The organism is Ahrensia marina, assembly GCF_042140245.1.
Classification (GTDB): Bacteria; Pseudomonadota; Alphaproteobacteria; order Rhizobiales; family MH13; genus MH13.
The window spans coordinates 1,740,172-1,796,357 of sequence record NZ_CP159483.1 but is presented as its reverse complement, the minus strand read 5'-3'; the positions used below and the strand labels follow the sequence as shown (position 1 = coordinate 1,796,357).

General features: G+C 57.3%; 56 protein-coding genes (2 of these 56 only partly in view). 24 read left to right on the top strand and 32 right to left on the bottom strand.

Annotated elements, in window-relative coordinates; genetic code table 11:
* Nucleotides 1-515, bottom strand: the 5' portion of a protein-coding gene (locus ABWH92_RS08825) for a fumarylacetoacetate hydrolase family protein (RefSeq protein ID WP_375574023.1). The gene continues 169 nt to the left of window position 1, outside the view; the window shows 515 of its 684 coding nt (coding positions 1-515); the start codon lies at nt 513-515; its stop codon lies off the left edge, out of view.
* 195 nt (nt 516-710) lie between these two features.
* Between ABWH92_RS08825 and ABWH92_RS08820 the strand changes: the two genes are divergently transcribed.
* Nucleotides 711-1,142 carry a response regulator gene (locus tag ABWH92_RS08820; RefSeq protein ID WP_375574021.1) on the top strand — a complete coding sequence of 144 codons (432 nt, stop codon included), beginning with the start codon at nt 711-713 and terminating at the stop codon, nt 1,140-1,142.
* Between the two features lie 30 nt (nt 1,143-1,172).
* Here the strand turns inward: ABWH92_RS08820 and ABWH92_RS08815 are convergent, their stop codons facing one another.
* Nucleotides 1,173-1,796 carry a TetR/AcrR family transcriptional regulator gene (locus ABWH92_RS08815; RefSeq protein WP_375574019.1) on the bottom strand — a complete coding sequence of 208 codons (624 nt, stop codon included), beginning with the start codon at nt 1,794-1,796 and terminating at the stop codon, nt 1,173-1,175.
* Nucleotides 1,797-1,891: 95 nt separating this feature from the next.
* Here ABWH92_RS08815 and ABWH92_RS08810 point away from each other — a divergent pair, with 95 nt between their 5' ends.
* From ABWH92_RS08810 to ABWH92_RS08800, 3 genes are read left to right on the top strand one after another with little or no spacing between them, the layout of a single operon-like run.
* A complete protein-coding gene (locus ABWH92_RS08810) occupies nt 1,892-3,070 on the top strand; it encodes an efflux RND transporter periplasmic adaptor subunit (RefSeq protein WP_375574017.1) in 1,179 nt (392 codons plus the stop codon).
* Nucleotides 3,070-6,234, top strand: a complete 3,165-nt coding sequence (locus ABWH92_RS08805) for an efflux RND transporter permease subunit (protein ID WP_375574015.1) — start codon at nt 3,070-3,072, stop codon at nt 6,232-6,234. The genes ABWH92_RS08810 and ABWH92_RS08805 overlap by 1 nt, the downstream gene beginning before the upstream one ends.
* A complete protein-coding gene (locus tag ABWH92_RS08800; RefSeq protein ID WP_375574013.1) occupies nt 6,231-6,581 on the top strand; it encodes an antibiotic biosynthesis monooxygenase family protein in 351 nt (116 codons plus the stop codon). The genes ABWH92_RS08805 and ABWH92_RS08800 overlap by 4 nt, the downstream gene beginning before the upstream one ends.
* A gap of 6 nt (nt 6,582-6,587) precedes the next feature.
* On the opposite strand, the gene ABWH92_RS08795 is transcribed toward ABWH92_RS08800, so the two are convergent.
* A complete protein-coding gene (locus tag ABWH92_RS08795; protein ID WP_375574011.1) occupies nt 6,588-7,577 on the bottom strand; it encodes a LacI family DNA-binding transcriptional regulator in 990 nt (329 codons plus the stop codon).
* 197 nt (nt 7,578-7,774) lie between these two features.
* On the opposite strand from ABWH92_RS08795, the gene ABWH92_RS08790 reads away from it, so the two are divergent.
* Genes ABWH92_RS08790 through ABWH92_RS08780 form a run of 3 tightly spaced genes read left to right on the top strand, consistent with a single transcriptional unit; the run spans nt 7,775 to nt 10,456 of the window.
* Nucleotides 7,775-8,893, top strand: a complete 1,119-nt coding sequence (locus ABWH92_RS08790; protein ID WP_375574009.1) for a fatty acid desaturase family protein — start codon at nt 7,775-7,777, stop codon at nt 8,891-8,893.
* A 10-nt stretch (nt 8,894-8,903) separates the two neighbouring features.
* Nucleotides 8,904-9,701 (top strand): 3-methyl-2-oxobutanoate hydroxymethyltransferase, encoded by a 798-nt coding sequence (locus tag ABWH92_RS08785; protein WP_375574007.1) that lies wholly within the window; start codon nt 8,904-8,906, stop codon nt 9,699-9,701.
* Nucleotides 9,698-10,456, top strand: a complete 759-nt coding sequence (locus tag ABWH92_RS08780) for an oxidoreductase (protein WP_375574005.1) — start codon at nt 9,698-9,700, stop codon at nt 10,454-10,456. The genes ABWH92_RS08785 and ABWH92_RS08780 overlap by 4 nt, the downstream gene beginning before the upstream one ends.
* Before the next feature lie 8 nt (nt 10,457-10,464).
* Here the strand turns inward: ABWH92_RS08780 and ABWH92_RS08775 are convergent, their stop codons facing one another.
* The gene (locus ABWH92_RS08775) at nt 10,465-11,502 is read right to left on the bottom strand and encodes a LacI family DNA-binding transcriptional regulator (protein WP_375574003.1); all 1,038 of its coding nucleotides are present in this window, start codon (nt 11,500-11,502) and stop codon (nt 10,465-10,467) included.
* A 188-nt stretch (nt 11,503-11,690) separates the two neighbouring features.
* Here ABWH92_RS08775 and ABWH92_RS08770 point away from each other — a divergent pair, with 188 nt between their 5' ends.
* The 10 genes from ABWH92_RS08770 (at nt 11,691) to ABWH92_RS08725 (ending at nt 22,343) form a co-directional block, all read left to right on the top strand.
* A complete protein-coding gene (locus ABWH92_RS08770; RefSeq protein WP_375574001.1) occupies nt 11,691-12,419 on the top strand; it encodes an SDR family NAD(P)-dependent oxidoreductase in 729 nt (242 codons plus the stop codon).
* Between the two features lie 12 nt (nt 12,420-12,431).
* A complete protein-coding gene (locus tag ABWH92_RS08765; RefSeq protein ID WP_375573999.1) occupies nt 12,432-13,586 on the top strand; it encodes a Gfo/Idh/MocA family protein in 1,155 nt (384 codons plus the stop codon).
* 12 nt (nt 13,587-13,598) lie between these two features.
* Entirely contained in the window at nt 13,599-14,513 is a 915-nt protein-coding gene (locus ABWH92_RS08760) for a sugar phosphate isomerase/epimerase family protein (protein ID WP_375573997.1), read from the top strand.
* Between the two features lie 66 nt (nt 14,514-14,579).
* Nucleotides 14,580-15,605: an ABC transporter substrate-binding protein gene (locus ABWH92_RS08755; RefSeq protein ID WP_375573995.1), complete on the top strand. Its 1,026-nt coding sequence runs from the start codon at nt 14,580-14,582 to the stop codon at nt 15,603-15,605.
* Between the two features lie 111 nt (nt 15,606-15,716).
* Nucleotides 15,717-17,183 (top strand): sugar ABC transporter ATP-binding protein, encoded by a 1,467-nt coding sequence (locus ABWH92_RS08750; protein WP_375573993.1) that lies wholly within the window; start codon nt 15,717-15,719, stop codon nt 17,181-17,183.
* A complete protein-coding gene (locus ABWH92_RS08745; RefSeq protein WP_375573991.1) occupies nt 17,180-18,115 on the top strand; it encodes an ABC transporter permease in 936 nt (311 codons plus the stop codon). Before ABWH92_RS08750 ends, ABWH92_RS08745 begins: the two co-directional genes overlap by 4 nt.
* Nucleotides 18,112-19,110, top strand: coding sequence for an ABC transporter permease (locus tag ABWH92_RS08740; protein ID WP_375573989.1), 999 nt, complete (start codon nt 18,112-18,114; stop codon nt 19,108-19,110). The genes ABWH92_RS08745 and ABWH92_RS08740 overlap by 4 nt, the downstream gene beginning before the upstream one ends.
* Nucleotides 19,111-19,122: 12 nt before the next feature.
* Nucleotides 19,123-20,199 carry a Gfo/Idh/MocA family protein gene (locus ABWH92_RS08735; RefSeq protein ID WP_375573987.1) on the top strand — a complete coding sequence of 359 codons (1,077 nt, stop codon included), beginning with the start codon at nt 19,123-19,125 and terminating at the stop codon, nt 20,197-20,199.
* Entirely contained in the window at nt 20,196-21,311 is a 1,116-nt protein-coding gene (locus tag ABWH92_RS08730) for a Gfo/Idh/MocA family protein (protein ID WP_375573985.1), read from the top strand. The genes ABWH92_RS08735 and ABWH92_RS08730 overlap by 4 nt, the downstream gene beginning before the upstream one ends.
* A 15-nt stretch (nt 21,312-21,326) precedes the next feature.
* Nucleotides 21,327-22,343 (top strand): Gfo/Idh/MocA family protein, encoded by a 1,017-nt coding sequence (locus tag ABWH92_RS08725; RefSeq protein WP_375573984.1) that lies wholly within the window; start codon nt 21,327-21,329, stop codon nt 22,341-22,343.
* On the opposite strand, the gene ABWH92_RS08720 is transcribed toward ABWH92_RS08725, so the two are convergent.
* The 6 genes from ABWH92_RS08720 to ABWH92_RS08695 all read right to left on the bottom strand — a co-directional run bounded on the left by ABWH92_RS08720 (nt 22,340) and on the right by ABWH92_RS08695 (nt 28,872).
* A complete protein-coding gene (locus ABWH92_RS08720) occupies nt 22,340-23,392 on the bottom strand; it encodes an ABC transporter ATP-binding protein (RefSeq protein WP_375573982.1) in 1,053 nt (350 codons plus the stop codon). The genes ABWH92_RS08725 and ABWH92_RS08720 overlap by 4 nt on opposite strands.
* Before the next feature lie 9 nt (nt 23,393-23,401).
* A complete protein-coding gene (gene ugpE, locus ABWH92_RS08715; protein WP_375574218.1) occupies nt 23,402-24,238 on the bottom strand; it encodes a sn-glycerol-3-phosphate ABC transporter permease UgpE in 837 nt (278 codons plus the stop codon).
* Nucleotides 24,239-24,303: 65 nt separating this feature from the next.
* Nucleotides 24,304-25,185, bottom strand: coding sequence for a sn-glycerol-3-phosphate ABC transporter permease UgpA (gene ugpA / locus ABWH92_RS08710; protein WP_375573980.1), 882 nt, complete (start codon nt 25,183-25,185; stop codon nt 24,304-24,306).
* Nucleotides 25,186-25,245: 60 nt separating this feature from the next.
* Complete coding sequence (gene ugpB / locus ABWH92_RS08705; RefSeq protein WP_375573978.1) at nt 25,246-26,559, bottom strand: sn-glycerol-3-phosphate ABC transporter substrate-binding protein UgpB; 1,314 nt, start codon at nt 26,557-26,559, stop codon at nt 25,246-25,248.
* Between the two features lie 223 nt (nt 26,560-26,782).
* A complete protein-coding gene (locus ABWH92_RS08700; RefSeq protein ID WP_375573976.1) occupies nt 26,783-27,904 on the bottom strand; it encodes a mandelate racemase/muconate lactonizing enzyme family protein in 1,122 nt (373 codons plus the stop codon).
* An 86-nt stretch (nt 27,905-27,990) separates the two neighbouring features.
* The gene (locus tag ABWH92_RS08695; protein ID WP_375573974.1) at nt 27,991-28,872 is read right to left on the bottom strand and encodes a LysR family transcriptional regulator; all 882 of its coding nucleotides are present in this window, start codon (nt 28,870-28,872) and stop codon (nt 27,991-27,993) included.
* 119 nt (nt 28,873-28,991) lie between these two features.
* Between ABWH92_RS08695 and ABWH92_RS08690 the strand changes: the two genes are divergently transcribed.
* The 3 genes from ABWH92_RS08690 to ABWH92_RS08680 all read left to right on the top strand — a co-directional run bounded on the left by ABWH92_RS08690 (nt 28,992) and on the right by ABWH92_RS08680 (nt 32,056).
* Nucleotides 28,992-29,975 carry a Bug family tripartite tricarboxylate transporter substrate binding protein gene (locus ABWH92_RS08690; protein WP_375573973.1) on the top strand — a complete coding sequence of 328 codons (984 nt, stop codon included), beginning with the start codon at nt 28,992-28,994 and terminating at the stop codon, nt 29,973-29,975.
* Between the two features lie 75 nt (nt 29,976-30,050).
* Nucleotides 30,051-30,509 (top strand): tripartite tricarboxylate transporter TctB family protein, encoded by a 459-nt coding sequence (locus ABWH92_RS08685; RefSeq protein ID WP_375573971.1) that lies wholly within the window; start codon nt 30,051-30,053, stop codon nt 30,507-30,509.
* Nucleotides 30,510-30,541: 32 nt separating this feature from the next.
* A complete protein-coding gene (locus tag ABWH92_RS08680; RefSeq protein ID WP_375573969.1) occupies nt 30,542-32,056 on the top strand; it encodes a tripartite tricarboxylate transporter permease in 1,515 nt (504 codons plus the stop codon).
* On the opposite strand, the gene ABWH92_RS08675 is transcribed toward ABWH92_RS08680, so the two are convergent.
* The 13 genes from ABWH92_RS08675 to ABWH92_RS08615 form a co-directional block, all read right to left on the bottom strand.
* Nucleotides 32,053-34,440 carry a transketolase gene (locus ABWH92_RS08675; protein WP_375573967.1) on the bottom strand — a complete coding sequence of 796 codons (2,388 nt, stop codon included), beginning with the start codon at nt 34,438-34,440 and terminating at the stop codon, nt 32,053-32,055. The genes ABWH92_RS08680 and ABWH92_RS08675 overlap by 4 nt on opposite strands.
* Nucleotide 34,441: 1 nt before the next feature.
* Nucleotides 34,442-35,521: an ABC transporter ATP-binding protein gene (locus tag ABWH92_RS08670; protein ID WP_375573965.1), complete on the bottom strand. Its 1,080-nt coding sequence runs from the start codon at nt 35,519-35,521 to the stop codon at nt 34,442-34,444.
* Nucleotides 35,522-35,532: 11 nt separating this feature from the next.
* Nucleotides 35,533-36,372 carry a carbohydrate ABC transporter permease gene (locus ABWH92_RS08665; RefSeq protein ID WP_375573963.1) on the bottom strand — a complete coding sequence of 280 codons (840 nt, stop codon included), beginning with the start codon at nt 36,370-36,372 and terminating at the stop codon, nt 35,533-35,535.
* A 9-nt stretch (nt 36,373-36,381) separates the two neighbouring features.
* Entirely contained in the window at nt 36,382-37,245 is an 864-nt protein-coding gene (locus ABWH92_RS08660) for a carbohydrate ABC transporter permease (protein WP_375573961.1), read from the bottom strand.
* Nucleotides 37,246-37,313: 68 nt separating this feature from the next.
* Nucleotides 37,314-38,588 carry an ABC transporter substrate-binding protein gene (locus ABWH92_RS08655; RefSeq protein ID WP_375573959.1) on the bottom strand — a complete coding sequence of 425 codons (1,275 nt, stop codon included), beginning with the start codon at nt 38,586-38,588 and terminating at the stop codon, nt 37,314-37,316.
* A 47-nt stretch (nt 38,589-38,635) separates the two neighbouring features.
* Nucleotides 38,636-39,802, bottom strand: coding sequence for an aminotransferase class I/II-fold pyridoxal phosphate-dependent enzyme (locus ABWH92_RS08650; protein WP_375573957.1), 1,167 nt, complete (start codon nt 39,800-39,802; stop codon nt 38,636-38,638).
* Nucleotides 39,795-40,526, bottom strand: coding sequence for a FadR/GntR family transcriptional regulator (locus ABWH92_RS08645; RefSeq protein ID WP_375573955.1), 732 nt, complete (start codon nt 40,524-40,526; stop codon nt 39,795-39,797). Before ABWH92_RS08645 ends, ABWH92_RS08650 begins: the two co-directional genes overlap by 8 nt.
* A gap of 121 nt (nt 40,527-40,647) precedes the next feature.
* Nucleotides 40,648-40,773, bottom strand: coding sequence for a hypothetical protein (locus ABWH92_RS08640; RefSeq protein WP_375573953.1), 126 nt, complete (start codon nt 40,771-40,773; stop codon nt 40,648-40,650).
* A 40-nt stretch (nt 40,774-40,813) separates the two neighbouring features.
* Complete coding sequence (gene phnE, locus ABWH92_RS08635; RefSeq protein ID WP_375573952.1) at nt 40,814-41,698, bottom strand: phosphonate ABC transporter, permease protein PhnE; 885 nt, start codon at nt 41,696-41,698, stop codon at nt 40,814-40,816.
* Nucleotides 41,698-42,630, bottom strand: a complete 933-nt coding sequence (gene phnE, locus ABWH92_RS08630; RefSeq protein WP_375573950.1) for a phosphonate ABC transporter, permease protein PhnE — start codon at nt 42,628-42,630, stop codon at nt 41,698-41,700. The genes phnE (ABWH92_RS08635) and phnE (ABWH92_RS08630) overlap by 1 nt, the downstream gene beginning before the upstream one ends.
* Nucleotides 42,631-42,671: 41 nt before the next feature.
* A complete protein-coding gene (gene phnC / locus ABWH92_RS08625) occupies nt 42,672-43,502 on the bottom strand; it encodes a phosphonate ABC transporter ATP-binding protein (RefSeq protein WP_375573948.1) in 831 nt (276 codons plus the stop codon).
* 95 nt (nt 43,503-43,597) lie between these two features.
* Complete coding sequence (gene phnD, locus ABWH92_RS08620; RefSeq protein ID WP_375573946.1) at nt 43,598-44,515, bottom strand: phosphonate ABC transporter substrate-binding protein; 918 nt, start codon at nt 44,513-44,515, stop codon at nt 43,598-43,600.
* Between the two features lie 234 nt (nt 44,516-44,749).
* Complete coding sequence (locus ABWH92_RS08615) at nt 44,750-45,370, bottom strand: DapH/DapD/GlmU-related protein (RefSeq protein ID WP_375573944.1); 621 nt, start codon at nt 45,368-45,370, stop codon at nt 44,750-44,752.
* 169 nt (nt 45,371-45,539) lie between these two features.
* On the opposite strand from ABWH92_RS08615, the gene ABWH92_RS08610 reads away from it, so the two are divergent.
* Together ABWH92_RS08610 and ABWH92_RS08605 are read left to right on the top strand one after the other, a co-directional pair.
* Nucleotides 45,540-46,727 (top strand): alpha-D-ribose 1-methylphosphonate 5-triphosphate diphosphatase, encoded by a 1,188-nt coding sequence (locus ABWH92_RS08610; protein WP_375573942.1) that lies wholly within the window; start codon nt 45,540-45,542, stop codon nt 46,725-46,727.
* Nucleotides 46,728-46,740: 13 nt separating this feature from the next.
* On the top strand, nt 46,741-47,589 hold the full coding sequence (locus ABWH92_RS08605; RefSeq protein WP_375573940.1) for a sugar phosphate isomerase/epimerase family protein: 849 nt from the start codon (nt 46,741-46,743) through the stop codon (nt 47,587-47,589).
* Nucleotides 47,590-47,603: 14 nt separating this feature from the next.
* Here ABWH92_RS08605 and ABWH92_RS08600 read toward each other — a convergent pair whose 3' ends face one another.
* Nucleotides 47,604-48,752 (bottom strand): alpha-D-ribose 1-methylphosphonate 5-triphosphate diphosphatase, encoded by a 1,149-nt coding sequence (locus ABWH92_RS08600; protein WP_375573938.1) that lies wholly within the window; start codon nt 48,750-48,752, stop codon nt 47,604-47,606.
* Between the two features lie 59 nt (nt 48,753-48,811).
* Here ABWH92_RS08600 and ABWH92_RS08595 point away from each other — a divergent pair, with 59 nt between their 5' ends.
* Complete coding sequence (locus tag ABWH92_RS08595) at nt 48,812-49,498, top strand: DUF1045 domain-containing protein (RefSeq protein WP_375573937.1); 687 nt, start codon at nt 48,812-48,814, stop codon at nt 49,496-49,498.
* On the opposite strand, the gene phnN is transcribed toward ABWH92_RS08595, so the two are convergent.
* From phnN to phnG, 7 genes are read right to left on the bottom strand one after another with little or no spacing between them, the layout of a single operon-like run.
* Nucleotides 49,480-50,025, bottom strand: a complete 546-nt coding sequence (gene phnN / locus ABWH92_RS08590) for a phosphonate metabolism protein/1,5-bisphosphokinase (PRPP-forming) PhnN (protein WP_375573935.1) — start codon at nt 50,023-50,025, stop codon at nt 49,480-49,482. The genes ABWH92_RS08595 and phnN overlap by 19 nt on opposite strands.
* A complete protein-coding gene (phnL, locus tag ABWH92_RS08585; protein WP_375573933.1) occupies nt 50,022-50,705 on the bottom strand; it encodes a phosphonate C-P lyase system protein PhnL in 684 nt (227 codons plus the stop codon). Before phnL ends, phnN begins: the two co-directional genes overlap by 4 nt.
* A gap of 9 nt (nt 50,706-50,714) precedes the next feature.
* Nucleotides 50,715-51,494, bottom strand: coding sequence for a phosphonate C-P lyase system protein PhnK (gene phnK, locus ABWH92_RS08580; protein ID WP_375573931.1), 780 nt, complete (start codon nt 51,492-51,494; stop codon nt 50,715-50,717).
* Entirely contained in the window at nt 51,491-52,372 is an 882-nt protein-coding gene (locus ABWH92_RS08575) for an alpha-D-ribose 1-methylphosphonate 5-phosphate C-P-lyase PhnJ (protein ID WP_375573929.1), read from the bottom strand. Before ABWH92_RS08575 ends, phnK begins: the two co-directional genes overlap by 4 nt.
* Nucleotides 52,369-53,478 (bottom strand): carbon-phosphorus lyase complex subunit PhnI, encoded by a 1,110-nt coding sequence (locus ABWH92_RS08570; RefSeq protein WP_375573927.1) that lies wholly within the window; start codon nt 53,476-53,478, stop codon nt 52,369-52,371. Before ABWH92_RS08570 ends, ABWH92_RS08575 begins: the two co-directional genes overlap by 4 nt.
* Nucleotides 53,478-54,053, bottom strand: a complete 576-nt coding sequence (phnH, locus tag ABWH92_RS08565; RefSeq protein ID WP_375573925.1) for a phosphonate C-P lyase system protein PhnH — start codon at nt 54,051-54,053, stop codon at nt 53,478-53,480. Before phnH ends, ABWH92_RS08570 begins: the two co-directional genes overlap by 1 nt.
* Nucleotides 54,053-54,526 (bottom strand): phosphonate C-P lyase system protein PhnG, encoded by a 474-nt coding sequence (gene phnG / locus ABWH92_RS08560; protein ID WP_375573923.1) that lies wholly within the window; start codon nt 54,524-54,526, stop codon nt 54,053-54,055. Before phnG ends, phnH begins: the two co-directional genes overlap by 1 nt.
* Nucleotides 54,527-54,654: 128 nt before the next feature.
* Between phnG and phnF the strand changes: the two genes are divergently transcribed.
* On the top strand, nt 54,655-55,371 hold the full coding sequence (gene phnF / locus ABWH92_RS08555; protein WP_375573921.1) for a phosphonate metabolism transcriptional regulator PhnF: 717 nt from the start codon (nt 54,655-54,657) through the stop codon (nt 55,369-55,371).
* Here phnF and ABWH92_RS08550 read toward each other — a convergent pair.
* Nucleotides 55,368-56,186, bottom strand: partial view of a lipopolysaccharide biosynthesis protein gene (locus ABWH92_RS08550; RefSeq protein WP_375573919.1) — the 3' portion only. Its footprint extends 447 nt past the window's final position; 819 of the gene's 1,266 nt are visible here — the last part of the coding sequence; its start codon lies beyond the right edge, outside the window — the gene reads right to left on this strand; it ends in the stop codon at nt 55,368-55,370. The two genes, phnF and ABWH92_RS08550, sit on opposite strands and share 4 nt — an antisense overlap.

The window sequence follows — 56,186 nt, the reverse complement described above, 5'->3', positions numbered from 1 at the left end:
ATCTGGTTGAGGTCACCGCTCTGACGCCGCTCCCCATTGATCTCCAGCGTCACCTCGCCTTCCTCAGGATGACCGCATACCGCTCCTGGGACGAGCGGTCCGCAGGGGGCCGACTTCTCAAACGATTTGCCGACCTCCCATGGACGGCCCATCGCCTTGGCCTCGCCCTGGAGATCACGACGCGTCATATCGAGCCCAACCCCGTAACCGAAAACATGATCACGGGCCTGATCAATACCGATGTCACTGCCCCCTTTGGAGAGCGCGACAATCATCTCCAGCTCATGGTGCACATCACTCGACATGGAAGGATAAGGAAACACACCATCGCTGGTTAGGCTCGACGGACTCTTGAAGAAAAAAAATGGTGCTTCCTTGCCGGGATCATGACCCATTTCAACGGCATGCGCAGCATAGTTGCGTCCGATGCAGAAGACGCGACTCACTGGGAACAGATGGTCCGTGCCAACAACGGGAAGTGCTGGCTGTTCTGGCGGCGCAATCACATAGGTCATTCTGGACTTCCGTACCCTCTGCACCAAGTTTTGTGTCGAACGGAGCGCCTCAAACCGTCAAGGCAATGGGAAGCTGGCGTCAGGCGCGAGCAAATCTGCGGTTCATGGCACGAAGGTTCTAGCATTCATCAATTGCCCAATACATTAGAATGATTGTACACTATTCCAACAAAAGCGAAGCAAGGCAGAAGCGCTATGGAAAACAAACGCAGCGTTGTCATCCTCGACGATTGCGAGGTCGATCAGTTTTTTGTTCGCCGCACAATCGATGCAACCCAGTGGTTTTCGCACGTTGACCAGTTTGTCGACTCACGTGAGGCGTTGGCGTTCTTCCTATCCAAAAAAATCAATAGTACAGGCGACGCCGTTGATTTGCTTTTGCTGGATTTTCGCATGCCGCATTTCAACGGCGTGCAATTCCTGCATCAAATCCGGTCTTGCAAACTCGGCGGGCTGATCAAAAGCGTGGCCGTCATGATGACCGTCCCACTGCTGCAATGCGACGCCGACGCCTTTCGCAATGCCCACCCAGATGTGCACTTTCTTGACAAGCCGCTTAAGCGCGAGGCGCTCGGCTCAATGATCGGTGCAACTCAGATTGACCAGTACGAACAGTGTGTTGCTTAGCGTGATCGCGAATACGCATGGTGCTCGCATCTAGTTGCTCAGAATGCGCTTAGACATTTCGGCTATCAGTTGATCCTCCGAGGCAGCCATCTTGCTCGCCTCAACCTTCCCATCGATTTGCAAAAACGAATGGCCGTGCACGAACGTCCACAAAAGGTACGATCTTAGCTGAACATCAGTCTCACTCGTACCTTCAGGCATCGCAGCGGCGACTTCACGCAGCACGATGCCATAGGTCTCCTGCCCCGTGCACATAATCTCCGGGTCACTGGCATGGGTTTCGGTTAGTCCGAACATCAACCGAAAAACACCCGGCTCCGCACGGGCAAAATCTACATAGGATTGGCCCACCGCATCGATCTTTCCAAAATTGGCGGCGGATGCTCCATCGGCCGCCTGCTGCATCGCGGAGCCTAGCCGGTGCATACCCTCCAATGCCACGGCGCGAACGATCTCCATCTTGTCGTGAAAGTGCTTGTAAGGCGCTGCACTGCTGACGCCCGCCATCCGCGCTGCTTCAGAGATGGAAAACCCGTCGACGCCCTTTTGTTCCACCAATTGTCGAACAGTTTCAATGAGATGCGCGCGCAAATCTCCATGATGATAGGCCTCGCGCCTGTCGGTTGGCTGAGATGTCTGAGGCTCTTTTTTCACAAATTGCACCTTAGGGCCTTGTCAAAGTAAGTGACGTTTACATATGTGGTCGGCGATGAAGTAAGTGATGCTTACCAAGAAGGCAAGAGACACCCATGAACCGGACACCTTCCAAATCGCCGCTTGGCCCGCGCCTTGTCAAACGCTTCCTAACTCTAAGCGGTACCAGTGCCGTCATTCTGCTCGCTGGTGGACTTGTCCTAGGCGGCGTGACGTTGCTCTCCGAGCGCGCCGATGCGGTGCTTGGTCCATCGCCAGCCCCGATCACTGTCGTGAGCGCGACAACCATTTCGCCCCAATCCGGTCTCACCGTCACACGTCGCTTTCAAGGACAGGTCGAAGCGGCACAAAGTGTCAGCCTCGCATTCCAACAAGCCGGGGAAATCGAGCAACTGCTCGTCGATGAGGGCGACGTTGTGCAAGCCGGTCAAGTCATTGCCCAACTCGACACGCGGATCTTGGATGCTGAGCGCCAGCGCCTTCAAGCCTCGCGCCGCGCCATCGAGGCCCAGGTGGAGCTGGCCGAACTAACCACCCAGCGTCAAAGCGAACTACGGGATCGGGGTTTCGCCTCGGAACAAACACTCGACACCGCGCGCTTAACCCTGGCCGATCTAGAGGCGCGCATCGCTGAAATTGATGCCAGCATGACCCGGATTGATGTGCAGCTGTCACAAACACAGCTGGTTGCACCTTTTGATGGAACAGTCGCATCACGCCTGGTGGATGATGGTACAGTTGCCTCAGTCGGCCAACCTATTGTGAACCTGCTGGAGGACAGTACACCGCTGTTTCGCGTTGGCGTCGATCCAGCTCTGGCATCAAGTCTAACCGAGCTCGACAACGTCAGCATCACCATCAATGGCGTCGACTATGACGCGGCGTTTGAAGGCTTTCGCCCAGACCTTGACCCGCAGACGCGTACACGCACCGCACTCTTTGAGATTGATACCAACGATCCCGTTTACTTGGAGGCTGGCACCCTCACTTTACAGCCTGTCATTGATCAGTTGGGCTATGTGGTCCCCGTGACCGCCCTGCAAGATGGCGTGCGCGGTCTATGGACGCTTCTCTCCCTAACCCCGTCGGTAGAAACCAGCACCTACACAGTTGGCCTGGAAGCTGTCGAAGTGCTGCACTTGGAGGGTGATCTAGCCTTTGTCCGGGGCACCTTCATCGACGACCTCATGATCATCGACAATGGCGCCCATCGCGTGGTGCCCGGTGCGCACGTGCGTCTGGCTAATGAACGAACCGAGCAAGGAGAACGCTGATGGAAAGCCTCACCTTCCGCCAACCGCGCCTTATCGCCCTCGCCTTGCTTGTGATTATAGCTGCCGGTCTCTCGTCTCTGTTGGCCATAGGTCGCCAAGAAGACCCAACCATCACCAACCTCTTTGCCACTGTCACAACGGTGTTTCCTGGAGCCGATCCCGCTCGGGTGGAAGCGCTGGTCACCGCCGAGGTGGAAGATGTGCTGCGCGAAGTGGCCGAGGTCGACGTGATCACCTCAGCCTCCTCCACGGGCATTTCAATTGTGTCCGTTGAGCTGGGCGTCACAGTTCCCGATGATCGCATTGAAGAGGTATGGGCAGAAATCCGCGATGATCTCGCCGACCTTTCCCCCGCGCTACCCACCGATGCTCTGGAACCTGAATTTGAGACGGGCGGTGGCAGCGCCTACGCCGCCATCGTGGCGATCAGCAGCCAAAGGGCGGGCATCTCACCGACCATCGCCGCCCGCTATGCCCGCGATTTAGCGCAAGAACTACGCAACATACCAGGAACCGAAGCCGTTGATCTGTTCGGCCTGCCCAAGGATGAGGTTTTGGTACGTCTCGATCCCGTGGCCACCGCTGCGCTTGGCCTGTCAGCTTCGGATGTGTCTCAAGCCATTGCGCAAGCTGACGCTAAGGGTCAGGCCGGTCGCGTGCGCGGAACCGAAAGCGATTTTCTGATCAACATTGATGGCGAGGTCGAGGCACTGGATCGCTTGAGCCAAATCGTTGTGCGGCAAAGCGCCGATGGAAGCGTGGCGTATCTGGATCAGATCGCTGAGATCACCCGTGGCCCACGACTGCCAGTCGAAGAAAGCGCTCTTTACAACGGCCAGCCTGCAATCCTGCTTGGCGCCAAACTCGAAGAAGGTCTTCAGGTCGATGTCTGGGCGGGGTTCGTCCGCGACACTATAGGCGACTACAGTCAGCTTGTGCCGGGCGGTTTGGCGCTCGATCTAACCTTCGATCAAAGCCGCTACACCAGCGACCGCCTGTTGGAGGTCGGCACCAACATGGCCATCGGTGTGGCACTGGTCGTTGGTGTGCTCTTGCTCACGCTCGGCTTTCGCTCTGCGATGATTGTTGCGCTGATCCTGCCCATCGTGACGCTGGCGACGCTCGCAACCATGAACTTTATCGGATTGGCGATCCATCAAATGTCGGTGACCGGGCTCATCGTTGCGCTTGGTCTCTTGGTCGATGCCGGCATTGTCATGACTGACGAAGTGGGACAGCGCCTTGCCAAAGGTATGACACGTGTAGAGGCGGTGCGACGGTCGGTCAGACGACTGTTCGCACCGCTGTTGGCTTCCACCGTCACCACCGCACTCTCCTTTACACCGCTCATCCTTCTGCCGGGTCCGGCTGGGGATTTTGTTGGCTCCATCGCCATCGCCGTCGTTATCATGCTTTGCTGGTCGTTCGTTGTGGCGATCACCCTAACGCCAGCCATCGCCGGACATCTGCTGCCCGCCAACGGGAAGCGCGGCGGATTGCAAGGCGGAGTCATCGCGCATGTCTTCAAAGCATCGCTTGGCTGGGCGGTGGCAAACCCTATCCGCTCCATCGCGCTATCTTTGGTTCTACCCATTATGGGCTTTCTCAGCCTACCAACACTTACAGCGCAGTTCTTTCCAGGCGTTGATCGCGATCAGTTCTATATTGAGATCGACTTGCCGCCTGGAAGCGCCATTACGGCAACGCAAGAGACAGTTGCTCAGATCGACGAACAATTGCGCGCTGATGATCGCATCAACCAAATCATGTGGGTGGTTGGGCGGTCCGGTCCGGCTTTCTACTACAACATCGTTGGCGCACGAGAGAACGCACCGGGCCACGCCCAGGCGCTCATCACAACCACCTCGCCCGACGCGACCGAGGCCTTACTGCCGGAGCTTCAGCGCAATCTCGCAATGACCGCCCCAGAAGCAGAAGTGCTCGTACGCGGCTTAGTCCAAGGCCCACCCGTGGCGGCACCTGTCGAAATCCGGCTGATCGGAGAAAACATACAAACGCTTCGTGAGCTGGGAGACGAAGCTCAGCAGATCATAGCGAGCGTCGATAGCGTTCTCATGGTGCGCGGCACCATTGGTCCAGGCGCGCCAAAAGCCATCATAGATGTGGATGAAGCACAGGCACGCCTGATCGGCCTCGATCTGGGAGGAATCGCCCGCCAGCTGCAGGCGAGTCTGGAAGGCGTGACCGGCGGTTCGATGGTGGAGGGCGCCGAAGAGTTGCCCATTCGTGTGCGCCTTGGCGATGCGAGCCGGGACGATCTTCAAGCGATCCGCGACCTGCCCATCCTTCTGCCTAGCGCGGCGCAGAGATCCGCAGAGGGCCAATGGCCAGCCATGCCTCTCTCGGCCATTTCAACCATCCGCCTTGAACCGGCGGCCAGCACCATCACCCGCCGCAATGGCGAACGCGCCAACACCGTTCAGGCGTTCATCCTGCGCGGGGTGCTGCCCGAAGAGGCTCTTGTTGAAGTCCAGGCAGCTCTTGATGAGGCTGGCTTTGCTCTACCACCCGGCTACCGGATGGAGCTAGGAGGAGACAGTGATGCGCGCGCCAGCACGCTCGGCGACCTTTTGGCGTCCCTCGGCCTCATCATCACGCTGACCATCGCGGCCATCGCGCTCACCTTCAACGCGTTCCGCCTCACCGCCATTGCTTTGGTTGTTTGCGGCCTCAGTGCTGGGCTCTCTATGCTTGCGCTGGCCGTTTTCCAATATCCCTTTGGCATCAATGCCATCATTGGTGTGATCGGGTCGATTGGCGTCTCTGTGAACGCGGCCATCATCATCCTCACGGGTCTGCAAGCCAGTGAAGGCGCCATGCGTGGCGACAAATCAGCAATGGTGGACGTGTTGATGGGCTCAAGCCGTCACATCGTCTCCACTACCATCACCACCTTTGGCGGATTCCTGCCCCTGATCTTGGCTGGCGGTGGGTTCTGGCCACCCTTTGCTATGTCGGTGGCAGGTGGCGTCCTGTTGTCCACAGTCGTTTCGTTCTACTTTACACCGCCCATGTTCGTGCTCGCCTATGCGCGCCGGGCAATAAAGCTGGGCGAGCAATCGGAGGGAAGCAGAGCCAGCAAGCAGCACAGTCCAGCCAATGATGTTGGATTGCCAGCTAATGTGCAGGTGGCTGCGGAATGAAAGAGGGAGCAAGCGAAATCTATGTCTCGATCACAGGCCTGAAACTAAGATCGCCGCTGCAAGCCCCTCTCTTCTCCTGGCACGCCATGCGCTCTTTTTCGCAAGCATCCAGTGCACCAGGTAACCTCTCAACCGATGCACGCAAGGTCGACGGCATTCATCACACACTGACTGTCTGGACATCGCGTGAGGCCATGCTCACCTACCTGAGATCCGCTGCCCATCTAAAAGCTATGAAAGCATTCAAATCCATCGGAACCGGCAAGGTGCATGGCTATCATTCGAAGAATACGCCATCCTGGGCTGAAGCATTGGCCATTTGGCGTGAAAATTCTCGTGCGGTCTGATGGTCGCTAAAGAGGCGGCAGATTTTCGCGCACGATAAGCTGAAGCTGCAATGGTTCGGGCTGATGGTCCTTCCCCTCCAGCGCTGCACCAAGCGTTTTCAATATCTCGGTGACTTGTGCACGCGCGTTCTGGTCAATCACCGCATCAAGCGTGCCCGACAGCAGGTAGGCCTTGTTCTCTTCGGTCGCCTCATGCGCGACAAAAACCAGTCTCTGGCGTTTTGCGTCCTCAAGAGCGGCAGCAATCCCCACCGTCGCGCCACCCGCGTTGTAGAGGCCAACCAAATCGCCATGCGCCTTCAGGAGGTCGCCAGTCAGCTTAAAAGCCTTCTTGCGGTCCTCGCGGCTTTCACGAAGTTCCAAAACTTCAAGACCAGGATAGTCTTCGGCCAAAACCTGGCGAAAACCCATCTCACGCTCTTGGTGACCGCGATAGGCAATGGTGCCGGCAAACAAGGCGACTTTGCCTTTCGGTTTCTGACCCAAAAAACGTCCAACCGTGTAGCCCGCCAAGCGACCGGCCTGCCCATTGTCGATACCGATGAAGGCGCGGCGCGGCGCATCAGGACTGTCTGATGCGAGTGTCACCACCGGTACACCATCATTTACGACGCCCCGTATAGCCTCACGTACCGCCGGGTGGTTGAGTGCAACCACGGCTATGCCATGACTTGATGCGCCAGCCTGCGAAATTGCCTCGGCCAACGCGTGTGGATCGAGGGCTCGTATGCGCACAACCTCAACATCAAAAAACGGAACCGTCTTGGCGTGATTCTGCGCCTGACGCGCCAATTCAGCGATGTAGGCATTGGTGCCCTGTGGCAGCAAGAAAAGGATTTTTGCTGAAGATGCGGTATTGTCCTCAGGCAAATAGCCAAGAGCACGGGCAGCCGCCATAACCTGCATACTGGTGCGCGCTGAGACCCCAGAGCGCCGGTTCATCACACGATCCACGGTAGCCAGGGACACCTGGGCGGCTTGGGCAATATCGTTCAATGTCGGGCGCAGATGTCTCTCCTCTTGCCTCAGTATGAGGTAAAATGAGGTGTTTACCTCGTCAACATGTAAAATCTTGACCTTTACCCCTCAATTCACCTCATTACCGGATTGACGCACCGACAGTGTGAACCGCAGATTTCAGGACAAGGCGCACCACCAAGAAACGGCGCCAACTGATCGGGAGGATAGGCTAGATGGCCGTCACAGAGGCGACCACCAACGCACCTTTTGTCAAACGCGACTATTCGCTTACCGGCCCAGAGCGCGACCGCGCCATCGCGCGCGGTTTGGCGTCCGCGGAGTGGTACCACAGCGACATCCCGCGTGACGTGATGAAATCATTGATGGTGCGCAGCGATGAACCTGCTATGCGCGACACGATCATTTGGATCGGCCTGATGGCCATCACTGCCATCGGCGGCATTGCAACCTGGGGCACCTGGTGGGCAGTGCCGTTCTTCTTCATTTACGGCGTACTCTACGGCTCAGCTTGCGACTCCCGCTGGCACGAGTGCGGCCACAACAGCGCTTTCAAAACGCCCTGGATGAACCGGTGGGTCTATATCATCGCCAGCTTTATGGTGATGCGCAATCCGGTCTCCTGGCGCTTTAGTCACCTGCGCCATCATGTCGACACCATCATTGTAGGGCGAGACCCAGAAATCGGCTTCATGCGCCCGACCAGCATGCTGCGCAAAGCGCTGATGTTCATCGGCATTCCGGATATCTTCCAACATTTCGCGATCCTATGGCGCAACGCGCTTAGCCAGTTCTCGCCCGATGAGCGCGACTACATCCCTGAGCAACAGCTGCCTAAAGCCACATTCTGGGCACGCATCTTCGTCGGCATTCACCTCGCTGCTGTGGCTTTGGCATTTGTCACCTGGTCGCTCCTGCCCCTGATGATCATTGGCGGACCGCGCATCTACGGCACCTGGCATATGGTGATGACGGGTCTGCTCCAGCACGGTGGCTTGGCCGAAGATGTGCTGGACCACCGGCTCAACTCACGAACAGTCCACATGAACCCAGTCAGCCGTTGGATTTACTGGAACATGAACTACCACGTGGAACACCACATGTTCCCGATGGTGCCCTACCACGCGCTGCCCAAGCTGCATGCTTTGATCAAAAATGATCTGCCAACGGCCAATCCTTCCATCGTCGATGGCTATCAAGAGATGATTGACTCGCTGAAGCGGCAACGCGTTGAACCCAACTACTATGTCCGCAAGGAGCTCCCCCCAACGGCCAAACCTTATCGTGAGGAACTTCATGATGAGGACAGCATTCCGCAAATCTCGGTCGCGTGAGGAGCAACATATGACAGGTCAACGCCCCACCGTGGCTGATTTGCTTGGCGCGAAAGGCAAGCGGCAGATGACCATGCTGCGCTATTTTTCCCTTGATGAAGCCGCTGCCGCTGAAGCCGCGGGAATCGACATCGCCTCCGTACCGCCAGATCTTGTGGCGCATTCGCGGTACCGAGACGTCGCACCAAGCGTCTTCTCTATGACCGGCAAAACGCATCTCGATTACGGCAGTGCCGACGAGTATCTGCGCTTTTGCGGTGAAATGCTGAACGCCGGGGCGGACGCGCTCTACTGCTCTAGCTCCATGCAAACGGTCGAATACCTGGCCCGCGAGCACATTCCCATTGTCGGCCATGTGGGCATTGTTCCGGCGCGCGCGACATGGACCGGCGGGTTCCGCGCCGTTGGGCGAGATGCTGAGACGGCCATCCGCGTCTATGAGGAGTGCAAGGCTTACCAAGAAGCGGGTGCCATTGCTGTTGAGATCGAGGTGGTGCCCGATGAGGTTGCGCGCGCCATCAGTGAGCGCCTCGACATTCTTCTCTGGTCCATGGGGTCAGGCGCCGGCTGTGACGCGCAATACCTCTTCGCCGAAGACATACTCGGAGAAGGCAAAACGCGAGTTCCGCGCCACGCCAAAATCTACCGCAACTTTGCTGCCGAGTACGAACGCCTGCAAAACGAGCGTGTCGCGGCGTTCAAGGAATATGTTGCCGATGTTGAAAGCGGCGCATTCCCGGAGCCTGGCCATCTGGTCGGCATGAAAGATGGTGAGTTTGAGAAGTTTCTCGATGGGATCGGTGGATGAACATCGATCTGTCTGGAAAGATCATCATCATCACTGGGGCTGCGCGCGGCATCGGCGCCGCCATCGCTCAGCAAGCCTACGCAAGCGGGGCCGAGGGCCTGCTTCTAACAGATCGTGAAACGATCGACCTTGATCTACCTTGTGCGGTCGAATGCGTAACCGCTGACCTGCTCAGTGAAGAGGCACCGCAATGCATTGTCCAAGCCGTCAAAGCGCGATTTGGGCGTGTGGATGGTCTGGTTAACGCGGCGGGCGTCACATCGCGCGGTGATTTTCTAGATGCCACACCAGGCCTCTGGCATCAGGTGATGACAATCAACGCCCGCGCCCCGTTCTTCTTGATGAGCGATGTGATCGCTGATCTGAAAGGTCGCAATGCTCCAGGATCTATCGTCAACATCCAGTCGATGAACGCCCACTGCGGCGCATCAGATTTGGCGATTTATTCCGCCTCTAAAGGCGCGCTGCAAACGCTGACCAAAAACGCGGCCAACGCCCACATGGCTGACCGGATACGCGTGAATGGCATCAATCTCGGTTGGGTCGCGACCGAGACCGAGCGCCATCTTCACGAGGTTATGCTGGGCAAGGGCGATGGTTGGCTGGCAGCCGAGGGCGCCAAGCAACCCTTGGGGCGGTTGGTCGATGAAGATGAAACAGCGCGCCTTGCGACTTTTTTGCTCAGCGACGCCTCTGCGCCAATGACCGGTGTCTCAATGGATCTAGAGCAACGGGTCACCGGAGCACCGCCGTGAGTTTGACTTCAATCGCCAGCATGCAGCGCAGCGGCGCTGTCACGCACAACGAGCTTCACGCCGACCAAATCGCCTGCCTCATCGCCAACATCCAACGCCGATGGGTTCAGCCGCTCCAAAAGACGCTCAGCCGCACGGCGACCAAGCCGGTGACGATCTTGATAGATCGTGGTCAACGCCGGAACGTAATATTGCGCGATGTCGATGTCATCAAAGCCAACAACCGAAATGTCGTTGGGGACAGACAAGCCAGCCCCCTGAAGCCCCGAGATCAATCCAAAAGCCACCGTATCAGCCGAGCAGAACACGGCGGTAGGTCTCTCGCTCATCTCAACAATACGCTGCGCTGCTCGATGGCCGGACTCAACCGAAAAGTCACCACGAATGATCCATTCATCACGCGCTGGAAGATCGAGCCTCGCACGCTCTTCCAACATGGCATCACGGCGCGCGATGGTCAGCACATTGCCCTGCGGACCGGTGGCATGAGCGATGCGTCGATGTCCCAGCTCATAAAGGTGGCGGATCGCAAGACGTGCCCCATGGGCGTTGTCGCTGCGAATGGCCGGAAACGAGGCGCCCTCAACCCATTCGCACAAGAAAACGATCCGCTTGCCCAATCCCTCTCGCTCGCAAGCATCCAAAGCTTCACGCGAGAACCGTCCATCAAGCGATATCACACCGTCGATACGGCCATCGGTGAAATAAGCCGCAAGCTCGGAGTCGTCGAGCGGACTGTCCTTGGTATCAGCAATCAAAACGGCGTAGTCGGTGGCGGCGAATCCGTCGCTGATGCCGGCCAATATCTTAGAATAAAACGGAATGCCAAGATCGGGCACCAGCACAAGCACTGCGCCAGCACGGCGCATGCGCAGATTTCTCGCGGCTTGATTGACGCGATATCCGGTGCGCTTGATGGCTTCAAACACAGCATCTCGGGTTTGCTCAGCCACAAGGTCCGGGTTGCTCAGGGCACGGCTCACCGTAGCGGTCGAAACACCGGCCGCTCGGGCAACATCTTGGATGGTGGCAGACCTGTGAACCATGCTCGCAATTGTCAGTTCTTACATTCTCAGCTTGACTCACATCGCATACTCAGACGACTATGCAAAGGATTACATTGGTTAAAAACCGTCGTTTGATGCGCTTTGCAATCGATTACAGACCCCTTAAAGGGCATTTGGGAGAACCGCCTTGAACGCCGAGGCCTTGGACATGTCAGCCAGACACACACATGACTGACAAGCATGGGTTTGACTTTACCGAAGCGAAGGTTCTGGTCATTGGCGCAAGCCGTGGCGGCATCGGCGCATCCATCGCACGCGCCTTTCAGGTTGCTGGTGCGACGGTGGCAATCACGGGTGTCGAAGCAGCTCCCGATGAAGCTGATGCTGGCCGCTTTGCCTACACACAGCTGGACGTCACAGACACCGATGCGGTGGAAACCTTCGCCGCCGCACATCCCCATGTCGATGTGCTGATCAACTGCGCGGCCATCACCAAGCGCGGTGAAGAGATGGCACCGGATTTCTTCTCGCATGTGCTGGATGTGAACCTGACTGGGTCTCTGCGCTGCGCCAAAGCACTGCATTCAGGCCTGAAAGCTGCGGGTGGCAAAGTGATCAACATCGCGTCCATGTATGCACGCTTCGGCAGCCCGCGGAACCCAGCCTATGGCGCGTCGAAAGCTGGCGTGGAACAGCTGACCAAATCGCTCGCCATCGCGTGGGCCGATGATGGCATCCGCGTCAATGCTATCGCGCCAGGCTTCATTGTAACGGAGCAATCAGCACGCGCCAGGCAAGACCAAGCATTCGTCAAAACAGTCGAAGCTCGGACACCGCTTGGCCGATGGGGCAACCCTAATGATATCACCGGAGCAGCGCTTTTCCTCGCCTCCTCTGCGTCGGCCTTCATGACGGGCACGTGCCTACCTGTTGATGGAGGCTATTCCATTGTCTGAGCAAGAAGCATCATGACCAATTTTACCAAGATCGGAGCAGCCGTCATCGGCACCGGCTTTATAGGTGGCGTCCATATCCAGGCCTTACGCCGTCTGGGTGTTGATGTGCGCGGTGTGCTCGGCTCGTCACCAGATCGCGGTGAAGAGAGAGCTGCAGCGCTTGGGGTTCCAAAAGCCTACGCTTCACTCGACGACCTCTTGGCCGATGACAGTGTGGATGTGGTCCACGTCACCTCGCCCAACCATGCCCACTATCCGCAGGTGAAGGCCATTCTTGATGCGGGCAAGCATGTGGTCTGCGAAAAACCGTTGGCAATGACGTCGCAGCAGTCGGCCGAGATGGTGGAACTTGCTAAAGCGTCCGGCAAAGTGGCGGCCGTTTGCTACAACATCCGCTTCTACGCCCTCAACCAACAGGCCCACGGTATGGTGCAGGCCGATGACCTTGGTGATATTCGATTTGTAACTGGTCATTACCATCAGGACTGGCTGGCCAAAGAAACCGACTGGAACTGGCGGCTGGAATCAGCGATGGGCGGTGAGTTGCGCTCGGTCGGCGACATCGGCACGCACTGGGTTGATCTCACCAGCTTCATCACTGGCTTGAAAGTCGAAGCGGTGTTTGCCGAGCTTTCGACCTTCTTTCCCGAACGCCAGAAACCCATTGGGCCAGTGGAGACCTTCTCAAGCGCTGCTGGAAAAACAGAAACCGCCAAGGTCGATACCGATGACGCGGCAATGATCATGATCCGCTACGCCAACGGCGCACGCGGCGTGATGTCGACCAGCCAGGTCAATATGGGTCGCAAGAACTCACTGCAGTGGGACATTGCCGGTTCGAAGGCGAGTGCTGCCTGGGACAATGAAACGCCTGAACATCTCTTCATCGGTCATCGTGATCAGCCCAACCAGACGTTGATGCGTGATTTCAGCCTGATGAACGCCACCGGCACCGCCGCGGCAGCGCTTCCTCCCGGTCATGTGGAAGGCTTTGCAGACAGTTTCTTTGGTCTGTTCCGTGCTGTGTATAGCGACCTCGCAGCAGGAGGTCGTCAATCTGACTCGACCTGGGCCACGTTTGAGGATGGCCACTACGAGATGCAGTTCTGCGATGCGGTTCTGCGCTCGGCGCGTGAAGGCCGTTGGGTCAATCTGAGTGATGTGTAAGGGGCAAATGATATGAAACTGGGTCTTCTGACAGCACCCTTTGAAGACAGTGACCTGATGGATGTTGCCAGTTGGGCGGGGTCCAATGGCTTCTCCGCCTTTGAGGTGGCCTGCTGGCCAGCCTCCGGTGGTGAGAAACGTCGCTATGCGGGCACCTCCCACATCGATGTCGACGGGCTGACCTCCAGCCAAGGCAGCGAAATCATGGGCGTCTTGGCCGATCACGGCATCGAGATTTCCGGACTTGGTTACTACCCCAACCCATTGCACGCCGATGCCGACCACCGCGATGAAGTTGTCGGGCATCTAAAAAAGGTGATTACGGCAGCAGGGGTGATGGGCGTTAAAGTCGTCAACACCTTTATCGGTGGTGATCGGGCGCTCAATGTTGATGAGAACTGGTCACGGGCAGTGGAGATTTTCACACCCATCGTCGCGCATGCCAGGGACAATAGCGTGACGCTGGCATTTGAAAACTGCCCTATGATCTTCAGCTATGATGAGTGGCCCGGCGGACACAACATCGCTTACAGCCCCAAGATCTGGCGGCGTGTCTTCGAGCAATGGGGCGATGATGTCGGCATGAACTTCGACCCTTCGCACCTTATCTGGCAGATGATCGACCAGACCCGTTTCATCAAAGAGTTTGGCCCGCAGATGGCCCATGTCCACGCCAAGGATGTGATGATCGACCGGGACGGCCTCTATGAAAACGGCATCATGAGCACCGGCATGGGCTGGCAGATCCCACGCCTTTGTGGCTTGGGCGATGTGGACTGGTCAGACTTTTTCTCCGGCCTCTACCGCACCGGATATGACGGTCCTGTCATCATTGAACATGAAGACAGGCTTTTTGAAGGAACCGACGAGAAGGTCAAACGCGGCTTCCTTTTGGCGCGCGATGTGCTCGCCCCCTACATCAAGTGAATTGGGCAACAAGCCCGACAGGAAAGACCAAAACCAAATGAAAACCAAAAACTGGGAGACCTACCAATGAAAAGACTTCTTTCCAGCGCAGCGGCCGTAGCCATTCTGGCTAGCACCGGTGCAACAGCATTCGCTGCCGACTACACCATCGGTGTTTCCAACACGGTGCAGGGCAATGGCTGGCGTGAGCAGATGATCTGCGCCATGCGGGCACAGGCCGCTGTTGAAGGCGATGTATCCGGCCTCATCGTTGCTCACCGCAACACCGACAGTGCCGGTCAGCTTGAGGATCTCAACAACCTCATCGAAGCCGGTGTTGATGCCATCGTGCTCAACCCATCCAACCCTGAAGCACTGAACTCAGCCATCGATACGGCTATTGAACAGGGCATTGTGGTTGTCGCTGTGGATGCCGGCGTGACGGCTGAAGGTGCATACATTCTTTCCAACAACCAGGAAGAGTACGCCTATCTCGGCGCCAAATGGCTGTTTGAGCAGGTCGGCGGTTCAGGCGATATTGTCTACATGCGCGGTATTGCCGGTGTATCGGCCGATACCGACCGTGACAATGGCTTCCAACGGGCGCTGGCTGAGTTCCCCGACATCAATGTCATCCATGAGGTTTTCACCGGCTGGCAGCAGGACCAGGGCAAGCAGCAGATGTTTGACTTCCTGGCCACCGGCATTCCGTTTGACGGTGTTTGGACGTCAGGCATCGACAATGTGATCGTGGATGCGTTCACCGAGTCCGGCGCGCCCTTGGTCCCGATTGTTGGTGCGGACAATGCTGGCTTCGTCCAGTACCTGTCAGAGGTTGATGGTTTGGAAGGTGCTGCAGTCACCAATCCAGGCTCCGTCGGCGGCGCAGGTATCGCATTGGCCGTGGATATCCTCAACGGCGAAGCACCGGACAGCAATCTGGTTCTCGTCGATCCGGTCCTCTGGGAAAACACCACAGACGATGGCCGCGCGACCATTGCCGGTGCCCAGAACCCGAACCTTGATCCAGAATGGCCAGTATCTGTCACCATTCCTGGCTGGACGGACTATTCCATGGAACAGATCATCGCCTGCGAAGGCCCTGGCCAGTAATCGTCTGATCCAAAACGCCGAACCCTCGCCCGATGGGCGGGGGTTGTTTCTTCTGCACTCAAAACCGAACCAATCTCTATGACCGATCAGGCCTTATTGGACGCGACAGGCGTGGCCAAGAGTTTCGGCGCTGTGAAAGCGCTCACCGATGCCAGCCTGCATGTCGGGCGGGGGCAGGTGGTTGCCTTGATGGGCGCAAACGGTGCCGGGAAATCCACCTTTGTAAAAATTCTCACAGGCGCGCTGAAGCCTGACAGAGGCCATGTGCTCATCCAGGGCAAACCGGCACGGGTTGGCTCACCCGCCCAGGCGCGCGCTTCGGGTCTCGTGCCAGTCTATCAAGAACCTTCGCTGATCCCTGATCTGGATGTCGCAGACAATCTGCGCCTCGGCGATACGCCCGCTGATGATTTTCAGCACTGGGTAGCCGAGCTGGGCATAGAAGGGCTTCAGCTGACTGACATGATCAGGGATCTGCCGCTCGCGACATTGCGCATCCTCGATCTGGCGCGCGCGTTGGCCAGCAAGCCCGATGTCCTGCTGCTTGACGAGATGACCGCGGCCCTGCCAACCGATCTGGTGGAAAGAGTGCTGCGCGTGGTGCGCGCGCAAGCTGATGAAGGGCGTGGCGTGATCTACATCTCTCACCGCTTCACCGAAATCTCTGAGCTTTGCGACAGTGCCACCGTGCTGCGCGATGGCCGCACCGTCGGCGATCTGAAGATTGAAGATGGTGTGGAAGAGAAAGTGGTCGAGCTGATGCTTGGCACGAAGCTTGATCTTGGTAGCCGCGATACCGGTGCTTCTAAGAAAGCCCGAGAGACCACACCACGTCTGGAAGCGCGCAATCTGGCCGCCGCGCCGAGACTTCAAGATGTCTCTTTTGATCTTCATCCCGGCGAAGTGCTCGGCGTTGTGGCGCTGGAAGGTCAGGGCCAGGATGAGCTGTTCAATGTGCTGTCCGGTTTCACCAAACCAACGGGCGGTAATCTGAGCGTCGATGGTACCGAGCAAAGCTTCTCCCATCCTTCCGATGCCATCGCTGCTGGATTGACCTTTGTGCCCGGTGATCGGGCGGAAGCCCTCCTATCGCAACGCTCGGTGCGCGAGAACATCGCCCTTCCCTTCTCAGCCCGTATGCGTTCCTGGGGACCTTTGAAGCTGCGCCGCGAACGCGAGCGCGTAAAACTGGCGGTCGACCGATTGCAGATCGATACGCGTGCGCAAGGCGAAGTGCAGAGGCTCTCTGGCGGCAACCAGCAGAAGGTCACCATTGGTCGGTGGTTGGCCACGGGCGTGGAAACGCTGCTGCTCTTTGATCCGACCCGCGGGATCGATGTGCGCACCAAAAGGCAAATCTACCCACTGGTCCGTGAGCTTGCTGAGCAGGGTGCAGCGATCCTCTATTACACCTCGGAGTTGGAAGAAGTGCCATTGGCCTGTGACCGGGCACTGGTCATCTTCAACGGTCGGGTGGTCGATCTGATCAATGCGGCAGACGCCGATGAACAAACCTTGATGCGCGCAGCCTATGGCTTGACCGAAGGCGCAAACGCCGAAGCGGTGAGCGCCCAATGAGCTTTGCCCAGAAACACGCCTGGACCCTTGGCCTGGTTGCCTTGCTGCTCGTCCTGCTTGGCATCACCAAACTCATCCAACCATCCTTTGGGGCATCGGGCTTAGAGAGCCTCGCCCGCGCCGCTTTGCCCTTTGCTTTTGCTACGGCAGCCATGGCTGTGGTGGTGATTGTCGGCGGCATCGACCTCTCGGTCGCCTCCATCATGACGGTTTGCGCCGTCACGGCAGCGGTGCTGATGCAGTCGATGGGTGCGATCCCAGCGGTGGCCATCACGCTTTTGATCGGGCTTGGTATGGGCATGGTCAATGGTGGGCTAATCGTGCTCACACGCGTCCCCGACATCGTTGTGACGCTCGCCATGCTCTTCGTGTGGGAAGGCACAGCGCTGCTGATTCTCAATGCGCCGGGTGGCACTGTTCACGATTGGCTGGAAGACAGCATCGCCGGCACTGTTCTTTTCTGGATGCCGAAAGCGCTGATCGTTATGGCCATCGCCGTGGCATTGGTCTGGATACCGTTGAAACGCTCCAAGCTTGGCCTCTCAATCTACGCAGTAGGGTCTGACGAACTGGCGGCCTTTCGCTCAGGCGTAGCTGTCGGTTGGACCAAGGTCGCCGCCTACGGAGTGTGTGGCCTGTTCTGCGCCATGGGTGGCCTCAGCCTCATCATGCTTACCGGCATTGGTGAGCCAGTGCCCGGCCCCTATCTTTTGGCGTCCGTTGCAGCGGTTGTGCTGGGCGGCGTGGTGCTGGGTGGCGGTATTGGCGGTTTGCTTGGTCCAATCATCGCGGTTTTCATTTTGCGGATCATTCGCACCATCCTCACCCTAGCGGCCGTCGATCCTAATGTGACCACCATTGTGGAAGGCACCATCATGGTGGCGGTGGTGATGCTTGGCGCGTTCTTGGTGATGCGGAGGAACAAGGCATGAGTGTGAGCGATCAAGTGCACCCCGCTCAGGATGATCATGTCTCGACGCTAGTCCGTATCGGGCGCTTTCTGGGCGACAATCCAGTCATCCCACTGGTCATCCTGCTTCTGGCGCTGGTCGGCGTGCTGGAGATCATGCGCCCAGGCATCATCTCACCCTTCTGGTTTGGCAACACGATCAAGTTCGCCATTCCGCTGGCGATGCTTGCGGCCTGCCAAATGCTCACCATGCTGACCGCTGGCATTGATCTCTCAGCAGCCGTGGTCGCCACGGTCTCGGCTTTCGTGGTCGCGTCGATAACCCCGCTCTACGGGCCCTTCGCTGGCGTTGTCATCGCGCTCGGCGCAGCGGTTCTGGTAGGCCTGGTTAATGGTTTCGGGGTTGGCGTCGCGCGCGTCCACCCACTCATCATGACACTGGGGACCGGCCTCATCGCGACGGGGTGTTTGCAGGTGTACCAGCGCTTTGTCATTAACACCGGTTCAGAAATTCCAGCGTTTTTGGAGTGGCTTGGCACAGGCCGCACCGCTGGTTTGCCCAATGGACTGTTTCTGTTCGTTCCGTTCGCTGTGATCATTTTGCTTGGGCTTCGCTACACAGGCTTTGGGCGACTACTCTACGCCATCGGCTCCAACGAGCACGCGACCAAACTCTCCGGCGTGCGCAGCTGGCAGGTGTTCATGGTGCTCTACGCGCTGGTCGGCCTGATCGCTGGTATTACCGGCTTGCTCTATGTCGGCATGATCCGCGCGCCCTCCCTCTCACTCGCCAATCCGCTGCTCCTTCCATCGGCGGCGGCGGCTGTGATCGGCGGAACCTCTATTTTCGGCGGACGTGGCAGCTATGCCGGCGCGATTGTCGGTGCACTGATCTTGACCGTCCTCGGCACGCTGCTCACGCTGTTGCAGATGCCAGAAGGCGCGCGCATCGCACTGTTCGGCTTGATCATCCTGGGCGTCACCGCGCTCTATGTCCGCCTGACCAACGCTCGCTAAACGGAGGCTCCCATGGCCAAGTTTCGTATTGTCGGTATCAGCTTTGATCACATGCACATGGGCGATCTGCTGCGCCTTGTGAACGAGCATCCCGACGCGGAAATCGCAGCCATCTTCGATGCTGATCTCGCGAAGATGCAGGGTGCAATCGAGAACTTTGCCATCCTTGAGGATCGCATCTTCACCGACTTTGACGCCTGCATGGCCGCCGGTCCCTACGACATGGCGATCTTGTGTTGTGCGACTGCAGACCATGCGAACTACACTGAGCGACTGGCACCCCATGGTGTGCATGTGTTCGTGGAAAAGCCGTTTGCGGCCTCTGTCACCGATGCCCGCCGCATGATGAAGGCAATGGCAGGAACCGACAAACAGATGGCCATCAACTGGCCACTGCGCTGGGTCGAAAGCCATGTCACCGCCAAGCGCCTGATTGATGAGGGCATGATCGGGAGCTTACGCGAAGTGCATTTCTACGATGGCAATCGCGGCCCGCTCTATCACCTCGCTGACAAGGTGGAAGTGACGCCTGAAGAGGTGGAGCGCCAAAAGCCGGATAGCTGGTGGTACAAAAAGGCCTCTGGTGGCGGCTCCTTGCTCGATTATCTCGGCTACGGGGCAACGCTTGGCACTTGGTACATGAACGGCGAGGCCCCGCTTGAGGTGACCTGCACGGTCGATGAGACACTGGGCATCGAGGTGGATCAGCACTCCATCACGGTCTGCCGCTATGCCCGTGGTCTCTCCAAGATGGAAACCCGCTGGGGCACGTTCACCGATCCGTGGATGATCCAACCACAACCAACCTGTGGCTTTGTGTTTGTCGGTACGGACGGCACAATTTCCAGCCCGGACTATGCCGACCATGTAACCGTCCAGACCCGCGCAAAACCTGAACGCCACGACATCCCTGCCGATCCGCTACCAGCAGGTGCACGCAACGCAATTGAGTATGTTCTTGGCTGCATTGAGCGCGGCGAGAAGGTAGCCGGGCCGCTTGATCCTGAGCTTTGCCTGACTGCTCAACGCATCGTCGACACCGCAGCCAGGTCCGCCGCCGAGAAGCGCACACTGGAGTTGATCGCATGACAGACGATGCCGGGGACACCGACACCTATGCGCTAAAATCCTCCGACCTGCCCGAGGTCGCAGCACCGGATGTGCCCTATCGCCCGCCCATGCCGAAGAGCTACCGGCCGCAGATCGGCATGATTGGCACCGGAGGCATTTCGGCCAGCCATCTGGATGCCTATCGAGATGCTGGATGGGATGTCGCCGCGCTATGGAACCGCACACGCGCCAAGGCTGAAGAGAAAGCCGCTGAGTACTGCCCGAGCGCACGGATCGAGGACGATTGGCGGGCGGTCCTCTCCAACCCAGACATCGACGTGGTGGACATCACGCTGCACCCGGAACATCGCGCCCCGATCATTCGAGCAGCGCTTGAGGCTGGCAAACATGTGCTCAGTCAGAAACCTTTTGTCACGGACCTCGACCTAGGCGAAGACCTTGTGAAGCTCGCCCGAGATCAAGGCGTGAAACTCGCGGTCAACCAGAACGGTCGCTGGGCACCCTATAAGGCTTTCATGCGTGAGGTGGTGCGCGCTGGACTGATTGGCGATGTGTTGTCTGCGCATATCGCCATCCATTGGGACCATGGCTGGACGGCTGGCACACCCTTCGACGAGATCGAGGATTTGATCCTTTACGATTTCGGCGTGCACTGGTTTGACTTTATTGCATCCATGGTTGGGGACCGGGCACAAAGTGTTTTTGCAACGGCATCCCATGGCAAAGGCCAGGCCAACAAAGTGCCTCTCTTTGCCCAAGCGATGATCCGCCTGGATGGTGGTCAGGCAAGCCTCGTCTTTGATGGTGGACTTCCCCATGGCCCTCGCGACACCAGCTTTGTCGGCGGCACATTGGGAAGTTTGAAATCAGACGGATCGGATCTCGGACAGCAAAGTGTCACCCTGACCACACCGGCGGGCATCGCCCGACCAAAACTGGAAGGACAATGGTTCAACGATGGGTTCAGAGGCACGATGGGGGAACTGCTTTGCGCTATCGAAGAGAATCGCGAGCCGTCCAATGGGGCAGCTGAAAACCTGCGCAGTCTGGCCATGGCCTTTGCAGCGGTTGCAAGCCGTGTCACAGGCAAGGAGGTAACGATCGGCAGCGTGCGCAAGCTGCCATCCTGATGGCTTGGAGGGCGCATGCTGAAAGTTCTTGTGATTGGGCTTGGTCAAATGGGCCAAAGCCACGCGCTTGCTCACCATGCTTTAGAAGGTTCAAAAATTGTTGGGCTGGTGAACCGCTCACCGCGTGAGCTTCCCACTGCTTTGCAAGACTGCCCGCTGCTTGACAATCTCCAGGAAGGCCTCGCTCTCAAGCCCGATCTGGTGGTGATTGCGACCTACTCCGATAGCCACGCAGACCTTGCCATCCAGGCCATGGAGGCGGGCACCCATGTGTTTGTGGAGAAACCTTTAGCAACAACGGTGGCAGACGCCGAGCGTGTCGTTGAAACAGCCACGCGTCTGAACCGGAAACTGGTGGTTGGCTACATTTTGCGTCACCACCCGTCATGGGTTCGCATGATCGAAGAAGCCAGGGCACTTGGTGGCCCCTACGTGTTCCGCATGAACCTCAATCAGCAATCCACTGGCGAGCAATGGGACATCCACAAAGCGCTGATGCAAACCACCTCACCGCTGGTCGATTGCGGCGTCCATTATGTCGATGTCATGTGCCAAGTGACCGATGCCAAACCAGTTCGCGTTCAGGGCATGGGCCTGCGCCTCTCCGATGAGATAGCGCCGGACATGTACAATTATGGCCAGCTCCAGGTGATGTTCGAAGATGGCTCCGTCGGCTGGTACGAGGCCGGCTGGGGTCCGATGATGTCGGAGACGGCCTTCTTCGTAAAGGATGTTGTCAGCCCCAACGGGGCAGTCTCAATCACCGACCAGAACAAGGGCGAGTCCGCCGACATTGATGGCCACACCAAGGTCGGTGGGTTGCTGGTGCACAGACCCTCAGGCGACCAATGGATCGAACTGCCAGGTGAACCCGGTCACCAGGAGCTTTGCGATGCAGAGCAGGCTTATGTGACCAAGGCAATCGCAGAGGACATCGACCTCTCCCGCCATATGCAGGACGCGGTGTCATCCCTACGCATTTGCCTTGCTGCCGACGAAAGCATCCGCACCGGCGAGCCCGTCACGCTCTAATCCAAGCGCCTTCCGGTTTCTGGATCAAACAGGTGCAAGTGGGTTTCGTCGACAACAAGCTTCACCTCTTCATTATGCCCACTTAACCGATAAACACCCGAGACTGCGGCAGTGAACGCCTCTCCGCTGCCCACAAGGTTGCCATGCAAAAGCGTGTTCGCGCCCAGCGGTTCGGCCAGGTGGACCTGAAGAGTCAAGGACCCACCATCATCAATCGAGACATGCTCAGGTCGAATGCCGACCTTCACCGGACCATCCGGCATATCTTGACCAGCAAGTTTGGCGTCCCCGATATGCACCATCTTGTCCGCAACAGTGGCTGGCAGGATGTTCATGGACGGGCTGCCAATAAACTGTGCGGCAAACAGTGTGTCAGGTTTCTCATAAACATCGAGCGGTGAGCCAATTTGCTCGGCAACCCCGGCATTCATGACAATCATGCGATCGGCCATCGTCATTGCCTCCACCTGATCATGCGTCACATAGAGCGATGTAATACCAAGCTTGTATTGGAGCTCTTTGATCTCAACACGCATCTGCACGCGCAGTTTAGCATCAAGGTTGGACAGAGGCTCATCAAACAAAAACACTGAAGGCTGGCGCACAATCGCCCGCCCCATAGCAACCCGTTGGCGTTGACCGCCCGAAAGCTGTTTGGGCCGCCTATCCAGGTATTCGCCGAGCTGCAACAGTTTGGCCGCTTCCTGCACTTTGCTCTCGATCTTTTCCTTCGAGAGACCGGCAATTTTCAGCCCGTAGCCCATGTTCTGGCGTACGCTCATATGTGGATAAAGCGCGTAGTTCTGGAACACCATGGCGATGTCCCGGTCCATCGGCTCAACCTCATTGACCCGTTTATCGCCGATGCGGATTTCTCCAGAAGAGACACTTTCCAGCCCAGCCACCATACGCAGAAGCGTCGACTTCCCGCAGCCGGAGGGACCGACGATCACGATAAACTCGCCATCCTCAATAGATGTGGTGATGCCGTGCAGAACCTCTGTGGTTCCGAAGCGTTTTTTGACACTGTCCAGATCAACCGTTGCCATAGTGAGGTCCTATTTCTCGCTGTCCACGAGGCCGCGGATGAAAAGCTTCTGCATTGAAATAACAACGATAACCGGCGGGATCATTGCAAGGATCGAGGTTGCCATAATCACTGGCCAGTCAGCCAAATCATCGCCTGACGGGAACATTTGCTTCAGCCCCATGACGATGGTGTTCATCTCCGGATCGGTGGTGATGAGCAGAGGCCAAAGATACTGGTTCCAACCATAAATAAAGAGGATGACGAACAGGGCCGCGATGTTGGTGCGGCTCATCGGTAACAAGATATCGATGAAGAACCGCATCGGTTTGGCACCGTCCACACGGGCAGCCTCGGCCAGCTCATCAGGCACCGTCAGGAAGAACTGCCGAAACAGGAAGGTTGCCGTCGCACTGGCGATGAGTGGGAAAATCAGCCCGGAATAGCTGTTGAGCATCCCAAAGCCAGCCACCACCTCGAAGGTCGGCACGATACGCACCTCAACCGGCAGCATCAGCGTGATGAAGATCATCCAGAAGAAAACGTTTCTGCCAGGAAATCGGAAATAGACGATCGCGAAGGCCGAGAGCAGCGAGATAATGATTTTGCCAATCGCAATGCCAAGCGCCATGATCAGCGAGTTCATCAGCATCGTTGCGACAGGCACGTTGACCCCGGAGAACAGTGCGCGGGTGTAGTTCTCCAAGAACCGATCACCTGGCCAAAGCGGCATAGGCGCTTGAGATATATCCTGTTGCGTGATGGTGGAGGCGACGAACGCAAGCCAGATCGGGAAGAAAACGACCAGCACGCCAAGGATCATCAAAGCGTGCGTCAACCAGAGGCTACTACCGCGCTTCTCAACCATGCCAGGCGCTGGCTCTTTGATTGCGCGTTGCACTTGGGCACCCGATGTTTCTGCTGCGATCGCCATCAGTAGTGCACCCGCTTCTCAACGAACTTGAACTGCATGACCGTCAAAAGCCCGACCACAAACAACAAGATCACCGATTGTGCCGCCGATGAGCCAAGGTCCTGCCCGACAAACCCATCCGAATAGACCTTGTAGACAAGGATGGTTGTCGCCTGTTGGGGCCCACCCAGAGTGATGGTATGGATTACACCAAACGTTTCGAAGAAGGCGTAGACGATGTTCACGACCAGCAGAAAAAACGTGGTCGGCGAAAGCAGCGGCAAAACGATGGTGAAGAACCGGCGCCAGAAACGCGCGCCATCAATGGCTGCCGCCTCAATCACGGATTTCGGTACCGCTTGCAGCGCGGCGAAGAAGAACAAGAAATTGTAGCTGATACGACCCCAAGCTGAAGCAACGACAACAAGGCCCATGGCTTCTGTTTCATTGAGCACATGGTTCCAATCATAGCCCAGCTGGCCAAGATAAAATGACACAACGCCAATGCGTGTGTTGAACATGAAGAGCCATAGAACACCGGCCACTGCAGGCGCGACGGCATAAGGCCAGATCAGCAAAGTTCGATACGTGCCAGCGCCCTTAATCAACCGGTCGGCCAGCACCGCCAGGAACAGGGCAGGCACCATGGAAACCAAAGTGACAAGCGTGGAAAAAATAGCCGTTGTGACAAAGGAAGCGCGGTAAAATGGGTCGGCGAACAGAAACTCAAAGTTTCCAAGCCCGACATACTCCATGGAAAGCCCAAAAGGGTCGGGAATGAACAGCGACTGCCAGACCGCCTGCGCCGCCGGATAGAAAAAGAAGACAGCCGAAATGAAGACCTGCGGCGCAATCAGCGCCATAGGCAACAGCCAACCTTTGAAGGTGACACGCTTTTCCATCAACTCTGCCCCCGCAGAAAAGAGGCGGGCACCGTAGCACCCGCCTCCATCGGCTGAGCGTTAGTTGTTGGCTTGCTCAAAGCGGCGCAACAGCTGGTCGCCGCGCATCACAGCGGAGTCCAGCGCCTCTTGCGCACTCTTGTCACCAGCCCAGACAGCTTCCAACTCTTCATCAATGATGCCGCGAATTTGGTCGAAGGAACCAAGACGCAGACCGCTTGAGTTTGGTGTCGGATCATTGGCTGTCATCTGCGTCACGGAGATATCCGTGCCTGGATTCTCGTCATAGAAACCCTGTTCGCGGGTCGCTTCACCGGCTGCCAGTGTGATCGGCAGATAACCGGTGTCTTGGTGCCACTGCGCCTGAACACCTGTTGAGGAAAGGAAGCTCATAAAGGCTGCAACACCCGCATACTCTTCAGCCTCATGACCTTCTAGAACCCAGAGCGACGCGCCACCAATAATGGTGTTCTGTGGTGCATCCACAGCACCGGACCAGTAAGGCAGCGGGCGGACTTCAAAGTCGAACTCGGCCTCGGCACTGATACCGGCGTAACCAGCGGAGCTTTCGGTGAACAGCGCACACTCTCCAGCGCGGAAGTTGGCACCGCCTTCGTTGCGACGGCCAGCGTAGAAGAAGCGGCCATCCTGCGCCCAATCGCCCAGCGTCTGCACATGCTGAACCTGGATCGGACCATTGAAGGCCAGCTCTGCATCGAGGCCAGCAAAACCATTGTCCTGCGTGGCAAACGGTGTGTCGTGATAGGCTGACAGGTTCTCAAGATGGATCCAGCTCTGCCAAGCCGTTGTCATTGGACAGTCGATGCCTGCATCGCGCACCTCAGCCAGAACATCTCCAACCTGCTCCCAAGTGGACAGGTCAATGTCAGGGTCAACACCAGCTTCTTGAAGCAGGTCGCGATTGACCCAAAGAACGGGTGTCGATGAGTTGAACGGCAGCGAAAGCATGTCGCCATCCGAGGTTGTGTAGTAGCCGGTCACAGCGCCGATGTAGGCGTTCTGATCAAAATCGGCACCGGCATCCGTCATCACTTCATAGACGGGACGAATGGCGCCTTCAGCCGCCATCATAGTGGCTGTGCCAACTTCAAAAACCATCAAAATGTGTGGCTGCTCACCGGCCCGAAATGCTGCGATACCAGCATTGAGCGTTTCGGAGTAATTGCCCTTGTGCGATTGCACCACTGTGTAATCGCTTTGGCTGGCGTTAAACTGCTCGACCTGTGCAGCGACCAGCTCACCTAGGCGACCAGTGAAGGCGTGCCAGAACTCTACTTCTGTCTGCGCATAAGCGGCGATGGGTGTAAGGAACGTGGCTGCGGCAGCGACCGAGCCAATGATCATCTTTTTCATAGGTGTCTCCCCTGTTTATCAGCGCCTCAATTGAGCGACCAGGAAGGCCTGGAGGCGGCGGACGCCGTGCACGCCATCATGGCGTCCGGGTCGCGGCGCGACAACACCAATTTTTCAAGACAGCCAGATGACAAGCATCGCCCTGTGATCTTCCGTTAGGTCATCGGGCAATCAAACCGGCTGAAACGTCAAAGATAATATGGGGATAACAGTCTTCGGCAGTCTAGTTGGACGCGTCCTGCGTTTCCAACGCAGCCATCAAACGGTTGGCGTCGATGCCAAGACCAGGCCTATCAGAAAGCGCGATGGAACCTCCGCACACCATGTCGCCTGAGATGTCCGCAGTCTCATTGAACCATGTGTGCATCTGATGGTGCTCCACAGAATGAGTGGCAGGATGCGCAGCACCAACATGCAACGAGGCTAGGAAAAGAACTGCGGAACTGGATGAATGAAGCGTGAGCTGTTTGCCATGTCGCTTGGCGATATCACCGACAGCCATGGTCTCGGCGATTCCCCCACAGGCGGATACATCAGGCATGAGATAGTCCACACCCGCTTCCGCCAAACGTTCAAAACTGGTGCGCCACGGCAGTGTTTCATTGCCACAAAGCGGCAGTGGGCAGGCGGCTGCCAGTCGGTCATGTCCTTTCCAATCATCGGGAAGGATTGGGGCTTCAAGCCACCCGACATTATAAGGTGCGACGGCCTCTGCAAACCGCAGAGCCTCGGCTTCGCTTAACGTGTAGTGCGCATCAACCAACAGGGAGATGTCCGGGCCAATTGCTTGCCGCGCGGCCGCTACGCGCGCGACATCTTCGTCATGATCGGCGCCACCAACTTTCAGCTTCACCCGCGTATGGCCAGCTTCAGAATAGCTACGAAGCTCCTGCCCCAGATCATCTGGCGTCTTCGTCGGACCATAGAGGCCGCCCGATGCATAAACCGGCACGTGATTGCTTTCACCGCCCAGAAATCTCCAGAGCGGCAAACCTTTAGCTTGCGCCCGCAGGTCCCAAAGCGCCATCTCAACAGCCGACAACGCCACAGCCGAAATGCCATAGCGACCGCTCATCACACAGCTATCGCGCACCAACCGGTTAAGATCGCCGGTGTCATCAAGCGCCCTACCCAACACAAGCGGCGCCACATCGTCATCAATGGTCGCACGCAACGCGTTGGTGGAAGCGTAGGATGTCCAGCCTTCGCCAACGCCCACCGAACCGTTTTCCAAGGTCACGAAGCAAAACAGCATGGGCTTATGCGTCCATGTTCGCCTTGCGTTGCGCTGTCCGCCAGACATTGGCATGCGCACCGAGCGAACTGAGACTGAAATGATCCGCATAAGCGCCTCCCGAGCATGTCAAACTAGGGAGGCAAAAACATTCCGACAAATGCAAATAATCGTCTTATAGTTTTGATTTTCGCAAGCTACAGGGTTTTGAAAGCATCCAACATGCAATCGCGAAACACCATCGAGGCTGGTGTAAGCGTTTCACCGCGCGGGGTCAGCACACCATAGTCCAATGGGAAGGCAGGGAAAATTGGAAAGGCCTCGATCGGCTCGGCAACCGCACGCACAGTGGCTGGGTCGGTGATGGCAAAACCCAAACCTTTTGCGGCAAGAGAACACGCAACATGCGAGGATGAAGTCTCCATTCCAATTGTTGCCGTCACGCCCGCAGCAGCGAAAATCGCATCGGTCTGCCGCTGCATCAGTGTGTCTGGGGTCAACGCGATCAAAGGATGATTCACAAGCGCGCGTGGTTCAACCTGGGCCAGACCGGAAAAAGGCCCGCCTGGGGCAAACACAGCCACAGCACTCAGGCTGTAGAGCGGTGCAATGTCGAGCAGCTCGTCATCAATCGGCAACGGGCCAAACCCCACATCGAATTGGCGACCGCCAAGCCAACGCTCCATGTCTCGCCGATGATGTGTTTCTACAGTTAGGTGCACCTCAGGCATTTTTTCGGTAAACGCCGCAACTGCATTCGGCAGAACACCGGCTGCCAAACGCGACATGGCGACCACACGCAAGCGAGTGTCTCCGCCCTGCTTGATATCCTGGGCGATGTTTCCAAGCTGCTCGATACCGGTCAAAATACGTTCAGCTTCACGGTAGAAACGCCGCGCCTCACCGGTTGGTCGCAACGCACGCTTGTCACGGTGAAACAGTTGGAAACCAACCTCGTGCTCAAGATTGGAAACAAGCCTGGAGACCGCCGGTTGGCTAAGGTTCATGGCATCTGCGGCAGCGGACAGGGACCCACGACGTAACACCAAACAGAAGGCTGTCAGCGATTTCAGATGCATTTCTTATTTCCAATAATTGCAATAGTCGATTGAAACTTTGCATTTGCCTTATGGATTCACAACCCCGACCATATGACCTCGTTACCCAACAACAATAAGCTGGTCTGGGAGGACTTCGAATGCTTGGAAGACGAACACTGCTCAGCGCCATGGCTGCCGCACTTGTCGGCACGACCATGTCGGCGATCACTTTTACAGCGCCGGTCAACGCGCAGAGTTTCCCGGAAAAACCGATCACATTGGTTGTAGGCTTCAACGCAGGTGGCGGCACTGACACCTATGCTCGTGCGCTCGCTGGCACCATCAATGATGCCCTTGGCATGCCGATGGTTGTCGTCAATCAGCCTGGAGCCGCAGGAATGATTGCAGCAGACTTCGTGGCAGGCCAACCAGCAGATGGCTACACACTCTACATGGCAAGTGCTGGATCTTTCCTTGTAAAGGCGCTCTATGATGGTGCGGATGCTGCGGTTAATCCGCTGGAAGATATGCGCATTCTCGGCCAGATCGGCGCTTCTATCCCAGGCCTGCTTGTCCCAGTGGACAGTCCGTTTGAGAGTGCATCTGATCTTGTCGCGGCAGCACAAGCTGATCCAGACGCATTGCGCTGGTCACATCCAGGGCGTGGCTCACTGTTTCAGTTGACGGGCGTTGCCTTCCTTCAGGCCAACGGCATTGAAGTCCAAGACGTTCCTTTCCAGGGCGGCAGTCGCGCGCGCAACGCCGTAGCCGGCGCCCAAGTGGACTTCGGTTTCATGGGCGTGCAACTGCAAAACGGTTTTGAAGCACAGATCAGGGCTATTGGCGTTGCCGGAACCGAACGTGATCCTGCCAACCCGGACACACCCACATTCGCCGAACAAGGCCTGCCGGATGTGCCGCTGACCAACCCACAAATGATCATGGCGCCAGGCGACTTGCCAGACGACGTAGCCGCGATCCTTGCTGAGGCCATCGCGCAGACCGTAGCAGGGGAAACCTATGGCCGGTTGGTCTCCAGGGCAGGCCTGTCCGTACAGGGTGCAGACCCTGCGAGCGCTCGTGGCACTCTAGAAAGCCTACAAGAAACGCTGATACCGTTGGTTGAAGCTACCCGCGAGTGATCCCCCTCTCGCATTCCCGCTGCCCAGCTCCCTATGGGCTGGGCAGCACTCACCACGCCCTTCAAGGTAGCCATCATGGTTTCTCGCGCTGACACATGGGCCGGTTTGTTCCTGGCCATTTTGGGCATTGGACTATTCTGGCTAACCCGGGACGTTCGCATCACAGAGGCCGGATTGATAGGACCAAGGTTCGTGCCGCAAGTGGTCAGCGTGCTACTGGCTGTTGGTGGGCTAACCCTGGTTTTTGGCAACACTGAAAGCAACGACAGCGGTGTTAGCCCAGCGCCTCTGCGTGCGGTTAGTCTTATTCTGATCGGCGTCGCCCATGTCTATCTCACACCGCGCATCGGCTATCTTGCAACCAGTGCGCTCATCGCAGCCAGTACACTTGCCCTGTTTGGCGTGCGCGACTGGCGCATTCTGTTAGCGGGCACACTGGCACTACCACTGATCATGCATCTTGCGTTCATTGAGTTGATGGGCGTTTTCATGCCACGCGGACGTTGGTTCGACGTTTTATCCCTGATTGCCTAGGCGCCAGTGCGCCGCACTGAAAGACCACCACAATGGATATCTTGAACGGCTTTGCGACACTGTTCGCCAATCCGACGGCACTTGGGTTTGTCGCACTGGCCGCCTTCATCGGCGTCGTGATCGGCGCCTTGCCAGGATTAACAGCAGCAGCAGCCATCGCTATGCTGGTGCCGCTGACCTTCTATCTTGATCCGCTTGCCGCCCTCGCCTTTCTTTATGTAATCGGTAAATCGGGTCGATACGGCGGCTCGGTTTCAGCCATCCTGTTCAACACGCCAGGTACGACCGCCTCTGTGGCAACGATGGCCGACGGCCACCCGCTTGCCAAACGCGGCCAGAGCGTGCGCGCGCTGCGCATGGCAACCATCGCCAGCGTCAGCGGTGATCTGATCGGCGATATCATCCTCATTCTTGGTGCTGCGTTGATCGCCAGCCAAACAGCCAAGTTTGGCCCACCAGAGTATTTCGCGGTGTACATGATGGCGTTTCTGGTCATCGGGTCGGTGGTCGGCAAATCGGTACTCAAAGGGCTGATTGCCACAACGCTGGGCATCGCTGTGGCACTGGTCGGCCTTGACCCCATCACCGGGCAAGCGCGCTGGACGTTCGGCATGTTGGAACTGGAGAACGGCTTCACGCTGGTCCCACTTCTCATCGGCGTGTTCGTAATCTCCGAACTGATGATACAGGCCGAAACACGCCTGACCGGCCAGAAAACGCGCGTGATTGATCAAGCCACCGGCGATGGTGGGCGGCTGCGTTGGGCCGATGTGCGCCCGCTTTGGGGCGTGATCACACGCTCCTCGCTCTACGGCGCTGTCATTGGCGTCATGCCCGGTCTTGGGTCTTCGGTTGCAGCGTTTGTCGCCTATGGCGAGGAAAAGCGCCGTGCCAAAGACGGGGATGAGTGGGGCACCGGCAAACTGGCAGGGGTTGCCGCGCCAGAGGCAGCCAACAATGCGGTGTCTGGTCCGTCCATGATCCCACTGCTGACCCTCGGTGTACCGGGGACGACGGTGGCCGCCATTTTGATGGGCGTCTTCCTGATCCATGGCATACCCATAGGGCCCACACTGTTCGTCGCCGCAAATGATCTGATCTATGGCCTGTTCGCGGCAGGGCTTATTGGCATCATCTTGTATGGCCTGATTGGCTGGTTCTTCGGCCCAGCCATCGGTCGCGTAATCGCGCGTGTGCCTGCAAGTCTTATCTACCCGACGATCTTTATGGTCACACTGATTGCCGCGTATACTGGGCGCTTGAGCTTTTGGGATGTGCAGGTGATGCTTGGTGCCGGAGTCCTCGGCTACGCCATGCGTAAACTGGAGTTCCCGCCAGCAGCGTTCATCATCGCTTTTATCCTAGCGCCAGGGGCTGAAGAAGCCCTACGCCAAAGCCTGCTCTTGTCCCGCAATGGCTGGGCGATGTTTGTCACCGAACCCATCGCTGCAGGGTTTTTGGCCATAGGCCTGGGCGTCGCCGTGTGGCGCGGATGGCGAGCGACGGTTGCCGGCCAAAAAACTCAGATACCCAACCCTGACAGCTAAGCAAGCATCGCCAGATAATGCGGCGCGCGGCCTCCCATGAGGGCCTGGGCGGCATGCATGATCGCGTTCGCGTCCAGCCCATGCAGATGATAGACATCTTCCACCGTTCCAGCCTGCCCGAAATGCTCCACTCCCAAGGACTTCACCCGATGACCGTGAACCCCACCAATCCATGAGAGCGCAGCAGGGTGCGCATCAGTGACGGTGACCAACCCAGCATCTCGAGGCAGATCATCAAGCAAGGTTTCAAGAACGGAACGCGCATCACCATCGCCGCGTTGCCGCGCTCGCTCGGCTGCTTGCCAGCCAGCATTCAATCGGTCAGCTGAGGTGATCGCGAGCACACCGATGCCACGCATCGACTCCGACAGCAGCCCCGCTGCTTCAATCGCCTCCGGCGCGACAACCCCGGTGTAGGCAATGGCAACACGAGTGCCGGGCTCAGGTCGCCGCAGCCAGTAGCCGCCATCGATCACTTGCTGCGCAAAACCCTCGCCCATTGCAGCCCTGTCGACCTGCTCCAGCGGCACGGTGGAAAGCCGCAGATAGATAGATCCACCCTTTTCATCGCGCAGCCAGTTGGCCTCTGGTTTCGCGTCAGGCTGGTCGCGCTGCATGTATTCAAAGCCCCAGCGCATTATCACTTCCAGCTCATCAGCGAAGGCAGGCTCGAAGGTCGCAAGACCGTCCTGTGCCATACCGATCAGCGGCGTGGAAATGGACTGGTGCGCCCCGCCCTCATGACTGAGCGACACACCCGATGGCGTTGCCGCCAGCATGAAGCGCGCATCCTGGTAACAGGCGTAGTTCAGCGCATCCAAGCCCCGGCAGATAAACGGATCATAGACCGTCCCGACCGGCAGCAGGCGTTGGCCAAACAGCGAATGGGACAAGCCCAATGCGCCCAGGAAGGTGAAAAGGTTGTTCTCCGCAATGCCGAGCTCGACATGGCGGCCATCGGTGTGGCGACGCCATTTCTGCACCGAAGGCACGGACTGGTCGCGGAACACGTCAGGCTGATCGATCTTGGCGAACAACCCGGTCTTATTGATCCATGGCCCGAGATTTGTGGAGACCGAAACGTCCGGTGATGTCGTGACGATCCGTTCGGCAAGCTCCGGTGCGTCCGAAGCGATGGCATGCAGGATCTGCCCGAAGGCTTCCTGGGTGGAGATCGTATCTTTGATCCGTGGCGCGATATCACCGCCCGTTGGCACTGGCGCAGCGCTGTAGCGACGCGTGCCCTTGGCGTTGAAGGGCACGGAGTCCAGAAAGGCCTGCACATCATCGGCAGCAAATGGCATCCCGGCCATTGGTTCCCATTCGTCACCCGGCTTAATGCCCATGTCAGACCGCAGACCTTCAATCTGGGCGGTCGTCATGATCCCGGCATGATTGTCCTTGTGGCCAGCCAGCGGCAGGCCATGGCCTTTGATCGTGTAACAGATGAAGCAAACCGGGCGGTCATGGTCGATGGCGTTCATGGTCTCGGCGATCATCGCCGCATCATGCCCAGCCAGATTGCCCATCAGGTCAGAAAGCTGCTCATCATGATAGTCGGCAATTAGGGCCAGCGCTTCGTTGTCACCAACAAAGTCGGCTTCCAGTTGCTCGCGCCAGGCTGCACCACCTTTGAAGGTCAAGGCGGAGTAAAGGCCATTGTCACAACCATCGATCCAGTCACGCAGTTGTTTGCCACCGGGGCGTTCAAAGGCTGCCTGCATGAGAGAGCCATATTTCAGCTCAATCACATCCCAACCACTGGCAACGAAGATGTCGTGGAAGCGGGCATTTAGCCCTTCGCTCACCACGCCATCGAGCGACTGTCGGTTGTAGTCGATCACCCACCAGCAATTGCGCAGATCATGCTTAGCGCCTTCCAGCAACGCCTCATAAATGTTGCCTTCGTCCAACTCCGCATCACCAACCAAAGCGATCATCCGCCCCTTGGGTTGGTCCAGCCACCCGTGTCCGGCAAGATAATCCTGCGTCATGCTGGCAAAGGCTGTCATCGCGACACCCATGCCTACGGACCCTGTCGAGAAATCAACGTCGTCTTTGTCTTTGGTGCGCGAGGGATAAGGCTGTGCACCTCCAAAAGCGCGGAAGTCTTCCAATTGCTGGCGGGTCTGATTACCGAGCAGATATTGGATCGCGTGAAACACCGGGCTCGCATGGGGCTTAACCGCGACACGGTCTTCGGGGCGCAGCACATCGAAATAGAGCGCGTTCAAAATCGCATTCATAGAGGCCGACGATGCCTGGTGCCCACCGACCTTGATTCGGCCTTTGACCCGCACATTGTTGGCATTGTGGATCATCCAAGATGAGAGCCACAGTGTCTTCTTCTCCAACGCCTGGCGGATGGTGCTTGGCTCGGCCATATCAAGCAGCCTTTGCCATAGTTTGCGGCAGCGCTGTCCCTTCAGCAGTGAACAGATGCGCATTGTGGGGCTGGATGCGCAGACCAAAGCGATCGCCTGGCTTGGCGGAGATGTTGCCGTGTTTTCGAACCATCAACTGCCCCAGATCTTTGACCTTCACATAAAGATTTGTATCTGAACCGAGATGTTCCACAAGCTCTGCGGTTGCATTGAGATCGCCACTTCCAACGTCAAGAAGATCGATATGTTCGGGGCGAATGCCCAACTCTTTTGCCTGCTGACAATTGGCTATGCCCGGCAACGGGATGGACGTCCCGGTAAACAGCTTCACGCCATGCGTTTCGCCAACGACCGGAACCACATTCATAGTTGGTGATCCGATGAACTGCGCCACGAACTTATTGGCTGGCCGTTCATAAAGATCGAGTGGGCTGCCCACCTGTTGGATATCGCCGCCATCAAGCACCACAATCCGGTCAGCCAGCGTAAGCGCCTCCACCTGATCATGGGTCACATACACCATCGTGGACCCAAGCCGCTGATGAAGACGTGCAATTTCCAAGCGCATATCGACCCGCAACGCCGCATCGAGGTTGGACAGAGGCTCATCAAAAAGGAAGGCGCGCGGATCGCGAATGATGGCCCGGCCCATAGCAACGCGCTGGCGTTGTCCACCAGACAAGGCGCGTGGAAGGCGCTCCATCAAAGGCTTTAGACCAAGCGTTTTGGCCGCCTTTGCAACACGCTGCTCTTTCTCGTCCACCGGCTCTTTGCGGATTTCCATCGAGAAACCCATATTCCGTTCGACATTCATATGCGGGTAGAGCGCGTAGGATTGAAACACCATCGCGATATCGCGATCACGCGGGCGCACATCGTTCATCCGTTCCCCATCGATGAAGAAGTCACCAGTCGTAATGGGCTCGAGGCCAGCAATCATGCGCAAAAGCGTAGACTTGCCACAACCTGAAGGACCAACCAGAACGATGAACTCGCCATCCTCGATTTGAAGATTGATATCGCGCAACACCTCAACAGGACCGTAACGCTTGCCGATGTTCTTAAGTTCAATGCGCGCCATGATTGGCCCTCCTATCCTTTGACGGCGCCTGAGGTCAGGCCCTGCACCAGGTAGCGTTGGATGAAGATGAAGAAGAGGCAGCTTGGGATCAACGCCAGCGAACCCGCCGCCATCATTTGCCCCCAATCAACCGAGAACCGAGAAACAAAGGTCAAAAGACCGACCGGGAACGTCATGGAGTCATTGTCGGAAATAAGCATCAGCGCAAACAGCAGCTCCGACCAAGCGGCCGTAAAAACAAAGCCCAGCGTTGCCCCCAGGCCTGGAAGCGTCAGCGGGAAGATGACTTTGCGGAGCGCTTGGAAACGGCTGCAACCATCCATCATCGCCGCCTCTTCCAAATCCTTGGGAATGCCGTCGAAAAACGACTGCATAAGGAAGGTGGCAAACGCGATGTTGAAGGCGGTGTAGACGACGATGAGTGACGTCAGCGAGTTGAGCAGTCCGAGCGAGGCGACAATTTTGTAGATCGGCGCAATGATCATCAGCAGCGGAAACATCTGGGTGATGAGCATGATCGCGATAATGATCCGCTTACCCGCAAAGACAAAGCGCGAGAACGCGTAGCCTGCGCCCGCGGCGATCACAGTTGTAATCGCCGCAGTGCCCAAAGACACGAAAAGCGAATTGCCAAAGAACGCCATGAAGTCGGTTTGAAAGATAACCGTACTGAAGTTTTCCAGGGTCACCCGCGAAGGCCATAGCTGTGTGCCTTCTGTGAAGATCAAACGGTCCGGTGTCAGCGCAATCTTTACCAGCCAGTAGAGCGGAAAAAGTGCAAACGTCAGATAGGCCAGAAGCGCAGCGTACTTGCCAACAACGAGGGCCGGATTGGGTCCTGCGTGCGTCATGATTGTCCCCTAAATCTTGACCAGCTTCTTGCGCAGCCAGAGCACGACGATGGCGTAGATGAGCAAGAGCACCAGAAGCACGACCGCAATCGTGGACGCGTAGCCGAAATCGAGACGGCGGAAAGCTGTTGTGAAAATGTAGGTCGACAGAATTTGCGTGGAGTTCGCCGGTCCGCCGCCGGTCATAACGAAGATGAGGTCGGCGAAGTTTGCGATCCAAATGGTTCGCAGCATGACCGTGATAGCGATCATCGGCGCCAGAAAAGGCAGCGTAATTTTGGTGAAGCTCTGCCAAGCTGTAGCGCCATCAATCTCTGCGGCCTCATAAAGCTCACCAGGAATGGACTGCAAGGCTGCCAGCAAGGTGATGGCAAAAAACGGAACACCAAACCAAATGTTGGCAACGATGGGCCCCCACAGAGCAAGGTCCGGGTCACCCATAATGTTGTACGGCTCAGAAAGAATGCCCAGCGCGGCCATCCAATGCGGTAATGGGCCGATCGTTGGGTTGAAGAGCCAAGACCACGTGAGCGCAGACAGAAAGGTCGGAACAGCCCAAGGCAGAAAGACCAGCGCTTGAAAAAGCCGTTTGCCGAAGAACTGCGTGTTGAGCAGCAAGGCCAGGCCAAGACCGAGCAAAAACTGAAATGTGACGGACCAGAACGTCCACCAAAACGTGTTTTCCAGCGCGATCCAGAATTTTCGATCTGACCAAAGGTCAGCGTAGTTCTCCAAGCCAATCCAACCCGTTTGGAATGGATTGAGCAGCTCAATGGATTGGAAAGAGTAGGAAATGCCGATGATCAGCGGAATCAGGATGACCGATCCGATCAAGAAGACCGCTGGCGAGACATAGAGGAAAGGCTCGACCATGTACTGCCAGTACAGGGAGCGTCGTACCCGGGGAGCCCCGGGGACGACAGTTTTGTGAGTATCGACGGTCACTGGTCTGCTTGCCAGTCGGCATAGGCCTCGTTCAGGAACTCAGCCCACTCGTCGGCCAAGTCCTGCGCGCCGCGCTGGCCAAGCAAGGCTTCCTGGCTGGTTTCCAGCAAAACGGTGCTGGCGAAAAAGCCCCATTCTTCCAGGAAAGTTGGCATCACGGTTGGCACATACTGCTCACCATTCAGCGTCTCGAACCAACCTGAGAACTGGTCGGTTTGGAAGTATGGGTCCTGATCGGCGCCCTCATGAATGGGGATCACGCCAACGCGCTGAGCCCATACGGAGTTGGCTTCAGGGGTGGATAGCGCCGCAACCAAATCCCAGGCCTCATCTTCATGCTCAGTGGTGTTGAAGATCGACCAGCCGGCAAAACCGATAGTTGGGAAAGCCTGACCAGACGGGCCAACGGGCATTGGCATGACTGCGAAGTCTTCGGCGTCCATGCGTTCAGCAATGGCAATCAACGCATCAGGATCCTGATCAAGAAACGCACAGGTGCCAGAGTAAAAACCGGCAACGATCTCGTTGAAGCCCCAGTTGACGCTGTCACGTGGCGCATAGCCATTTTGGTAAAGATCCAGCAGGAACTGGATGCCTTCCACTGAACCTGGTTCGTTGATGCGGCTTTGGCCATCTTCGGTGAAGAACTCATTGGTGCCGTTCATCGCGGCTGCCATCATGATCCAGCCGTTGGTACCGCCAGGTCCGCCTCGCAGGCAGTAGCCTGACTTGCCATCAAGCTCGGACACTGCAGCAGCAGCTGCCATGAACTCTTCCATCGTGCCTGGAGGGCTTTCCACACCAGCTTCAGCCAACAGGTTGCGGTTGTAGAACATGGCGCGCAGATAGAAGCCGTAAGGGATCATGTAAGCTTCACCGGCCTGGCGGCCCATGGCCAGCGTCTTGTCGGTCAGTGTCCCGCCATGCTCCCAGCCGGCGATGTGATCCTCCAGGCTCGCCAGGCGACCAGAACCAGCATAGAGCGCAGCCCACGTGTCTGGCATCTCTACAACATCGGGGATGTCGCCACCGGCAACCATCGTTGCCAACGTTTCAAAGGCTTGGCCCCAAGGCAGGCTGGTGATCTGGACGGTCACTCCTTCGTTTTCAGCTTCGTACTGGGCCACAAGCTCTTCGAGCACGGCTGTACGTTCAGGGCTGGTGATCACTTCCACCAGGCGCAGCGTCGTGTCCGCCTGGGCTGGACCAACTGCCATCAGGGCGGCAGCGCCAACCCCCAATAGCAAGGTCTTGAGAGATGTCGTTTTCATCAGTGTTTCCTTCTCCTTGTTGTTGTTTTCAGCGTCTTCGTGCCGGTTCAGGCGGCGCTTTGGCTCAGGGCGTTGATAAAATCCGCCCAGAGGTCTTCGGCATCTTCCAAACCAAAGCTCAGCCGAACCAGGTTGGGTGAAACGCCAAATTTCTGTAGAGAGTTTTGCTCACCTGCCTGTGCCAGCGCGACGCGGGTTGGCAGGATGAGGCTTTCAAATCCGCCCCAGCTCACGCCCAGCCGAAACAAGGTCAGAGCATTGGAAAAAGCCGGTATGTCGATGCCATTGTCAAACTCCACTGACATCAAACCGCTGCGGCCAGTAAGGCCAGGCACCGAGTTAGCACCGGGGCTGTTCACCCTTACGACGTGAGACAAGGTGGCAAGACGATCGACAAACAGATCAGCGGTTGCTTGATGCTGCTTCATCCGTGCCGACAGGGTGCGAAGACCACGCGTCAGCAGAAACGCTTCAAAGGGGGCAAGCTTGCCCCCCAAAAGCGGAAGAGTCAGATCACGGATGCGGGCAATGTGGGACTGGGAGGCAATCACAACACCCGCAACCGTGTCCGAATGGCCTGAAATATATTTCGAGGCCGAATGCAAAACGATATCGATGCCCAGGGTCAGCGGCTTTTGGAATACTGGGGTCGCCCATGAGTTGTCGATCATGGTGATCGCGCCGTGATGACGCGCTTGCTCGGCAACGCGCGGCAAATCCATTGGCTCAAACACAACCGAGCTTGGGCTCTCCAGATAGGCAACTGTCACGCCGCTTAGCAGATCGGGATCATCGGCAAACTGACGAACCGAATGGTACGTGACCTCAACGCCAAATGGGCGCAAAAGCCGCTCCATAAAGCGGAACGTATCCGGATAGACATGCTCGCAGCAGGCGATCCGGTCGCCGGGCTTCACAAATGCCAGAAGGGTCGATGCGATCGCGGCCATGCCGGAAGCGAACCCGACAGCGCCCTCGCCCTCTTCGGCCTTGGCCATCAAATTTTCAAAGGCCGCTACCGTTGGGTTTTGGACCCGTGTGTAGATAACCGCATCGCTGTTGCCAGCCATGCGAGCCTCGAAAGCTTCGAAACTGTCGAACGAAAACAGGGACGATTGCACAATCGGCGGCGTCATCGACCCACTGGAGTCCGGCAGAACCGACGCCAGCAGGGTCGCGATGTCAGGTTTTCCAAAGTCAGATGCATCAGACATTTTGTGTCTCCATCACCTGACGAATTTCGGCCTCAACCATGTCCATGATCTCACCCATCAGACGTTCGGCCTCGACTTCATCGCCAGCAACAATGGCTTCGGCCAGCGGGGCGTGCAGAGGTATGGTGGCAGCCCCTAAGTGCGGCTGACCGAATGGCGCCTCATAGACTTCGTTGAAGCCCTGCTGAATCTGTTGAATGAGCTCACCAAAAAGCGGGTTGCCGCAAGCCAGATGAACAGCGGCGTGAAACTTGTAGTCAGCCACGCGCCAGTCCTCACCCGCTTGGAAAACGGCCATCAACTCAGCAGCACGCGCTTCGATCAAAAGGCGCTGCTTGTCGTTTGCCTGCTGAGCAGCGAGTCGGGCGGTTTCTAACTCAAGGGGTCGACGTACCGCATGGGTGCGCAACAGGCTTTCAGCTTCTAGCTTAAGCGTGACCGGCAAATGAATCGCGTTTGACGACACCTCGGCAGCCAACCTTGTGCCCGCTTTTTTATTGCGGGTAACGATGCCCATGTTCTGCCAAGACGTGAGCGCCTCACGAACCTTCGCACGGCCTATGCCGAGTTGGCGCGCGATTTCTACTTCGGGCGGTAGCCGGTCACCGACCTTAAGACCCTGCTCCTCAATCATCCGAGACAGCGCATCCAGCACATCACGGCTGGTGCTGTTGGCCGGCAAGGCGTGAAGAACATCGTCCCCTCGCAGGGAGTCAGATGCCATTCGAGAAGATGAGTGCTGTGCCAATGCCCACGTCCAGTAACTTTGGGTGGGCAGACCGTACATTTAATGTCTGACAATATCAAGTATAATGTCAGACATTAAATTACACGTAGATTTCCGTTTATAAATCAGAGGCATATTGGGAAACCGGAAGCAGTTTTGGGTTTGGAATGTCACTGGTGCCAGAACCAAGAACCAGCGCAGGCAGAACGGTTAGGCCGCGCATGGGCGCTGAACTGGACAGCATACCGAGCTGGTCCAGGGTCTGGTCATGGCTTTGAAGGAGGTCAATGGCCAACTTCGCCGATGAACTTCATTCGAATTTTCTTCGACACCCAATCGATAATCGCGACCAAGATAAGCACGTTGATCACGACGAACACCACTTGATCGTACAAGGTGGCGCGGAACCGTTCGATGATGATCATCCCGATGCCGCCTGCCCCGACAATGCCCAAGATAGTGGCCGAACGGGTATTGGATTCCAGGAAGTAAAGCGACTGGGAGAGAAACACAGGAAAGACTTGAGGCAGAATGCCATATCGGATGGTGCGCACCTGTCCTGCGCCGGTTGCCTTGATGCCCTCTACCTGCTTGCGATCGATGTTTTCGATGGCTTCAGAATAGAGCTTCGACAAAGTGCCGATGTCAGAAATGAAGATCGCCAGAACACCTGCCAGAGGCCCAAGACCAACTGCGCGCACAAACACCAGAGCCCACACCAGCTGATCGACACCGCGAAACACGTCCAGGATGCGCCGGACCGTATGACGAAAAACCGGGATGCGCACCACATTACGCGCGGCGAGGAAACCGACAATCAACGCCACCAAGGATGCCAGAAACGTTCCGAGAAATGCCATCGCCAAAGTCTCGGCAATACCGCGATAGATATTGGCATATTGCCAAGTTGCCATGTCTTCCCACCGAAACATGGCCGCGAGCAAGCGCTGCGCATTCTCTGACGGCTGGAACATGCGCGCAAAGTCAAAATACCAGAACGCAAACGCTAGATAGGCAAAGACGCTTGCCCAAGCCGCATAGACCAAAATCGACCGGCTGACAGTGCCAAAAGCGGCGGGATTGTCGGCGCGTGCCGCGGTAACATCCACTGCAGAAACATTAGACAGACGGCGAACGGTCACAGCGGTGTCGGTTGAGGCGTGCGCCATCACAGTTGCTCCTTGCCAATGAAGTATGTGCGCAAACGTTCAGAAATCAGATCGATGATGGTCACCGTGATCACCACCAAGATCAGTACAGCAAGCACACGGTCATCAGAATAGAATGAGATCACGCGGTTCAGCTCCTGACCGATCCCCCCAGCGCCAACAAAGCCAATAATAGAAGAGGCGCGCACATTGATTTCAAAGCGCAGCAGCCCGTAGCTAACGAAGTTGGGGAGGACCTGGGGCAGCACGCCGTAGCGCATCTGTTCAAACCAGTTGCCACCCACGCCGCGAATGCCGTCGATAGGACGCTGCGAGACGTTCTCGTTCACCTCAGCAAACAGTTTGCCCAACGCCCCAGTAGAGTGAATGGCGATGGCAAGGATACCGGCCAGCGGTCCAATGCCAAACGCAAAGACAAACACCAATGCGATGAGAATTTCCGGCACACCGCGGCAAACTTCCATGAAGCGCCGGGCGAAAAAGTAGATCCATGAATTTTTGATGAGGTTGCGCGATCCGGCAAAGCAAAGGGCCAAGGCACCTGCCGTGCCAAGGATCGTGGCTGTGATCGCCATCAAGATCGTTTCCCAGATCAACGCCATGTATTTGGCGAAGTCGGTGTACCAAAACGTCAGCGAGCCCTCGACCGCGCGACCTTGCTCATCGCGGCCCAAGAACAGTTTGTCCCATTCAAGGTTCGGCATGATGGTGCCGAAATATTCAAAAACCCGCGAACCAGCTTGCGCCAAACGGTCAGGGTAGAACTGCGATGTGGCGACCGAGAAAACCAGCAAGCCGAGGAAAAGCGCGCCGAGCAAAAGGTTCTGGCCAAGCTTCGCCCGGGCAAGCTCTTTGCGATGCTTCTCATAGACGCCAACAGGGTCCTTGCGGTGCCCCATCATGTTCATTTGGGTGTCAGTGGTCACGGCCATTGCACAAGCTCTTCAGCGAATAGAGGGGAGTTGTTTGGCCTTTAGGAAGCCAGGGCTTGCCCATCGATAGCCGTCGGGGCGAGAGGTTTGCCCAAAGCACTGATGTCGGTCGACGTCATCTCTTCGGTGAAATCGCTGAGGTCAGCACCATAGATATCGCGCGCCACATCCATGGTGAGATCATCGGCATTGCCATCAAAGACTACTTTGCCAGCGGCCATACCGATCACTCGGTCGCAATAACGCCGCGCGGTATCCAGTGTATGGAGATTGCAAACGACGGTGATCTGATCTTCCTGGTTGATGGTGCGTAGCGCGTCCATCACGACCTTGGCATTCATCGGGTCGAGCGATGCTATAGGTTCATCGGCGAGCAGAATTTTTGGCTCTTGCACCAGAGCACGCGCAATGGCGACACGCTGCTGTTGGCCGCCAGACAAGGTATCGGCGCGCTGGGTTGCCGTGTGCGACATTGTCAGGCGATCCAGCGCATGAATGGCAAACGCGCGCTCGGCAGGCGAATAGAACTTCAACATCGAAGATGCGAAACCGTGATGATACATACGTCCGGTCAGAACGTTCGTGATCACATCCAAACGCCCGACCAGATTGAACTGCTGGAAGATCATGGCGCATTCAGAGCGCCACTTGAGCAACTCACGTCCCTTGATGGCAGCGACATCGCGGCCCTTGAAATTGATCTGCCCTGCAGTCGGATCAGCAAGGCGGTTGAGCATACGAAGCAGCGTCGATTTACCTGCGCCAGAGCGGCCAATAATGCCGACCATTTGGCCGTCTGGGATACTGACGGTCACATCATCAACCGCTTTGGTGGCGGCGAAATGCTTCGACAGGCCTTTGATCTCAAGCATGGCTAGGGCTCCAGCTTTACAACTTAGTTTGGGGGTCGAGGGGATGCGAAAAGGGCCGAACCTTTGCCAGGCTCGGCCCTACTCAGAAGGACAGCTTAGCGAACGCCAGCCAGCTGACGACGCATGTTAATGATCGGCAAATAGAAGTCGTGATCGATGGGATAATAGCTCATCGACTCGCCATCATTGATGGCGTCGTAGCAATCGCGGTCCACCGATTGCAGACGCATCATCGCGCCCATCACCAGCGACTTCAGCTCTTCAGGAACATCCTGACGGATAACGCGCGGACCATTCGTTATGAGGTTCGACTGCCAGATGATGCGGATGTCATCCATATCGAGAAGGTCTTTGTCGACCATGGAACGCAAGTTGCCGCGTGAGAAGCCCTCGGCGATATCGCCGACGCCAGATGTCCAGGTGACACCAGCGTCATACTGGCCCTGAAGAACAGAAATCACCGCCTGTTCATGACCACCACCAAAGCCGGTCTGCGAGAAGTAAGCATCGGGGTTGATACCCATCTCGTTCAACTCAGCATTGGGAACCAGATAGCCTGAGGTGGAGTTGGGGTCAGCAAAAGCCAGCGAGTGACCTTCCATCTCTTCCAAGCTTGTGATGTCGCTGTCGGAACGCACATACATCACCGAGTAGTAACCGAGCGAACCATCCACCTGTTGGGTGGTGTAAAGTGGCTCAACAGCGTTTTCATCCTGAAGAACGATACCGGCATAGCCAGCCGAACCCAGACCGGCAAACTCCAGCTGACCAGCCAAAAGACCCTGCATCACGCCTGCGTAGTCTGAAGCTGGGAACAACTCGACCGGCACGCCGAGAATGTTCTCCAAATAGTCTTTCTGGCAGCTGTGCTCGCGAAGACGATCAGCCTCATTCTCACCGCCAAGAATACCGATGCGGAACACCGGAACATCCTCGCGCCAGTCTGCAAGGGCGACGGTGCTGGTCAGAGCGGTTGCGCCAACGATCAGCGCGCTCAGAGTCATTTTCAACATGGAAGCCATCCTGTTTTAGAGGTCAGAGGTGCCCAAAATGAGCCCCTCGGAAAACACAGGCGAGCGGCGTCTGTGTACCTCAACCACCCGCAACGAGAGCCGGTGATAGGGATGGTTCATGGCAGGTGTGCAAAGGTAAGATGAAGTTCTAGCGATGGTTTGATTGCAGTTTTTTGAACAAAAAACTGCAATCAAAACAAAGGGTAAAACGCCAGCCTCAGCGGGCAACCGCACTCATGGCCTGTGGATAGCCAAGAACGCATCAACATCAAGATGACGAATATCGTGCAGAGCGATCTTCAACCGATCATGGCTCCAGTCCCACCAAGCAACCTCCATGAGTGCTTTGCCTTGCTCAGGAGTGAACCGACGCTTGAGAAGCTTGGCTGGAACACCTCCAACAATCGTGTATGGCTCAACATCCTTGGTCACCACCGCACCAGCTCCGATCGCCGCGCCAGTCCCGATGGTCACACCGGCCGTGACGGTTACCCCGTGGCCAATCCATACATCATGGCCAATGGTCACCGGATTGGATCGGCGCCAGTCAAAAAAATCCGCATCATCCTCGCCAAGATCATAAGCCTCAGCCCTGTAGAACGCGTGATGCTGAGAGGCACGCCAAGTCGGATGATTGCCCGGATTGAGCCGAACATCGTTCGCGATGGAGCAGAACTTGCCTATGGTGGTGTCCATGACATGACCATTCTCGGTGATGTACGAATAGTCACCCAAGGATGAGGCTTTCATCTGGGTTCGACGCCCAACTTCAGTCCATCGGCCAAGAGTGCAATCAGCAGCCACTTCAGCTTGGCCGTGAATGGTTGGTGTCTCGCTCAGTTTTTTCTGACCCATCGGCTGACGTCCTTTTGTTGAAATCGCTGGACGCTAAGCATCAACAAAAGATCGGCGGAAGGGCCGAAGCGGTTCAACCCTGTGAATGTCATAAAACAATCACCCGAGCTCTATCGAACCGTCACAAATCAGGCGTTCCACCAGAGCCAACGAAAAAAGGACTCCCCTCATGCTCGACACACCACAGACGGTAGTTGGCGCCCCGGTTCAATGGGACGGTGTGCTTCAGCTCACCAACGCGCAGCTTGTCCTGCCAAATGACGTTCGGCACGGATCGCTAACAATTGATGCTGGTAAGATTGCAGACCTGGACACTGACGGCCCCAGGACGCGGTCACTCGACCTTCAGGGCGACTATCTCATCCCAGGCATCATCGATCTGCACACCGACCATGTGGAAACTCATGTCCACCCACGGTCGACAGTTCAGTGGGCCTTTTTGCCTGCCTTGTTGGCTCACGATGCCGTTGTGATTGCCGGCGGAACGACCACCGTTTTTGACAGCCTTTGCGTTGGCGCGACGATGAAGCGTCCAGAGCGCGGTGAAATCCTCCTGCCGCTCATTGAAGCACTGGAACATGGACAAGCCGCTGGCGCTTTCCGGGTCGACCATTTGCTGCACTTGCGTTGTGAGATCTCTGACCCGGACACACCCCAGTTGACTGCTGATGCGCTCCAGCATCCTTTGGCGAGGCTGGTGTCGGTCATGGATCACACGCCCGGCGATCGACAGAGCCCCGATATCGAGCGCTGGTTCAACCACATGATCCACGAGATGGAGATCAGCGCGTCGGAAGGTCGTGCCCGAATGGACGAGCTTTTCGAGCGCTCCGAGCGCATCGGCGCGCAGAACCGAGCCAAGATCATCGCCCATTCCAAAGCTGCTAATGTGCCCGTGATGAGCCATGATGACCGCTCGGTTGCACATGTTGATCAAGCGCTTGCCGAAGGCGTGACCATCTCAGAGTTTCCAACAACGCACGTCGCTGCCAAACGTGCGAAAGATCACGCACTGGGCACGGTGATGGGAGCTCCAAACTATCTGCGTGGCGGTTCGCAATCGGGCAATGTGGCCGTCAAAGAATTGCTGGAAGCTGGCCTTGTGGACGCCCTGGCGTCTGACTATGTGCCGCGCAGCCCACTCGACTGCGCCTTTGCCATCGCTGCTGACCGCGACCTCGATATCGGTTTACCCTCGGCCATTGCACTCGTCAGCAGCACCCCTGCCCGCTTTGCAGGTCTGACCGACAGAGGCAGACTAGAGACGGGCCTACGTGCTGACCTTGTTCAAGTGCGCGTGATGGACGGTCAACCGGTTGTTCGCGGCGTGTGGCGTGAAGGCATGCGTGTTTTCTGAGAGGATCTTGGCAATGGAACCGATCACAATCGGCGCAGCCCTCACACTTGAACACGTGCCGACCTATCGCGATTGGCTTATTGAAGGTGAGCGCGATCTTGAAATCCAGGATTACCACCAAACCGAGTTGCTACTCGGCGATTGGAGCGATCATGTTGCCAAGGTCAAAACAGCATTGGATGGTTTCACTGGTCGGCTTGGGATCCACGGTCCGTTTTGGAACGCACCCATAGACAGCAATGACCCCGAGTTCCGCCCTCTTATCACCAAGCGTTTTATGACTGGCGTTGAGATTTGTGCAGCGCTCGGCGCGACACAGATGGTCGTCCATTCTCCTTTCAAAACGTGGGATCATTTCAACTCATTCAACTATCCACCACGCACCAAAGGGAGATCAGCGCGCAGCGAACACATCGAGAAAGTCCATGGCGTTCTTGGAGGTGTTGTGCGCCGGGCTGAACAAGAGGGCGTGACACTGGTGATAGAAAACATTGAGGACATCGATCCACGTGCGCGGCGCGAGTTGGCCGAAAGTTTCGACAGCCCAAACGTTCGTGTGTCCATCGATACCGGCCACGCGCACTATGCCCATGGCGCAACGGGTGCACCGCCGGTTGACTATTTCGTAGCAGATGCAGGCGCGCAGCTTGCCCACGTTCATCTACAAGATGCAGACGGTTACGCCGACAGGCACTGGGCACCTGGACAAGGCACCATTCTTTGGCATTCGGTTTTCAAAGCGCTCGCACAGTTACCACACATGGGCACAGAAACCGCGCCGCATCTCGTGCTAGAACTGCGCGATGCGTCGGACATTTCAGCAGCCATGACGTACTTGGAAGGCCAAGGTCTGGCCCGCTAGCAACCCGCCTTCTATTATCCAACTTGAACCCCGTTTGACCAAACACCGCGGATCAGCGGCACGTCATCAAGCACATGAAAGCGCACGAGATCGGCGCGCAAGCCGTTTGCGATGGTGCCACGATCATCTAGGTTCACCGCTTTAGCCGGCGCTGATGTGACGGTTTGGACGGCGCGCGGCATGTCATCCCAGAGTTCGGAGAGTTTGAGCGCGGAGTAAAGCAGTGCCGATGGCACATAGTCCGATGAGACAATGTCCAGCAAATCGTGCTCTGCCAAGGTATGGGCAGCGACATTGCCCGAATGTGAGCCACCGCGCACCAGGTTCGGCGCGCCCATCATGATCGCAATGCCATGGGCGTGACAGGCATGGGCCGCACCAATGGTGGTCGGAAACTCAGCCAGTTTGATCCCATGCTCCGCCGACCGCTCCACATGGTCATGGGTCGTGTCATCATGGCTCGCAAGCACGGCACCGAATGCCGCCGCCGCATTCACAGCCGCCGCCTCGTGCTTTTCGACCACGCGCTCGCGCAACTGCTTGCGCTCCGCCACATGCTCATCGAACTCCTGCTGCGAGAGCCCATGCTTACCGCGCATATACTTCTCGTACTGGCTGATATCGGCAAACTGCCGCTGACCCGGCGTGTGATCCATCAAGGAGATGATGCCAATCCGGTCCTCAGGACCAAACTCTTCCAACTCGTCGGCCAAGGAGTTTGAGCAAATCTCGGCACGCAGATGAATATGATGTGAGATCTTCAGCAGCCCGTGCTCACGCGCTGTCAGGATTTCCGAAACCATCGAGCGGGCATAGGGCGTCATCACATTGCGGGTGCCCGAATACTCAATGAACCCCAGACGGACAGCGTCAAACACCGTTGTGATGCCGGTGGACGCAAGCTCAGCATCATGCGCAGCGATGGCAGCATTGTGCGGCCAGTTAACACCGGGACGCGGTGAGAGATGCCGCTCCAGATTGTCGGTGTGCAGTTCCACCAAACCAGGCACGACATAGTCGCCGTCACAGTCGATCGCGCCGGTCGGAACATTCGTGCCTTGGTCAACGGATGTGATAACGCCATCGGCAAACGTGAGGCTGCCGGAGATGACTTCGTCGGCCAGCACCAAGCGTGCGTTCGCAAGAATGGTTGTTTGCGTCATAAAGCATTCTTTCTTCTATGAAATTCAGGTCCAAGAATTGGACTTTAGGAACAGGCCTCATGACTAACTACAGCCGTTATGCCATTTACGTGATGGCCGAAGGAGACTTTCACACCCAAGCCTCGCATTGGCTGGGTTGGGATTCCCGCCTCGGTAACACCGTTGACCACCCTACTGTCGAAGGGCTGCCTGACTCCATCGATAGGCTCACACAGACACCGCGTAAATATGGCTTTCACGGCACCATCAAACCGCCGTTTCGATTGGCTGATGGTGAAACGCAGACAAGTCTGCAAGAGGCGTGCGCAACGCTGATGCCAACCTTGCAAGCAGCAAGCGTGGATAATCTGGTGATCCGTCCGCTTGGCGGTTTCGTTGCTGCAGTTCCCAGCAGCTCCAGCATAAGCCTGCAAGGGCTGGCGGCCAATGTGGTTGAGAAGTTCGATGGCTTTCGCGCCGCGCCAACCAAAGATGAACTGGAAAAGCGTCGCAAAGCTGGCCTTTCCCCAACACAAGAGGCCAACCTGTTGCGCTGGGGCTACCCCTATGTGATGGACGAGTTCCGCTTTCACATGACTTTGACGGGCAAGCGCCCTACTGAAGAAGCTGAACATATCGCGAGCAGGCTCGGACAACACTTCGCGCCCGTTATGCCAAGCCCGTTTGCCATCACATCGCTTGGATTGTTGGGAGAAGATGAGGCAGGTCGCTTCCATCTGATCCACTCTTACGCGCTGGCCAATTGAAGCGCATCACGCGCAGCGGCAACGGATCTATCCAAGGCTCCGGAATTGTCGATCTCGATCACGGCAAGCCCATCTGGCAATGGAAGGCTCGCCCGTGCCAGCCGCTTTTCTCGTTCGCTGGCCGTTTCACGACCGCGCCCGGCCAAACGGTCTTCAAGCACAGCTGGGCTGGCGGTCAGCGACAGAACTTGGAAATGCGGGAAGATAGCTTGAGCTTCCGTTAGTTTGGATCGCGATAGGTTGGCAATCACATTGCAACCGCGCTCCAGATGAGTATGCACATCGTTGGGAACACCATAGAACAGATCGTGCGCTTGCCACCAAAGGGCAAAGTCCCCGCGCTTCGCACGCGTGTGAAAGGTGTCTTCGTCCACCGGTTCATAGTCTTCACCGCCAGCTTCTGGTGCCCGCGTGATCACGCGGCGGCACCGCACCATATCTGGCATCGCCTTGCACAGCGCACCCATCACGCTGTCCTTGCCGACACCCGAAGGGCCAACCACGGCGATAAACCGGCCACCACTCATGCAGCAAGCCTCGGCGTGAAGGCGGTGACATCAATCTCCCGATCTGCCACCCGCGCACGCGCTTCGACGTCATGGAAGATGCCGACAATTGCCGCTCCGCCTGCCTTGGCTTCCTCGATCAGGGTCAGCACGGTTTGCCGGTTCTGCGCATCAAGACTGGCCGTCGGCTCATCAAGCAGCAGCGCCGGATAGGCGTGTGCAAACCCTCGGGCAATGTTCACCCTCTGCTGTTCGCCGCCGGAAAAGGTGGTCGGCGAGAGCTCCCACAAGCGCTCAGGGATGCGCAAGCGGGAGAGAAGATCGCATGCTCGTTCACGCGCCTCCTCCTCGCTCTTGCCGACCGAAAGAAGAGGCTCGCTCACCACATCAATGGTGGGGACACGCGGCACAACCCGCAAAAACTGGCTGACATAACCAAGGGTCTGCCGCCGCAGCTTAAGGATTTCACGTGGCTCGGCCTTGGTGATATCTAGCCCATCGATCACCACGCGCCCAGCCTGGGCAAGGTAGTTGCCGTAGAGGATGCGCATGACAGTGGACTTCCCAGCACCTGAAACTCCCGTCAACGCAACACATTCACCCGGTTTCACTTGGAATTTGCCACCTTCAAGAACCGGAATAATGGTCGCCCCTTGATTGTGCAGCGCGAAACTTTTTCCAAGGTCTTCAACAGTGATCATGATTGGGTCCTAAACCTGCAAAACTGAGGAAACGAGTAGCTGTGTGTAGGCGTGCTGCGGATCGTCGAGCACCTGATCAGTCAGGCCCGTTTCGATTACATCGCCATCCTTCATCACCATCAACCGGTCGGCCAGAAGCCGCACCACAGCCAGATCGTGGGTGACGATGATGGCCGACAGGCCCATCTTGCGCACCAGACCGCGCAGCAGATCGAGCAGACGCGCCTGTACGGAGACATCCAGTCCGCCGGTCGGTTCATCCATGAACACAAGGCGCGGTCCGGACACCAGATTGCGGGCGATTTGCAGGCGCTGCTGCATGCCGCCGGAAAACTGAGCTGGCCGATCATCCATGCGGCCGGTGTCGATTTCCACCCGCTCCAGCCAATCCTCGGCGGCATGGCGAATGTTGCCATAATGCCGTGCGCCAACGGCCATCAACCGCTCGCCAACATTGCCGCCTGCGGACACGCGCATACGCAGCCCGTCGCGCGGGTTCTGGTGCACAAACGCCCAATCGGTACGGCCAAGCATCCGCCGTTCCGGCTCGCTCATGGCCAGCGTGTCACGCGGGCCTTCAGCGCGCGTATCGAACAACACGCGACCGCTATCGGGGGTCAGATGACCGGCCATGCAGTTGAGCAGGGTCGATTTGCCGGACCCGGATTCGCCCACAATGCCCATGACTTCGCCGGGATAGAGTTTGAACGACACATCACGGCAGCCGACACGAGCGCCGTAGTTCTTCGAAAGGTTCTGGATGTCCAGAAGGGGTATGACGTCGCTCATGCCGCCTGCTCCTGTTCACCGGTGTGTCCGGCTGCCTGACGTTGCGCGCAATAATCGGTGTCGGAACAGACGAACATTCGCCCGCCGTCATCATCGACAATCACTTCATCGAGATAGCTGGTGGTCGACCCACACAGGGCACAAGGGTGGTTGGCCTTTGACGGGTCAAACGGATGATCCTCAAAATCCAAACTCACCACTTTGGTGTGCGGCGGCACCGCATAGATGCGTTGTTCGCGGCCCGCACCGAACAGCTGGATCGCGTCGGACTCCAGTTTCGGATTGTCGAATTTTGGGATTGGTGAAGGATCCATCACATAGCGATCTTCCACCTTCACCGGATAGGCATAGGCAGTGGTGATGGCCCCGTGCTGAGCGATGTTCTCATAAAGCCGCACATGCATTAGGCCATACTCTTCCAGCGCGTGCATTTTGCGCGTTTCGGTTTCACGCGGTTCCAAGAAACGCAAAGGTTCGGGGATCGGCACTTGGTAGACCAGTATCTGATCCTCGGTGAGGAGCTCCTCGGGGATACGGTGCCGCGTCTGAATCACGGTGGCATCTTTGGTGCGCTCAGTAACGGCCACATCAGCCGTCTTTTCAAAGAACTTGCGGATCGAGACGGCGTTGGTGGTGTCGTCAGCCCCCTGATCGATCACTTTGAACGTGTCGTCAGGCGTCATCACCGCCGCAGACACCTGCACCCCGCCCGTGCCCCAGCCATAGGGCATCGGCATCTCGCGGCTGGCAAAGGGAACTTGGTAGCCCGGAACCGCCAAGCCTTTCAAAATGGCGCGGCGGATCATCCGTTTCGTTTGTTCGTCGAGATAGGCGAAATTGTACTCGCTCATCGGTGTTTCGGCTTGGGGGGCGCTCATTCTGCGGCCTCCTGAAAGAGTTGAGAGTCCGAATTGGAAGCCTGCTGAGCTTCGGCCCGCAGCTTGCGGATGAGTTCCAGCTCGGACTGAAAGTCGACATAGTGGGGCAGCTTGATGTGCTCCAGAAAGCCAGTCGCCTGAATGTTGTCAGAGTGCGAGAGCACGAACTCTTCATCCTGCGCCGGCGCGCCGACATTGTCCTCGCCCAGCTCTTCCCAGCGCAGCGCACGGTCCACCAGCGCCATGGAAATCGCCTTGCGTTCAGAGTGCCCGAACACCAGACCGTAGCCACGCGTGAACTGTGGGGGTTCGGTTTTTGAGCCCATGAACTGGTTGACGGTTTCGCACTCCGTCACGGTGATCTCTCCGATCTCGATGGCAAACCCGAGTTCGGGAATGTCCATTTCAACCGCCACCTGGCCAACCCGCAGCTCACCCACGAATGGGTGGTTGCGGCCATAGCCACGCTGGGTGGAATAAGCCATGGAAAGCACAAAGCCCTCATCGCCTCGGGCAATCGCTTGCAGGCGCAGTGGCCGGTCTGCGGGGAAATCGAGCGGTTCGCGCGTCAGGTCGCGCGGCGTTTCACTGCCATCCACTTCATTTTGGATAAGCCCTTCACGGTCCAGAAACTCGGTCACATGCGGCGTCGGCTCGGTGCGGGCCTCACCTGTTTCTGCATTAAGCGGCGGCTCGCCATTGGCCGCCAGGGCAAAATCGATAAGCCGATGCGTGTAATCGAACGTTGGGCCAAGCACCTGACCACCCGGCACATCCTTGAAGGTCGCCGATATGCGGCGGTCGCAGGTCATCGCGCCGGTATCGATGGACGCACTGGCACCAAAGCGCGGCAGTGTGGTGCGGAAGGCGCGAATAAGAAAGATCGCCTCAATCAGATCACCCCGCGCCTGCTTGATCGCAAGGGCGGCAAGATCAGGGTCGAACAGCGAACCCTCAGCCATCACGCGGGCAACGCCAAGCGCCAACTGCTCGCGGATTTGCGCGACCGAGAGCTCCTCAATCGCCACATCGCCTCGGCGCTCTTCGGCAAGCCAGGCATGGGCATTGTCGATGGCGCGTTCGCCACCTTTGACGGCAACATACATCAGCCAGCCTCCGAAACGATGGTTGAGCGCGGCAAGGCTGCGATCTGCTCGCCCACACAGAAAAAACAGTCGAACCCAAGCGGGAACAGCTTTCGATTGGCCTGAAAAGCTTCCAACTCCGGCAGGTTCAACAAGGCGCGGTCTTTGATACCAGGGCCGGTCAGCCGCGCCCCGCTTTGCAACAGTTCCGGCACATCCACGACCAGCGTTGCGGCGCGGTCAGGATATTCGCTGGTACCAGTCTTAAAGCGCGAGACAGGTTGCAGCGCGTCCCAGGTGCCGATGGCAAAATCGGCCTGCTCTGCGCAGACCAGCGCGGCGGCGGTGTGGAAGGTCACCCACTCGCGCACATCTTCAGTGTCATGTGCGCCAGCCAGATGAACGCCTGTATCCGGATCGCACAGCGTCAACATCACGCTTGCGGCCGCCACAGATACCGGCCATGGCGCGCTGCCGCCGTTGATGGTTTCCACGGTACCAGGACGGGCCATGACACGCATAGCGGCACGAAAAGCGTGCGCTGCGTCGTACGAGGGGTTGGCGAAACCACCTTCAAAGGCGCTTTGCTGCTGCATCAATTGTCTCCTCGCACCATGGTGAAGAAATCCACTTTCGTGGCCGCAGCCTTTGCTGCCCTTGCTGCCAAGTGTGCCTGGGCTTCGATTGCCAAAGGTTCGATGATCGCCTCATCCATCGTATCGGCCTGGCCAGCCTGTGCGAGCGCATCGACAAGCGCTCCGGCCAATGAGGCCTGCTTATCGCGTCCCTGCACATAGCCATGGCCGACATGTCCGCTCGGCAACCTTACTGAGCAGCGCGTGACAGTGATCTCACCCAGATTGAACGGGGCGCCCACGGCTCCGGCCCGTCCACGCACCATGACAGTGCCAATCTCTGGCGGTCGCAGAACTTCATGAGCAGGCTCGCCCGCATGACCGCACCAACCTCGCCACAGGGTGGTCAGACGGTCGGCCGGCGCCTTGGCCAACACAGACAGGCGCACCTGACGCGCTTTGTTCGCTTGGGACAGTTCTTGGTTTTTCAACATCTTGCCAACTTGTCCAAATATTTATACAACTAGACAAATTTTAGCGATGGGAGAGCGTTCGCGCAACTGTCGTTTGATGAATTTTCCATGACATTGGGAACGACCCGACTGCACGCACTGGATACGCTATGGCCCGCACTGCCCTCTGGACCGCCATTTTTGAGATGCTGGAAAGCGATATTGAAGCTGGACATTACCCCTCGGGAGGCAAGCTGCCGACCGAGGCCCAGTTGGCCAACCGCTTTGGAGTAAACCGACACACTGTCCGCCGTGCGTTGAGTGCATTGGCCGACAAGGGAGTGGTGCATGCCCGCCGAGGCGCTGGTGTTTTCGTGACACAGGCTTCGACAGATTACCCATTGGGCCAGCGCGTACGGTTTCATCAAAACTTGCTGGAAGCGGGTCGAACCCCAAGGCGAAAAATGCTGATCACTGAAACGCGCCTCGCCGACGCGAGTGAAGCCGAAGCGCTCGACTTAAGACCCAACTCTAAAGTGAAGGTCTGCGAAGGCCTTTCGTTCGCCGATGATGCAGCCATCGCCATGTTCCGCAGCGTTTTCCCAGAGCAGCGCTTTCCCAATCTGTTCGATGACCTGAAGGTCAACAACTCTGTCACTGCGGCGCTCAAAGCCGCTGGCGTGGACGACTACACGCGGCAACAGACGCGTATCAATGCGTTGCCCGCCTCGCCAACACTGGCCACCCACCTGCAAGTGAAAGCTGGTGTGCCAGTCCTACGCACCACCAGTGTGAATGTGGATCGCGATGGCACACCTGTTGAATTTGGCAAAACCTGGTTTGCTGGCGATCGGGTCACTCTGACGCTCACACCAGATGACGGCTAGGTCGGCACCGACGAGGCAACCTCATCACGCAAAGAACGGTAGGCCCGGGGAAAATCCACTGCCCAGATGGCGCAATCAAGACTGAATCTTTGGCGAGCAATGAACCACAGGGCGAACGACGATAGGGCGTTGGCGATTGTATAGCCGATTCCGATAGCGAGGATGCCAAAGGACGGGAACAAAGCGATGCTCATCAAAACAGCCGCAACAAGCGTCCCGACGAGTATGAGCGCCACGAGTATCTGGGCACCATTGGCACCCAACACAGCCATAGCGGGTCCAAAAATCGCACGAACAAGGATAAGACCACACACACACAACAACAGCGCTTTGCCATCAGTAAACTCTGAGCCGAACACGCCGAGCAGCAAGTCGGCAAACAGAGCAACAAACACCAGAACGGCGATGCCATAGATCAAAGAAAGAATGTTCGTGATGCCAATGATGGCCCTGGCACTATCAAGGTCACGCAAAGCGATGGCTTCGTAGATCCGAGGCTGGCTGACGCTGTAGAGAGACCGCATCCCGAACCCAGCCAGTACGCGGTACCGAAAGCAAATATGCAGCAACACGACTTCAGTCGCACCAGCAAGGGCTGCTGCCAGCAAGAGCATAAGCTCAATCATATTGTCCCAAACAACCGTTATGGAGAGCCATGGTGGCGCCATTCGAACCCAACGCGAAAAGTCAAAGCTCATCGGCACCTGGGGCACCTCGCGCATCTGCTGCAACATGAAGAAAGCGACCATTGCCGCTGGTCCAACAACAACCAACGCAACCGCCACCAGAACATGGATGAGTTGGGGTTCAACCAT

Bases quoted from the DNA above. Each gene is read 5' to 3' on its own strand.
- ABWH92_RS08820 (WP_375574021.1), top strand. From the start codon at position 711: ATGGAAAACAAACGCAGCGTTGTCATCCTCGACGATTGCGAGGTCGAT.
- ABWH92_RS08810 (WP_375574017.1), top strand. From the start codon at position 1,892: ATGAACCGGACACCTTCCAAATCGCCGCTTGGCCCGCGCCTTGTCAAA.
- ABWH92_RS08805 (WP_375574015.1), top strand. From the start codon at position 3,070: ATGGAAAGCCTCACCTTCCGCCAACCGCGCCTTATCGCCCTCGCCTTG.
- ABWH92_RS08800 (WP_375574013.1), top strand. From the start codon at position 6,231: ATGAAAGAGGGAGCAAGCGAAATCTATGTCTCGATCACAGGCCTGAAA.
- ABWH92_RS08790 (WP_375574009.1), top strand. From the start codon at position 7,775: ATGGCCGTCACAGAGGCGACCACCAACGCACCTTTTGTCAAACGCGAC.
- ABWH92_RS08785 (WP_375574007.1), top strand. From the start codon at position 8,904: ATGACAGGTCAACGCCCCACCGTGGCTGATTTGCTTGGCGCGAAAGGC.
- ABWH92_RS08780 (WP_375574005.1), top strand. From the start codon at position 9,698: ATGAACATCGATCTGTCTGGAAAGATCATCATCATCACTGGGGCTGCG.
- ABWH92_RS08775 (WP_375574003.1), bottom strand. From the start codon at position 11,502: ATGGTTCACAGGTCTGCCACCATCCAAGATGTTGCCCGAGCGGCCGGT.
- ABWH92_RS08770 (WP_375574001.1), top strand. From the start codon at position 11,691: ATGACTGACAAGCATGGGTTTGACTTTACCGAAGCGAAGGTTCTGGTC.
- ABWH92_RS08765 (WP_375573999.1), top strand. From the start codon at position 12,432: ATGACCAATTTTACCAAGATCGGAGCAGCCGTCATCGGCACCGGCTTT.
- ABWH92_RS08760 (WP_375573997.1), top strand. From the start codon at position 13,599: ATGAAACTGGGTCTTCTGACAGCACCCTTTGAAGACAGTGACCTGATG.
- ABWH92_RS08755 (WP_375573995.1), top strand. From the start codon at position 14,580: ATGAAAAGACTTCTTTCCAGCGCAGCGGCCGTAGCCATTCTGGCTAGC.
- ABWH92_RS08745 (WP_375573991.1), top strand. From the start codon at position 17,180: ATGAGCTTTGCCCAGAAACACGCCTGGACCCTTGGCCTGGTTGCCTTG.
- ABWH92_RS08740 (WP_375573989.1), top strand. From the start codon at position 18,112: ATGAGTGTGAGCGATCAAGTGCACCCCGCTCAGGATGATCATGTCTCG.
- ABWH92_RS08735 (WP_375573987.1), top strand. From the start codon at position 19,123: ATGGCCAAGTTTCGTATTGTCGGTATCAGCTTTGATCACATGCACATG.
- ABWH92_RS08730 (WP_375573985.1), top strand. From the start codon at position 20,196: ATGACAGACGATGCCGGGGACACCGACACCTATGCGCTAAAATCCTCC.
- ABWH92_RS08725 (WP_375573984.1), top strand. From the start codon at position 21,327: ATGCTGAAAGTTCTTGTGATTGGGCTTGGTCAAATGGGCCAAAGCCAC.
- ABWH92_RS08720 (WP_375573982.1), bottom strand. From the start codon at position 23,392: ATGGCAACGGTTGATCTGGACAGTGTCAAAAAACGCTTCGGAACCACA.
- ugpE (WP_375574218.1), bottom strand. From the start codon at position 24,238: ATGGTTGAGAAGCGCGGTAGTAGCCTCTGGTTGACGCACGCTTTGATG.
- ugpA (WP_375573980.1), bottom strand. From the start codon at position 25,185: ATGGAAAAGCGTGTCACCTTCAAAGGTTGGCTGTTGCCTATGGCGCTG.
- ugpB (WP_375573978.1), bottom strand. From the start codon at position 26,559: ATGAAAAAGATGATCATTGGCTCGGTCGCTGCCGCAGCCACGTTCCTT.
- ABWH92_RS08700 (WP_375573976.1), bottom strand. From the start codon at position 27,904: ATGCGGATCATTTCAGTCTCAGTTCGCTCGGTGCGCATGCCAATGTCT.
- ABWH92_RS08695 (WP_375573974.1), bottom strand. From the start codon at position 28,872: ATGCATCTGAAATCGCTGACAGCCTTCTGTTTGGTGTTACGTCGTGGG.
- ABWH92_RS08690 (WP_375573973.1), top strand. From the start codon at position 28,992: ATGCTTGGAAGACGAACACTGCTCAGCGCCATGGCTGCCGCACTTGTC.
- ABWH92_RS08685 (WP_375573971.1), top strand. From the start codon at position 30,051: ATGGTTTCTCGCGCTGACACATGGGCCGGTTTGTTCCTGGCCATTTTG.
- ABWH92_RS08680 (WP_375573969.1), top strand. From the start codon at position 30,542: ATGGATATCTTGAACGGCTTTGCGACACTGTTCGCCAATCCGACGGCA.
- ABWH92_RS08675 (WP_375573967.1), bottom strand. From the start codon at position 34,440: ATGGCCGAGCCAAGCACCATCCGCCAGGCGTTGGAGAAGAAGACACTG.
- ABWH92_RS08670 (WP_375573965.1), bottom strand. From the start codon at position 35,521: ATGGCGCGCATTGAACTTAAGAACATCGGCAAGCGTTACGGTCCTGTT.
- ABWH92_RS08665 (WP_375573963.1), bottom strand. From the start codon at position 36,372: ATGACGCACGCAGGACCCAATCCGGCCCTCGTTGTTGGCAAGTACGCT.
- ABWH92_RS08660 (WP_375573961.1), bottom strand. From the start codon at position 37,245: ATGGTCGAGCCTTTCCTCTATGTCTCGCCAGCGGTCTTCTTGATCGGA.
- ABWH92_RS08655 (WP_375573959.1), bottom strand. From the start codon at position 38,588: ATGAAAACGACATCTCTCAAGACCTTGCTATTGGGGGTTGGCGCTGCC.
- ABWH92_RS08650 (WP_375573957.1), bottom strand. From the start codon at position 39,802: ATGTCTGATGCATCTGACTTTGGAAAACCTGACATCGCGACCCTGCTG.
- ABWH92_RS08645 (WP_375573955.1), bottom strand. From the start codon at position 40,526: ATGGCATCTGACTCCCTGCGAGGGGACGATGTTCTTCACGCCTTGCCG.
- ABWH92_RS08640 (WP_375573953.1), bottom strand. From the start codon at position 40,773: ATGCTGTCCAGTTCAGCGCCCATGCGCGGCCTAACCGTTCTGCCTGCG.
- phnE (WP_375573952.1), bottom strand. From the start codon at position 41,698: ATGGCGCACGCCTCAACCGACACCGCTGTGACCGTTCGCCGTCTGTCT.
- phnE (WP_375573950.1), bottom strand. From the start codon at position 42,630: ATGGCCGTGACCACTGACACCCAAATGAACATGATGGGGCACCGCAAG.
- phnC (WP_375573948.1), bottom strand. From the start codon at position 43,502: ATGCTTGAGATCAAAGGCCTGTCGAAGCATTTCGCCGCCACCAAAGCG.
- phnD (WP_375573946.1), bottom strand. From the start codon at position 44,515: ATGTTGAAAATGACTCTGAGCGCGCTGATCGTTGGCGCAACCGCTCTG.
- ABWH92_RS08615 (WP_375573944.1), bottom strand. From the start codon at position 45,370: ATGGGTCAGAAAAAACTGAGCGAGACACCAACCATTCACGGCCAAGCT.
- ABWH92_RS08610 (WP_375573942.1), top strand. From the start codon at position 45,540: ATGCTCGACACACCACAGACGGTAGTTGGCGCCCCGGTTCAATGGGAC.
- ABWH92_RS08605 (WP_375573940.1), top strand. From the start codon at position 46,741: ATGGAACCGATCACAATCGGCGCAGCCCTCACACTTGAACACGTGCCG.
- ABWH92_RS08600 (WP_375573938.1), bottom strand. From the start codon at position 48,752: ATGACGCAAACAACCATTCTTGCGAACGCACGCTTGGTGCTGGCCGAC.
- ABWH92_RS08595 (WP_375573937.1), top strand. From the start codon at position 48,812: ATGACTAACTACAGCCGTTATGCCATTTACGTGATGGCCGAAGGAGAC.
- phnN (WP_375573935.1), bottom strand. From the start codon at position 50,025: ATGAGTGGTGGCCGGTTTATCGCCGTGGTTGGCCCTTCGGGTGTCGGC.
- phnL (WP_375573933.1), bottom strand. From the start codon at position 50,705: ATGATCACTGTTGAAGACCTTGGAAAAAGTTTCGCGCTGCACAATCAA.
- phnK (WP_375573931.1), bottom strand. From the start codon at position 51,494: ATGAGCGACGTCATACCCCTTCTGGACATCCAGAACCTTTCGAAGAAC.
- ABWH92_RS08575 (WP_375573929.1), bottom strand. From the start codon at position 52,372: ATGAGCGCCCCCCAAGCCGAAACACCGATGAGCGAGTACAATTTCGCC.
- ABWH92_RS08570 (WP_375573927.1), bottom strand. From the start codon at position 53,478: ATGTATGTTGCCGTCAAAGGTGGCGAACGCGCCATCGACAATGCCCAT.
- phnH (WP_375573925.1), bottom strand. From the start codon at position 54,053: ATGCAGCAGCAAAGCGCCTTTGAAGGTGGTTTCGCCAACCCCTCGTAC.
- phnG (WP_375573923.1), bottom strand. From the start codon at position 54,526: ATGTTGAAAAACCAAGAACTGTCCCAAGCGAACAAAGCGCGTCAGGTG.
- phnF (WP_375573921.1), top strand. From the start codon at position 54,655: ATGGCCCGCACTGCCCTCTGGACCGCCATTTTTGAGATGCTGGAAAGC.